Genomic DNA, 57,671 nt, shown 5'->3' on the forward strand with positions numbered 1-57,671 from the left:
GATATATAATTAACTAATTGAAATATTAAGAAATAAAGAGTAAACAGGAGAATATCAAAGTATAAAGAGGGAATTAACGATGATTTTGCTACGCAAAATCTTTAATTAATTAAAAAAATAAAAATTCTAGAAGAATGAGACCTATAGCATCAATTGTTTATTTTAATTTTTAAGTTCTTAATGTTTTAAGGTCTTAAGATTTTAATCTTTTAACTGCACTCTTCACTCTTCACACTTCACACTTCACACTTCACACTTCACACTTCACACTTCACACTTATTTTTAAAAAAGGGGGGTTTTTATGAAAAGACAATTAAAAGCAGATTTAGTTCTTTTATCTGTTGCTATATTTTGGGGTGGTAGTTTTCCAGTAATGAAAATTGCCCTTGGAAGTATTCCTCCATATACATTTTTAGCTATTAGATATTTAGTTTCAGCGCTACTATTATTACCATTTTCTTATAAATACTTCAACAAAATTGATAAAAAAACATTGATTTATTCTTTTTTAATAGGTCTAACTCTCTTTCTAGGTAGTGGCCTACAAGTAATAGGATTACAATATACAACACCTAGTAAATCAGGGTTTCTGACAGGGCTAAACGTACTGATAGTTCCTATATTAATTGCAATAATATACAAAAAGATTCCTGAACTAAAGGTTATAATTGGAATAGTATTCTCTTTATGTGGACTTTATATTATGTCTTCTGGCGGAACTACTGGTATAAATATAGGAGATATACTCACTATATTGTGTGCATTTTCTTTTGGAACCCAAATAATACTAGTGGATAAATTCACTAAGGATATAAATTTACCATTATTTACTTTCTTAGAAATGTTATTTGTAGGAATAATGGGGTCTATACCAGCTATTTCAATCGAAGGCATGAAGTTCGATATTAATTTTATATCAATTGGAGGAATTCTTTATCTTGCAATATTTTGTACTATATACGCTTATGGACTTCAAAATAAAGTCCAGAAATTCACAACACCTTCTCATGCAGCTATTATTTTCTTAGCTGAACCAGTCTTCGGTGCTATTTTCTCTATTTTTATTGGGGACATGCTTACCGGTAGAACTCTTATAGGATGTGTTTTTATTTTGTTCGGAATGGTAATTATTAACTTAAAACAATTCACAATACATAGTAGAAAATGCACAATACACAGTACACAATGCAAAATGCACAATGCACAATGTACAATTTTGGATGATTCTCCTCGTTCCTCTGAGAATCTTTAATTAATTTAATGACTTACAAAGAAATCGTCATACCCATCCTATCGAGTATGACGATTTTATATTTAAATTAATAAATTCCCTATTATATTGCTTTTATTTGATTAATAACTCTTTCATGTTCATCAACTTCTTCAGTTAATGTTGTAACCTTTCCCTGAATATCTGCAACTATGTACATCATCTTTTCTTGCTCTGCCCTAGTAACTTTAACATTTTCCTCTAAAGCTCTTTGCATCAAATACATTTCATCTTGCTTTCTTTCAATATTATCTAATCTTGAATCCATTTTATCTAATCTTACATCTACTTTATCTAATTTATTAATAATCAATTGGAACATTTGCTTAGTTTCATTATCCATATACTATACCTCCACTTAAAAAGCTTAATTAATTATATCATTCAAAAAATTTTATATCAACATGAAAAATTATACAACTTGATTTTTCATATTATAAAACAAAAGTGCAGTTTAAAAAGTAAATATTGCAGTGAAACTCCTTTTTAAATGCAATGTGAAATGTGAAGAGTGTACTGTGAAGTGATTGATAATTTCCTCATTCTTCGGAAATCTTTTAATTTAAATAAAAAGCGATATTTTAGCTTCGCTAAAATATCACTTCCTTAATTGTGCATTGTAAATTGTGCATTGTGCATTTATGTTCTAAAAAGCATCTCTTTTCACAAATATAATATGAGATACTAAATAGCAAACAATAGTCCAAACAAGTAAAACAACAATTCCAAAGGTAGGAGTTATTATTGGATTTTCATACGCCGAAGCCAAAGTTCCTATATATAGACTGCCTACATCTCCTAGCCCAATAAATGTATAAGGAATATACTTTCTTATAAAAGCAAAATTCTGAAGAATAGTTGTTACAATAATTATTAGTATACTGAACCCCATGGATATTGTACTATTTCTAAATATAGTGGAAATCATAAATACAAAAGCTACTGCTGCTACTATAAATAATACTTGTAATAAGGTAACATTTAATAGATACTGCCACATAGGAATTATTTTAACTGATCCTTGAATCATTTGGAATATTTTATCTGTTGCACTAGTTGCCGATTTTACAAATTCATATTTATATCCAACCATTATAGGATAATTGAGACTTCCAAACCCGGCTACAATACCCGTTACTACAAAAGAAATTGCCTCTGCTACCATTACTAATACTATTGATGATAAAGCAATTGCAATAAATTTAGATAATATAACTTTTCCTTTTTTAACTGGTTGAGTTAATAAAACTTTTACCGTTGCAGGGGTAAACTCTCCTGAAACTATATCCGCAGAAAAAATCGAAAGTCCTATGGCCAAAAATATTGCCCCTAAAAACATAATGATATCTTGAAAATATTTATTAGTATTTAGCTCATAATATTCTACTGGTTCTATATCATTGTCTAACATATAATTATTCATTTCAAGTTGTGTTTCCATTCCTTGTATCATACTTATATCTATATCAGGGTTTTCTTTATACATTTCAATTTCAGCTTCTATATCTTTATTAGTTTGTTTCAGTTTTTCTTTCCAATCAATAGGTTCTCCATTAATCTCTTCATTCAAAGATACTATTCTAACCTTTGATTCTTCAATTGATTCCTCTAACCTAGTTTTTTCACTATCTGAAACATCTTTTGCTTCTAATCTTTGCTCCATATACTCTATGTTTTGTTCTTCATTTTGCAATTGATACTCAGGGCTGTTATACCTAGCTGAACTTTCCGCTTCTTTATATTCTGCAAAAATCATTACTCCTAGCAATAAACTAAATAGTATAAACACTACCCAGGTTTTCTTTCTTGAAAATAACTTAATTATCTCATTTTTAATTAACGCTATCATTATAAATTTTCTCCTTCCACTAGTTCTAGATATCTTTCCTCTAATTCTTTTTCAACTTTGTAGATTTCTTCTATTGGAATTCTTTCATCTGAAAGTTTAAAAATTAAATGTGAGATTTTTTCTTGCTCAACCATAAATTCTATTCCTGAATCCTTTAAATAAATCTCTTTAACACAAGGTTGTTGATTAAGTAGTGAAAGTGCTTCTTTACCTTTTGATGTAATAATATTATATTTAAATTCAGTTTTTATAGTAGCTTCTTCTCCAAGTAATTCAACTGATTGAATTTCTCCATCTTTTATAAAAGCTGCTTTATGACAAACTTGCTCTATTTCACTTAAAATATGAGAAGAAATAAATACAGCAGTACCTTTGCTAGCTAGTTGTCTAACTACATTTCTAAAAAATATAATTCCATTTGGATCTAGTCCATTTGTTGGTTCATCCAGTATTAAAAGTTCTGGCTCTGTAATTATAGCCATAGCTAATCCTAATCTTTGCTTCATTCCTAGAGAATACTTTTTAACCTTATCAGTAATTCTATCTTTAAGCCCCACCATTTCAGCAGCTTCCATTACTTTTGTAACTGGAATATTTCTGACTCTAGCTACCTGCATTAAATTCTCGTATCCTGATAAGTACTCATAAAACTCAGGATTTTCAACAATAGCTCCAACTTTCTCTAATGCTTTTTCTCTATCCTTTTGAATATCATATTCTGAAATTATAATCCTTCCAGATTCCTGAGTCATAAGACCTGTAAGCATTTTAATAGTTGTAGTTTTACCCGCTCCATTAGGACCTAAAAACCCAAATATTTCACCTTTATTAACTTCAAAACTAATTCCCTTAATAATTTCTCGTCCACTAAGAGACTTACGAACATCTTTAACTTGTAGTACTGACATTCTTTGAACCTTCTTTCATTTTATATTCTTGTATTATGTTTTTTCATGGTCTTATTTTTAAATGCACAACAAATTAATAATAATTTGCAATGTGCAATATATATCAAAGTAATAATTTGCAATTTGCAATTTGCAATGTGCAATTAGCAATTAAGGTTGAAATATTTTAGCTGTGCTAAAATATTTCTTTATTGTATTAATTGGTTAATTTACCAATTAATTAATTAATTAATAAATTAGTGAATTAGTAATTGCCATCATTACTTTAAAATTTATCTTTTTAAATTTTTTGATTAATGTGTCTTTCGACTTTATCAATTAAAGATTTTCTGACCAAAGGGAAGAAAATCCTCCTTAATTGCACATTGCAAATTGCAAATTGCACATTATATTTTTATATAATTGCAAATTATGTTTTCAAATAGTTGTGCATTGCTCTAAAACTATTTCTTAAAATTATTAATAAGTTTAGTACTTGCATAGTAAAATCCTGCAAATATTCCAACACTTAATATTGAAAATAACATAAATGATGGCTCTTCGTCATACCTTATACCAACAATAGCTATGGTTAAAACTATCATAAAGCAAAAGGAAACTCCAAATTTAAGAATAGCTTCAAAAGATTTAAACATAGAAATTTGTCCTATTCTTTCGAAATCCCATTTATTATACACATAAATTGATAAAGCAATGAAAATTAAAGAAAGTATACTCAAAGTAATAGCTCTTGCTGTACCTGTAAATATTGGAGTATACACATCCATATACGTATAATCAAAACTATAAAATATCGGAGAAATTTTCATTGCAAATTCCATAATTATAGAATCAAGTTTACTCCAGAAATTATTTTCATGTAAAACTCCTGTCCTATCTATTGATCTAAAAAAATAATCTATATATATCCACAAAGTAGCTGATAATCCCATAGGTACAATCAAAAATATACTTCCAAGTAGTCCACCTATATAAGCTTTACCACAAAGATATTGTATAAAGGAAATAAAAGTTACTGTAAAAACCCCTACTAATACGCACAAAAGCATCCATCTATTATAATTGTAAAAAACTTCACTATTTTTAGGTATCATTCCTTTATTTAATATTAAATATAAATTCATTATTATTATTGAAATTATAGACGGAATAATTACCCCCGCTAAAGTGGTAGATATTTTACTAATTAAAATTTGAGTTCTTGTAAATGGCATTGTTGAAATAAGTTCCTGTCTTCTGTTTAGTCTATCTTTTCCAATTATCCATGTAGAATAGACAATAGCTAAAACTATTAAAACAAAAGCTCCCCCATTTTCGTTAGTAAAATCGGTATAAAAAAAATAGTCATAAAAGTATCTATCAGAACTTGATTCATAATTATTTATCATACTAATAAATCTAAAAGAGAAAAAATAAATAATAAAAATTCCTCCAAAAATCAAAGGCAAAAGTGAAGTTTTTATTTCCTTGTAAACTAAGGCTTTATTAAAGTATTTTCTCATCTTCATCACCTCCTAAATAATATACAAATATATCTTCCAAACTCAAATCTAACTCTTCTAAAAACATTATTTCTTTTTTATTTATTTCTTCAATAAACTTTTCATACTCAGTAGTAACAACATTATAAACTCTTCCTATCTTTTCACATCTCATAATTCCATCGAATTTTGAGATATCAATCTCTGACTTAGGAACAAACTGTAACTTTCTTATTTTTTTCTTCATATTTTCAATGGAGTCATTAAATACAATTTCACCATTCTCCATAACCCCTACTGTATCGCAAATTCTTTCTATATCATCTAAGTTGTGTGAAGATATTATTATAGTAGTATTTCTCTCAACTGCTTCGTGGAGTAGAATATTAATCATTTGTCTCTTAGCTATAGGATCAAGTCCTGCAAGAGGTTCATCTAACACTAATATATCTGGCATTATAGCTATCGTAAGCATTATAGAAGTTCTCATAAGCATTCCTTTAGACATACTTCTAAGTTTTTGATTTAAGTCAATTTTAAAGAGCTTATTAATTTCATTCAACCTTTCAATACTAAAATCAGGATAAGCAAGTTCATAAAACTTGACCAAATCTTTAAACCTTGAAAATTCCAATCTAATACTTTGATCAGGAAGATATGCTATTCTTCTCTTTACTATGGGATTTTCATAAACCTTTTCCCCATCAATCAAGATACTGCCTTCATCTTCTTTGTATATTCCCGTTAAACACTTAATCAAAGTAGTTTTTCCTGTTCCATTAGGTCCAATCAAACCAAAAATACTTCCCTTTTCAATTTTCAAATCTATATTTTTAAGTATTAAATTTTCTCCTAAGCTTTTAGAAATATTACTAATCTCTATCAACTTTATCCACCTCTTTTTCCTCAGAACTATTTTCAATATCATCATATAAATCAACCATAATCTTAACTAAATCATCTTTTTCTATGCCCATATAGTGCGCATCAACAATTAATTTTTTAATCTCATTTTTAATAACCATAAGCTTATCTTCCTCCAATTTAGGTTTGTAGGAAGTAGAAACAAAAGTACCTCTTCCCCTCATAGTTTCTATAACCCTTTGCCTCTCCAGTTCTTTATAAGCTTTACTGACTGTATTTGGATTTGCAGTTATTAGTGTAGACATTTCTCTAACTGAAGGAAGTTTATCTCCCGGAAGTATAATTCCCTTCATAATATTTTCTTTTATGCCGTTAATAATTTGCTCGTAAATTGGTAAACTACTTCTGACATTAATCTTTATCAATAAATTTCACCTCCTAGAAATTAGTTAGTCCATGTATAACGCACCTCGTATTAAACTTAATTAGTACTTGCACAAAATATCTATAAATCAACAAGTTACGTGTATGTATGTATAAATAAACCGTCGAACTAAAAAAGTCACCTTATATCTTAAGTGTTTCATGTGTATTAGGTGTGCTACTATTAATAGTACACTCTTATTATATTTTTTACTATTGTATTTGTCAATAGCCTTTTTTTATTGCTTTTTTTAATAGTTGTTGATATGAATAAGTTTTGTTTTTATAAAAGGTATTTATTCTTGCTTAATGTACAGAGTGCAATTTGCAATGTGCAGTTAATGATGATTCTCATCGTACCTCAGAGAATCTTTAATTAATTTAAATACTCCCTTAAGATGATAAAATATTCCATTGCTGCACTCTATACTCACAAATTTCACTCTATATTTCTAAAGTGCTTTTCCCTTTCACACTAATGAAAAAGCTGCACCAATAACTGGTACAGCTTTTTCTAACTTTCATTTTATCATTATATTATTAGTTACCTTTTTTCTTTTGTTCTAGTTCTTTTTTCTTCTCTTCCTTTTGTTTTTCTATTTGTTCTTTCTTTTTGGCGATTTGTTCTTCTATTTCTTTTTTCTTTTCTTCTTCTTTTTTCTTTTCTTGAATTCTTTGTTTCTCATCTTCGTTTTCATCTTCAGCTTTTTCAAATTTGTCTTCATCTTCATCCTCTATATCATCGGACTTTTCGTATTCTTCTTCATTTTCTTCATATTTTGCATTGCTTTCTTCTTCATTTATTTCTTCAACTTCTTTATCTTCTTCAACTTGTTCTTCTTTCTCGTCAACAGTTTCTCCATTTACGTCTATATCTTCCACATCTTCTTCATTTTTTTCTACGTTTTCCTCTTCACTATCTTTCTCTTCTCCATCCTTTACACTCTTATTCTTTACAACTTCTTTATGATAATCCTTAGCAACATTAAATTCCTTATTAGCTTCTATATACCCTTCCAATTTACTTTCATATTCTTCTTTTGCCTTTTCAACTTCTTCATTATCACCTTTTTTAGTTACCTTATTAAAGGCAACTTTTGCAGCATTATATTCTTTCTTTTGTTTATTTAATTCATGTCTTTTTTCAACCATATTTCGTACTGCTTCTTTTTTCTCTATTTGCATTTGAATTACTTGTTCAAATCTTAGCTTAGCTTCTTCACTAATGTTTCCCTCAACATTACTAAGCACTTCTACAGATTTTTCCTCAGTTAATTCCAATTTTTCTTGGAGAGCTAATAATTCTTCAAGCTTGTCCTCTTCCTCATCAATTAATTCTTCATCTTTAATTGTTTCTTCTTCAGTTGATAATTCTTGACTCTCATTTACTCCTTGGTCCTCTTCAGTTTCTTCCCCATTTTTTATAAGGCCTTCTTCTTCGTCTTCTGGCTCTTCATTAAGAATATCATCAAAACTATCCTCCGCTACTTGATTTTCTATTTCTTGAATTAATCCTTCAACTATTTCACTGGCTTCATCCATTTTTTCTTCATATTGATTTAAAGCTTCCTCAACGTATTCTTCTTTTCCCTCTTCAGCCATTACTTCACTTTCTCCAAGTCTTTCCTCAGCAATTTCTGTAAGCACTTCAATTTTAGCTTCTTCATCTGAAGCAAGTGCAACTTTAATTTCATCAGCTAAAACGTCAAAAGAGTAAAATATACTATCCGGTGTAATACCTGCTCCATCTGCTAAATTTGTTTCTCCTTCTGCAAAAACTGGAACTGCCATGTTTGTCGCTACAAATAAACCTAATAAAAATAAACTAATTTTTTTCATAATACTCTCCTCCTAAATTATAGTTTCCTTTAGTTATAATTCCCTTTGACTATATTTACGAATATAACTTATAATTTAAGGGGGTACTTAGTGTAATTTTTTATTATTTAAATGGTTATTTTAATTCATTTAAATAAATTCTAAAATTTTAAGACCCCTTAAAAAATTATGCATTAATCGTACATATTAATATAGAATTTTAACATATAAATTCTATACACTGAGGTGAATTATGGTAATAAGAAATCTAACGAAAGAAAATAGAAATAATTTTATTGAAGAAAATAAATTTTTCATTTATAAAACTACATATAGAATCTGTAGAAGAAAGTTAGATTGGAAAAATGACGATGAATTATGTATTGCGCTTATTGCTTTTAATAAAGCCTGTGATAATTACACAGAAAAAAGAGGCACTTTCTCCAGTTATGCTTCTACTGTAATTAGAAATTCACTCATAGATTATTTCAGAAAAAAAGATACGAATGTCCACCTTACTTATAACTCTAATGAAAACTCTGATTACATAGACCAAACTAATTCATTAAACCAATATAAGTTACAAAACGATAATGAACTTAGATCACAAGAAATAAAATTGCTTAATAATGAACTAAATAATTTCAAAATATCTTTCACCGATTTAGTTAATAATAGTCCAAAGCATTTAGATACAAGAAAAAATATACTTAAATTAGCTTTTTTATGCTCAAAAAACAATGAAATACTGAACTTGCTCAGATCAAATCATAAATTACCAATAAAAAATATTATTATACTAACACAATCTAAAAGAAAATTTATAGAAAAATGGCGAAAATACATAATTGCTCTGATAATTGTTATTTCAAATGAAGATTATCAATATATTAGGTCTTATTTATCTCTAGAGGTAGGTGATTTAAATTAATACTAAAACTGGTATTATAACCGAAATAAAAAAAAATTCAATCATATTGCTTACCAATACTGGGGAATTCGTAAAAGTAAAAAAAGATAAAACTGCACCAAGCATAGGTAGCATTTACCAAGGCAAATTAATAACTACCTCTAACTGGCAAAAAATTATAACTTCAGCAGCTTGTTTGATTTTTACTTTGATAATTAGTACAGAAGCATATGCTTATTATATACCCACTTCTATAATCTTATTAGAAGGTTCATTAGCTGCAAAAATAGAAATTAACAAGTGGGATAGAATAATCTCAATAGAAGGAACTAATAAAGAAAGCGAAGAACTCCTTGAAGTTACTAGTATTAAACATACTGATATTGAAGACGGTTTAAAAAAGATATTACAACTAAATAATAAAGCTGAGGAAAATCTAGAAATTATTATTGAGCTAGATAAAGATCAAAATTCAGATATTGAAAAAAAAGTTCAGAATATCTTAAATAACAATAAAAATAATTTTCCTAATGAAAATAGTGCTAATACTACTGATAATGTTACGGAAAAAGAACAGACTACTGTGGATACAAAAACTCAAAACAATAACAGCAAAGAAAACAATCAAACCAAAAAACCAAATGACATAGAAGATAATATCAATCTAAATAAAAAAGAGAGCAACCAAAATAGCAAACTAAAATCGGAATCAAAAGAAGAAACACTACCTGAAATGCAGCAAAAAACTGAAACAAAAACAAATACAAAAACACAAAATAATCAAAACAGTATTATTAATAACAAGGAAAATAGAATTCCTAGCGAAAAGTCAGATAAAAATATCAAACTAAAATAAGGTAAAAAAGCTAAAACTTCCGAGCATCATACACAATAACGTAATTTTAATCTAATTTCCTAAAAGTCATAAGTAATATATTAATTATAACTTTTTATTTATTTTTAAAATCACAAAATTTGTTATATAATAATGCTAAAGGGTTATTATTTATAATGTATAAATAATATTCTTCAACGTAAATAACTAATTATAAACAGAAAATTCTTTTTTAGTAATTTAGAATTTAAAAGCTAATCGATAAAGATTAAAGGAGTGATACTATATGCAAATATTAAAAGAAGTTTTTGGATCAAACGATACAGGTGAAACTATTTTTAAGTATAAATTAATTAATGAAGCAGGTGCTTATGTAGGAATATTAAATTACGGTGGTGTAATAACAGATATTTTTGTACCTGATAAAGATGGTACATTAGAAAATGTTGTTCTTAGTTTTGATAATATGGGTGATTATTTAAATAAATCTCCTTTTTTTGGAGCCTTAACAGGAAGACATGCTGGAAGAATAACTGACGGTGCTTTTCAAATCGATGAAACAGTTTATCTTCTAGAAAAAAACAATTTCAACTCTAATCTTCACAGTGGTCCTATAAGTTTAGCCAACATTATTTGGGATGTAGAAGAAATACAAGATGAAAGCTGCGTATCTTTGAACTTAACTTATCTAAGTCCAGACGGTGAATCTGGTTTCCCTGGAAATTTAGATTTAAAAGTTACATATAGCTTTGATAATGATAATAATTTAAAAATTTCTTATGTAGCAACATCTGATAAGAAAACAATAGTAAATCTAACTAATCATAGTTATTTTAATCTATCTGGAAACCTAAAAGAAGATATACTAAACCATAATCTAACTGTTCCTGCAAATGAATTCTGTTGCATAGATGATAAAACTGCCCCTACTGGTGAAATTAAAGAAGTTGAAAATACTCCTTTTGATTTTAGAACTAATAAAAAAATTGGTTTAGACATAGCGCAAGATTATGATCAGATAAATTTCGCTGGCGGATATGATCATCCATTCGTTCTTAATAAAGAAAACGATAATGAAAAAATTCTTTTATCTAATCCAACTAACGGAAGGACTCTAAGCGTACAAACTGACCAAAGTTGTGTAGTTATTTATACTGCCAATGCCTTGGGAAATGAATTAATTTTATCAGGAGGAGTGGAATCTAAAAACCATTTAGCTATTTGCCTTGAAACTCAACATTATCCTGATGCTATAAACCAAGATAATTTTCCAACATATATATTAAATCCTTTCGAAACCTATTCTGCTACTACTCTTTATAGTTTTGGATGCGAAAAATAGTTATTGTTTAAACAACTTTATAAATATCATTTAGAATACTTGAATCAATCATCTTCTTATAATAAAAAGAGAACTCACATTTTTAGAGTCCTCTTTTGGTTTATCTTTTTTTATTCTTAATTAAATATTATATATTATTTATATATCTCTATTGACGCTTTTCCATTTTATCTTCCATACATTATTCTTTTTAAACATAACAAATGGCGTAATATTGTCAATATTTTTATACTTAATTTCTATGATTACTTTATCATTCTTAATATTTTCTACTTCTATTTCTTTATAATCTCGTTTTATCCTTTCAATTACATCTTTCATTTTCCTTTCATTTTTGTTATATGTTTTTCTAAAAGATCCTATTAAATAATCTTGCTTAGAAAGCATTCTATTCCCCTCACTACTAGACAAAAATTGATATGCAGTTAAATAATCATTAGTATCTTCTGCATATAAATAGAATTTTAAGATTTCAACTGGACTAGAATGAATAAGCAATGTATCATCATAACTTTCAGCAAATTCATAATATAATTCTTCTTGATTTTGTGTGAATTTCATTAAATCTTTTTCTTTATTCCTTATTTTCTCTTCTACAATAATTGTAACTATAAGCAAAAATATAATTATTATTAATATAATTATTCGTCTCATTCCTTTATTCATTATAAATAATCCCCCTATTGTAAAATCACAAAATTAGTATTCATATATATAGACGATAATAATTACCTATTTTTTTCAACAAAGACACTTAGTTTACAAATTATTAACTTTTAACTGTATAAATTTAACTTTCCTTCTCCTATAATATCCTATAAACATAAAAAATTACAATACTATTATACTAGAAAAATCAAATTATTGTAATTAAGAACTATTAATTGAATAAGCTTTTATTAGGTGATGATTATGAATGATAAGATATATGACTATAAAAATTTAAGCAACGAAGAGTTATTTAATATTTATAAAGAAGATGAAGATAAAATTGCTAAGGAATACTTAATAATTAACAATTTACCTTTAGTTAAAAAAATTGCTTATAAAAATTATAATAATAGTTCCCTATCATATGAAGATTTAGTTCAGGAAGGAATTATTGGGTTAATATACGGTATAGATAAATATGACTTAACCTATGGAACCAAGTTTTCCACTTATGCTTACTATTGGATTCAAGAAGTTGTTGATAGATCTATATATAACAAAGGTCAAAATATACGTTTCCCTATGTATATTATAGAAAAAATGAACAAAATCGCAAAGTTAGAGAACAACGATAATTATTCAATAGATAGTATTTGTACAGAATTGAACATTACCCAAAATCAATATTTTATGCTAAAGTATTATTTTAAATATCTAAAAAATGTAATATCATTAAACGAATTTATTAAAGATTGCAATAGGGACAGTGAAGCTGAACTAATAGAATTTGTTTCTGAAGAAAAAGCAGTATATTATGAAGATAATGCTTCTGAAGGAGACTCTTCAGTAGAAACAACAGTCATGAATAAACTATTAAAAAAAGAAATAGATACTTTATTATCAATTTTAAGTCCTAGAGAAGAAACAATTCTAAGATTACGATTTGGTCTTGATGACGACCATCCTAGAACTTTAGAAGAAATAGGTAATCTATTTAACCTTACTAGGGAGCGAATTAGGCAAATTGAATCAAAGGCACTTCGAAAATTGAGACATCCATCTCACTCAAAAAAAATAAAAGAATATTTATAAAAAGCAGCTTTATAACAAAGCTGCTATATATCTTTTTTTATCTCGAAAGTATTTAAATTCAAAGAATAATTTCCTTTAAATTTCATTGTATCTTCACTTTCATCCTTTTGGCTAACTGAAAACAATAAAAATTCTTTTTCAAATTTATTATATACTACATCAACATTATTAAGTGGAAATTCATCTTCTAATTTTTGTTTTATTAGTTCTCCTGCTTCTGTTTCATAAACCCTGAAACACCTTTTTTCATCCAAAGTACTATATTGGACAACTAAATATTTCTCATCCTCTGAAAAACACATATCCTCTACAGTAGAGTCAATTAACAAATCACAAGTTATAACTCTTTTCCCTATTGGTTTTTCCTTAGGTCCGCTATCACTCTTTTCTCCCGAGTCTTTGTCTTCTTGACCATCTGATGTTGTTTTAGCAGTCTCATCTACAACAGCTATTCCAATATATACATCTTTATCTATCGTAGTGAAAGCAACCATATCTCCTTCATAATCAAGAGATATCATACTAAACTGTTTTTTAGGTATACTTATCATACCAATTTTTCCTGGATTATCTTTTGGGTATGTATAAGTACCTACCCCATCCATATTTAGTAAAAGACTCGTTTCTATAGCATCATCAAATCTCATTCTAATGCTATCTTTATCAACAAATGTCTCTCTACTAACACTACTATCAATATTATCTATTTTATATTGCATATTGTCCTTAATAACAAGTATCACATACTTTAACAACATTGATACACTATTATCTTTATCCGAGTGAGTAACTTTAACTGTAAAATATACTTTGTTGTCTGATTCATTTATATCTTCTATTCTATAGCCATTTAGCTTCATTGTTCCAATATTATCATTAAATTTTATGTTTTTTATTTTTTCGCTTAAGTATTCGTTACTTTCTTCAAATTTCTCAGAACTAATACTATTTAAATATCCTTCTACAATAGTAGTTGCTGTTTCAACATCAAATTCGTCTTTTAATTTTACTTCTTCTACCTTTTGTTTTTCACATCCAATTAGTATTACACTAAAACTTATTACTAAAAGAACACACATTATTATTTTTCTCATGTAATCACCCATATCCAATTTATATTCGTATATAGATAGTTTGCACTAAAGAAAAATTTTTATAATAAAATAATAATTTATTTATTATTTATAGAATATACATTATTAAAGCAATGCACAATTTACAATGCACAATGCACAATTGTGGATGATTTTCTTCCCTTTGGTCAGAAAATCTTTATTTAATTAAAAGATGCATAGAAAATTAAATATAAATATTTAGTTAATCAATTAATCAATTAATCTTTTAATCTTTTAATCTTTTAATCTTTTATAAATTAAAGAAATTATTTTAGCTCGCTAAAATAATTTCTTCCTTAATTGTGCATTGTGCATTGTGCATTGTGCATTTGTATTTGCATTTGCATTTGCATTTGCATTTGCATTTGCATTACTATTTTTTAAAAGGAAGGTATGATTTTATGGTAAAGAGAATTAAAACCACCCTACAAATAGCCGCTGTTTTTATTGGGACAATAGTTGGCGCTGGCCTTGCTTCCGGTGAAGAAATAACTATATTTTTTACAAAATACGGGTATAAAAGTTTCTTAGGAATTTTAGTTTGTTTTTTTATATATGTTTTTATGGCTCAATTCATTGTAGATACTACTTTAAAATATAATCTATCTTCATATAATGAATTTATTAAATTAATAAGCCCTAATTTTTTTGGTGATATAATAGAATGGATTATGGGATTTTATCTTTTAGCGGGAGCAGCTATAATCTTGGCTGGAAGTGGTTCATTAATACATCAATATTTCGGTATATCAAAATGGGTAGGAATTATCGTTATGTCTTTATTAACGATTTTTACTCTTTATAAAGATACTGAAGGTTTAGTTACTATTAACTCCTTTATAGTGCCTAGTTTGATTTTTATTATTATATTTATTTTCACATTATACCTATTATTTTCAATAGATGTAGTAAACTATACATATATAAAATCTATTCCTTATACAGAGAAAAGATGGTTTATTTCTGCTTTACTTTATGCAGGTTTTAATATTATCTCATGTAGTGGTGTTTTAGTACCTTTAAGTAATGAACTAAAAGAAAAAAACACCCTTAAAACTGGAGTTATTATCGGTTCTATCGTTCTTACTATAATAGCTCTAATACTTAACTTTATGCTACTATTAAATACTCCAAATATTTTTAAATATGATATACCTCTATTGTATATCGCAAATAGATTTGGATTTACTACTCAAGTTATGCTACTTTGCATAATTTGGTTAGAGATGTTTTCAACTGAAGTTTCAGATGTGTATAGCATATGTAAAACCATACATACTAAATTCAAAGTACCTTACAATGCATCAATTATTCTTATTATTATAGCAGCAATACCTATATCTCAAATAGGCTTTGTTAGACTTATAAGTTATATATATCCAGCTTTTGGTGCCATAAGTATCGTTTTCCTCCTTCAATGTTTAATTTTTTACTGGAAAAACTAATAATTCTAATTACTATGTTTTAGAATATTGTTGATATTAAAACTTTTGATGCAACCACTACCTTATAAATCAACAATTCTTTAAAAGAGGTCATTTTAAAAACACTATTGCATAAAGTTGTTACTATAAATTTACTCTGACTAAAAAGTTTTCAGTTCACTATAAACTACATACTATCAACTTTACACTGTGAACTGTGAACTGTGAACTGTGAACTGTGAACTGTGAACTGTGAACTGTGAACTAATAAAAAGGAGCTGCTTATGAAAAAGTTATTATCTACAATTATAATTTCCATTTTCGTTTTTTTGCTAATCTATTTATTTTTGCCAAGAAAAGCAAACAATGCAGTAATTTATAATATTTCAGAAAAAAAAGTTGATCTATATATAGATAGTATTCTTAAAACTTTTGTGCATAGAAATACTCAAATTTCAAAATCAGATGTCATTGATTGTAGGTATAATAAATTCTTTATGTATTCAGTAAAAATTAAAGATCCCATAAAAAATAGGATTATGATTAAAAATGAAAAGTATTATGAAGTTGAAAAATACGGCAATATAAACTTGGCTGAAAATTTATACATTTATAGCCAAAATGATAACTCCATAATCCCAAGTAGTAAAAATAGTATTTTAGTAGGAAAAGGAAATGTTGATATTTATTTAGATGAAAATAATAACCTTGATACATTTATCATACATCCTTTAGATTATAGTACCATGAGAGTTGCTATATCTACTGATAGCTTTCAATCCATATATCATACCACTTTAACTATACAACCTTCTTCTGATTGTATGTTGTATAACTACCAGGATAATCTTGAAGTTAATATATCTTCAAATGATATAATTCACATTAACTCATTAAATGGCGAACTTTTAATTTCAGTTAATAACAAAGAATATAAAACTGGCAGTAGAGTGTATATTGAAAATTCTACATTTACTATAAAAGATATTCAAAGGGAATATCCACAGTTCAATCCTAATTATGATGGATGCATTGAACTTTTCCCTACTATCAATGGTATCATTGTAATAAATGAAGTAGATCTTGAAAATTATCTTTCAAAAGTAGTTCCATCAGAAATGCCAACAAAAGGTGGTCTTGAAGCTCTAAAATGTCAAGCAGTGGCTGCTCGAACCTATGCTATATCCGATATGTTAAGTAATAGATTTGCTAGCTTAGGTTTTTATGTTGATGATAGCACAAAGAGCCAAGTTTATAATAATACCCTAACTCAAGATTTAACTTCAAAAGCAGTGACAACAACTAAAGGAATTATTATGACCTACGATGGTTCACCTATAGATGCTAAATACTATTCTACTTCTTGTGGCTTTGGAACTGAATTTCAAAATATATGGTATCGAAAGGATGCACCAACTGAAAGCATACCTTATTTAGGAAATAATAATTTTCTGATTTCAAAAATATCTATACCAAATACTGAACAAGAGTGGCTTGATTATTTTAAGTCTACCTCAATTGAAAGTTACGATTCAATCTCTCCTTATTATAGATGGTATGCTAGTTATTCAAAAGATGACCTTGAAAAAATTCTATACTTAACATTAAGTGATAAATTCCATAGTAACCCTGATTATGTAAAAATCTTAATTAATAAAAAAGAAAAAAAAGAATTCCCAAAAGATTTAGGTGCTCTATTAAAAATAGACACTATTAGAAGAAGTGAAATGGGCAATATTTTAGAGTTATCTTTCTTGTTTGAAAATGCCGAAATAATTGTAGATAAAGATGTTAATATACGACGATGTTTTAATAATGGAAATACTATTGTAGCTACATCTATTTCTGTTTTGAAAAATGATGGTTCAACTATTGATAGTTGGTCAACGCTACCTTCCTCTTTTTTCTCTACAGAAATCTTAGGAGATACTATTAATATTTACGGGGGCGGTTTCGGTCATGGTGTAGGCATGAGTCAATATGGAGCTATGAATCTTTCCTTAAAAGGCTATAGCTATGAAGATATTTTAAAATTATTTTATAAAGGGATAAATATTGAGAAAATATATTAAAATATTTAATTAAAAACCTTAAAAACAAATGCACAATGCACAATTAATCTAAGAATTTGGCGTAGCAAAATCTTCCTTAACTTCACACTCCACATTTCACTCTTCACACTATTATTAGAGTAAAAACTTTATTTTATAAATCGTAATATACATATCAACAATATTCTAAAACAAAATCTTAATTTAAAATAAATAACGGGAGTGTTCAGCTAAGCTAAAAACTCCCATCTATTTTTATAATTATTTAATTATTTTAAACAGCTTCCTTTACTCTACTAGAAATATTTTTCTCTCTTATCTTTTGAAGTACAAATATAGCACCAAATTATATTATTTTTGTTACTATTTTATTGTTCATAAGGATAAAATATTGTAGGCACATCACTATTTATATACGGTGGAGGTGGTATAAACATTTTTCTCTTAATAATTTTTATTTCTTCTTCATCTTCTGTGTAACCTCTACTTTGTAATTCTGCTATTTTTGTTACTGCTACATATATATCTGAAATTTTATACCAAGTTGCATAATCAACTACTCCTATTTGTGGCAAATAGAATATTTTTTGAAAAATATTAACTGCTTCCTTGGTTGCTTCACCATAAATACCATCAACCCTCTGTTTTGGTATTAAAGGATAATTATCAGCTATTCTATTTAAATATTTTTGAACTGTTCTAACCGGTTCTCCACTTGAACCTAGCTTTAAAACATATCCTGGGTATGACATAGGAATACCTTTTACCTCTTTTGCTCTAACTAATTCTAAATTAGATCCGTAAAAATATGTTAAAATCTCATATGGAACCTTACCATCATCCCCTAAAAACTTACTTCCCCATTGTGTAAGCCATCCTGGGCATTTAACTTTTTGACCATCACAATATTGAGTAAGTAACGGTTGCTTCCTACCAGGTCTTTTAGTATACGTTGAAAATATTTCATCAACAACCCTACTAATGTTAGAATAAATATTTCTACCATAAGAAAATGCATGATCATAAGCCGTTGAACTTGTAATATCAAAAGTCTTACCTTTTCCTCTATACCATTCTGTATATATTCTATTTAAGGTAAAAGAAATAATACAATAAACATTTGCTCTTATTGTGCTCTCTGGCCAAGTTGCAAAAATTTCACAAGAAGCTACATTTTTTATATAGTCCCTATATGTCACTGTATAATTTGGAGCTGAAGGATCATTAGGCCCACCTGCATGCACAACAATCAAACCAGGAACAACTACTTCTGGTAATACAACTCCTCCTGTCGGTGGTGGCAGTTCTTTATTAGGATCTTCAGGGATTTTAGGAGGAAAATTCCCAACCAAAGTGTTCTCCTCAATGTTTATAATTTCTTCTTCTTTTACTTGTCTCTGCCCTGATGAAGGTACCATTTTACATTCTTGAACTGCTAAAGTATCAGGAAATATTTGACATCCTCTTATAAACATAGGTACATAATTAGGTGCCTCAACTTTTAAGTCACATAAACTATAGGGCATTTTATCTGATGGCATTTGTGAGTTATCTAAGGGTGGAGTTGTTAATTCTATTTCATCAGTTACCCCTATATCACTTGTCGTTACATTTTTTTCAACTTTATCACTTTGGAGTTTATCCTGCACTACAGTTACCTTAGCTCCTACTATAGGTACATAAGATTCTCCTTGTAGCGTTTTTATTTGGATTCTTCCCTTTGCCATTCTACACTCTCCATAATATTACTTCATAGTTATAATATGATAGAATATATTGCTGGGTGAGGATAATTTTTAAGTCAATGCACAATACATTTAAAAGATAATGTGCAATTTGCAATTAGCAATTTGCAATTAGCAATTTGCAATTAGCAATTAGCAATTTGCAATTAGCAATTTGCAATTAGCAATTTGCAATTAATGATGATTCTCCTCGTTCCTCGGAGAATCTTTAATTCAATAAATTTAAAAGGATTTTTTAGCTCCGCTAAAAAATCCTCACATTAATTGCACATTGCACATTGCAAATTGCAAACTATCTATCAAGTTCTTATCTCCCTAAAAACTCCTTCCATATCTAGTTGCCCATATCCCCAGTTTCTATTAGGATATATATCTCCTTTGCGCTGACCTGCTCCTCTGATTAGATAAGTTTTAACCTTTGTTGAGTACATTGTAGGATCATTGCCTTTAACTATTCCCCATTCTAATATTAAGGCACATGCACCTGCTGTTACAGCTGCGCCTACACTACTTCCTGAAACTATTGTTTCGCCTCCACCTGGTTTGGTTGTTTTAACATTAACTCCACCCCCTGCTATTTCCGGTTTAATCATTAAATTTCTTGTATATCCCCTTCCAGATTTCACAACAACAGTATTAATATTTTGATTATAAAAAGCAGTAGAAATTGCTTTTTCTGAAGTAGATGGTATAGTTATTGTTCCGTTCTGTGTAGGATTCAAAAATCTTGTCTCTTCCATCAAAAGAGCTCGTTGTGGTAGCCAAGCATTATACCTTCCTGTTACAACATAATCTGCATATAAATTAAATTTCCAAAGTCCACCTCTTATATTTGTGATTTGTATAGTTATTCTTTCATCACCTGTTATCTCCTCTGGCAAACTATAATTAACAGTTATTACACTTCCCTCGTAAACGAGTTTAATTATTTCTTCTTCGAATAATCTTGCAGGTATTTTATCAATAACCTCGCCTGATGGAGATACTATTCCTATAGATATTTTATCTGGTTTTGAACACCATATCTCAAATTTTAAATTTTTCTGAAGAGAGTCTACTTTAAGTTCTATAGTCCTAACATCCCCTATTTTCTCAAAATCGCCTGAAGTATGAATTTCTTCATCACCTTGATTACCAACTCCTGTTGCAACTACTAACCCTCTAACCTTAGATATTTCATCAATATATCTTTCCGTTATAGCTGTACCATCATGTGCCCCTTTATTGCTCTCAAATGGAAGTAATATCACTAAAGACTTTCTTAACTCTCTTGATTTTTCGTATAAATATTTTATTCCAAGAACTAATTCTGCGCTACAATACATAGGAATATCTTTATCCCCTACCCCTTCTTGTTTTTTGATACTATTCTTAACCCCATTTAGTTTAACTATTAAAAATTCACAATCTGGTGCAGCTCCTATTAATTCAGGATTTTTACCTCTCCCACCCACAATCCCAGCCATAGCTGTACCATGTCCAATTATATCTTTACTGTTTACTATACTATAAGGATCTCCTCCTGCCTTTTTAACATTAATAGCTTCATTTATTTCTTCTCTTGTGTATTCTTTTCCAACACCAAAAACTCCAGGTGAACCGTTCTCTTCAATGCTCTGATCCCATATATTTATTATTCGTGTTGTATTATCTTCATAAATAAACTCATCATTTAAATAATCAATCCCTGTATCAATTATCCCTACCATTACACCGTTTCCCCTTAATTGAAAAACTGGATTGTTATGAAATTCACTTATATTAGCTGCATCTATTGGCGATACCTGTGATAAAGTAAAAATTGTTGGCTCTTCTACATAGACAATCTCTATAGTATTTTTAAAAAACTCATAGGCTTTATCGTATTCAACAAAAGCTACTGCATATCGTTCATCTAACGCAAAAGCTGCTCCAAAATCTATATTATCAAAAACTTTATTCAAATCGCCTTCATACTCAATTATAAAGTTACCGTATTGTTCTCCAAAAAAATATTCATTGTAATTTTTACTTAACTGTCTCATTAATTTTCCATAACTCCTACTATTAATGGCCAATTCAAGCCCCCCTTTCACACACACTTTACCATATCCCCATAAAGGACTTGGATAATCAATATCTTTTCTATCTCTTATCGCCCCTTTTAGCAAAAAATATTTCAATCTATCGCCATACATTAAAGGATCATTTCCCTTAACTATTCCCCATTCCATCAATAGTGCTGCAGACGCTGCCACTAACGGTGTAGCAAAGGATGTTCCTGACAAGGTATCATAAAAGCCTTCTGGAATTGGTGCTAATACTTTCTCACCTGGTGCAACTAGATCAGGCTTTGAAGATAATAAAGCTCCTCTTCCTGAAAAACTTGAAATACTATTAAGAGTAAAATCATAACTACCAGCGGTAATAACATCATTTACAGTTCCAGGTATTCCTAGTGTATTTATAGGGTCTGGTTTTAGAAATTTCGTATTTGGATTCAAACCTTCTGATATTGGCATCCACATATCAAATCTTCCTTGAGATTCTCCTACATTAAAAAGAGTTATTGTCCACAACCCTGAAGTTAATGAATTCTCATTAACAAAGCTAAATAAAATCTCTCCATTAATATCAAAAGGTTTTGGTCCACTATTATATATATATAATGAATCTTGACCTAGATTAACACTATTAATCTGTTTATTAATTAATATATTGCCTGAAGAAATGCCCATTGGATTTTTGATTTCAATAGCAATATCTGTTAGGAAATCCTTATAAAGCTGAATAACAAATGTTTTTTCATCCAACCCCATATTAAATGTAATTTCATTTTGTTCTCTTAACTTTCCTCCAACATGATGTCCGCTATCCCCTTCATTTCCTGCTGCAATTACAAAACTAATTCTTTCTAATGCAGTTACTGTGCTTATATATTTTTCAAGTAAACTACTTCCATTGTGTGCACCATCATTAGTGCTAAAACTCAAATTTATTACTAAAGGTATATCTAATTCATTGCTCTTATCCAATAAAAATTTTATACCCCTCATTAATTGGGTACTTTTTGCGTAGTTTACTTTTCCTACTCCTGTCATTTTAACCATAGCTATAAAAGACCTGTAGGCAGCCCCATAATTCTCCTTATTTATATTCCCACCAGCGGAGGCAGTACCCGCCACAGAAGTTCCATGTCCTATGACATCTCTCTCTGAAACAATACTATAAGGATTATTAGATTTTATAGCTTCATCAATCTGTTTTTTGTCCCAGACTTTTCCACCTTGTGAAAAATCACAAATATAAAGAATCCTAGTTTCATTCTGTTCATTCATAAAAGCTGGATGCATATAATCAATCCCTGAATCAATAAATCCTATTAATACGCCTTCACCAGTACAATTATAAGAATCCCATACTTCCTTTGCACAAATTTCTTTATTCTCTATAAGACCAGATGTATAAAGGGTTTTAGGTAACTCTAAATATTGTATCTCCTTTATCAATGCAATTTTATCAACATCATTAGGGTTGGTAGTTATAATACCAAAGCCATATCCCAAGTTTTCAAATTTACTCCCAAGAGCTTCTACTTTTTCTCTTACAATTTCTTCATTTTCACCAAATAAAACAATCAATTCTAGTTGACCTTTTATTATTTCATCTTGATTTGTATACTCAGCAATTTTATTTTTTATTTCATTAGGAACATTATTTAATAAGTCCAATAAGCCATCTATCTTTTTCGATGAAATCACCCCAATTTTATATATCTTACTCTATAATTATGTGAAAGCCCTTTCTTAAATTCATAATTAACATAAGTAGGTACAAAAAAAAGAAGAAAAATTTCTCTTTCCTCTTTATGTTTCTATTTATTCTAATTTTATCTATTCTACAGTTATTTTAACATCTCCAATAACTTCCGCTTCGCAAGCTAATCTATACCCTTCTTTTATTTTCTTCTCACTTAGTAATTTCTTCTCAGCCTTTGTAATTTCCGATAACTCACCTTCTAAAACTTTAACTTTACATTTACCACATTTCCCTTTACCATTGCAAGAATCTTTTATTTTAACATTTGCTTCTTTTGCTACTTCCAAAACTGTTTTTTTCTTCTTTACTTCTACCTCATTTATAAATTGAACTTTATTACTCATATTATTCCTCCTTTATCTTTAGGGTAATATAATATTTACTAATATTATTACCAAAATTCACTTGCTCAATAATAGATCTACTTAAAGATAATTAAATTATAATTATTATCAATTAATATTTATTATCATTATACTTCATTTTAATAAATTTCACAATATTTTTTTATATTTTATTCTAATTTGCATTGACTCTTATAGATACTGCCCCATCCCAATTATATCCTCCAGGAATAATCGTAATATCTATCATAGTCTCACAGGTTACTTTAAAAACACCGTAAGTAATAAACTCTGTGCATCTATTTTTATCTGATATGAGGGTTCTATCAATTACCTCATTAAAATCTTCTCTTATAAGTTGAATTTTATCCCCAACTTCTACTGAATATCCTAGTTTTTCCACATTCACTTTATTTTCATCCACAATTGAATACTTAATAACCACTGCCCCTTCAATAGTTTCCATTCTATATGGTGCAAGTTTAAAATTATTATTTTCTTTTATCCAAACTCTAAACTGATTTCCAGTACCTCTAATTAATTTCTTTCCTTTAAAAAATATAGAACCCCCAAATATATTTTCTTCTTTTACATATTCTATTATTCTATCTTCTTTTTTTCCAAGTACAGTATAAGATATAAATCCTCCTGAACCTACTCCTGGAGAATAGAGTACTAAAACTTTATTTTTTTTCACTAGTTCCCATTTTTTATTGTAGAATTCCACATCTCCATAATTATCATAGTATTTTGAATAAATACATTTCCAGACACAAAGATTAAAATCATAAGATACAATATTAACTAGTACCTGATATTTCATTTTATCTCTATAGATTATCAGTAAATCATTCAACTTATTCTTTTCAAAATAAACAGGATACACTTCAAAATCATAATTTTCTTTAAGCATAAAAAAACTCCATAAAAATACTTATAATAAATTTTATGAAGTAATTATCAAATTATGATTTTATTATTTCTCTTAACTTAAAAACATCAAATACTATTTCCTTTGTTCGAAAAAAACTTGAGATTGTTCTTTATAGTAGAAAAGTATTCTATTAGCGGCAACTTATCCTTGTCATCAATAAAATAGAATTGAATCCTAAATTCTTTTTCTTTTCCCTCATCTTCTAAAAATTTAATTATTACATGTTCTTTATCTGTAAAAATATCTTTAATGTCTTTATAATAAATCATCTCACATTTCTTACACAAAATGTAATGTCTTATTTGAACCCTATCATCATATATCGCAACATAATCAATATATTTATTTTTTCTTACACGCCGATATTTAGGTAGAATAATAAAGTTTATAAAAACCAACATAGTGAAATAATACACAGTATTCCAATCATATATACCTAAGATAATATTTTTGATACACCCATAAATACAAAGTATCTCACAAGGAATAAAAATATAACTAATATGCTTATTATATTTTATCATTCTATCTTTATATAATATTCTATCCAAAATTATTCACCATCTTTCTTAGCAAAAAAGCCAATATTACTTTTAATCGTAATAAAATACTCTATTAGCAAAAGCTTGTCCTCTTCCTCAACATCCTTGAGATTAATTACATATTCTTTATCTTTTCCTTTTTTATCACTCCATATAACTTTTTATCTTGACTATAAACTCTATTAAATTTAATCTATCTTTTTCTTCTATAGACTTTAAATCAATTATAACTTCTCTATCCTTTACAGTATCATCCTTAACCAATATTTTGATTGTATCTTTATTGGTAGAAACTTCAATAATATCTATAAAAAGAATTTCATCAAGCTTTTTACAAAATAATTTTTTCCTTAGTGAAATCGAATTATCATCTATAACTAAATAACATTTATCTTTAATTTTTCTAAGTCTTATTACTATGTAAATATATATCAGTAGAATAATTCCTGAAATTATAATATACTGCCTAAAAGATATCTTTCCTCTTGAAGTAAACCCATTCAAAAATGGATTCAAAACACAAAAAAATATAATTAATAATGTAGATGAAATATTACTAGTTTTTACTTTTATATAATTTTTAGAATAATATATCTTGTCCATATTTTCCCTCCAATAAGTCACTTGTCAAAATAATAACATTAATATACAATTTTTACAAGTATGTATTATATAGTAGTATTCCGAAAACTAAATCATTTATTTAGCTTTAAAATAATGATATACTTGTACTACAAAACAAAAGTAAAATGGAGTTGATATATTGAAACATTTATTCATTATTAATCCTAAGGCTGGAAATGGCGCCTCGACTAAATTAATTCCCGAAATTGAAAAAATATTTGAGAATATTGAAGACGAATATTTAATTAAATTAACAAAAAAACCTGGGCATGCCACAGATTTAGTTAACGATTACGTTTCTAAAGACGATTATAGAGTTTACTCTGTTGGTGGAGATGGCACTTTAAACGAAGTAATGAATGGGCTTTTAGGAAGCAATAGCGAACTTGCTATAATTCCTTGTGGCAGTGGAAATGATTATGCTCGTAGCTATTTAGATTTTGATAACAAAAATATAGTAAATATATTAAGAGAAGCGATAGATGGGTCAAGCAAGAAAGTTGACACTGCAAAAATTAATGACAAATCTTTTATAAATATATCCTCTGTAGGCTTTGATGCTGAAGTAGTTAATAATGCAATAACAATAAAAAAAATCAAATTCATTCCAAATCATCTCTCCTATTTAATTAGTGTTTTTGTAACATTACTAAAATACAAATCAATTAAAATCCTTCTTGAAATTGATGGTAATGCTACAGAACATCATATTACATTACTAGCCATTGCAAACGGCATTTATTACGGTGGAGGAATGAAAGTTGCCCCAACTGCAAATATAATGGATGGTCAACTAGAAATATGCCACGTTAAACATACTCCTAATATAAAAATACCATTTATATTCCCAAAACTTGTAAAAGGAATCCATAATGAATTAAAAGAAGTTTCTTTCTATAAAACAAATAATATAAAGATATCTAGTGCGCAAGACATGACAGTTAATATTGATGGTGAGTTAGTTAAATTAAAAGAATTAATTATAGAAATTGTACCTAATTCTATTAATCTTGTTTTCCCTGCTTAAAATAATAGAGATTTTTTAGCTTCGCTAAAAAATCTCTTCCTTAATTGTGCATTGTGCATTGTACATTGTGCATTGTTTTTTCAATATACTGCCGGATTTGCCAGTATATAATATCCATTCTTATTAGAAATTTCATTAAACTGACTAACTCTTGTGTATACCCCTTTAAATTCTTCATTATATACAAATAGACCTAACATTGTATTAAAGCTTTCAAATACAACATCATTATCTTTTATAACAGCTAACTCAATAGAATATGGTTTTATAAATTCCTGTACAAGATAACCCGTTTCTACTGTTTCATGTAACAAATCTTCCCATTCTTTTTCAGAATAATCTTTACCAATGTAAACACCTTTTGCTGCGTATAAATCTCTAGGTTTTAGTACATACTTATCTTTATTAACTTTTATTTTATCATAATTATTAAAAGTTAAAGTTGCTGTATATGGTATATGATTCTCTACAAACGCTTTTTCCTCATCTGTTAGTATATCATCGCACTCTTCATGAAGTATCCTAAATATTATTTTATCATGAATTATTTGAGATCTCACAGGTCCCACAAAACAAACTTTCTTCTCTTTATAACTTTGGATTAAATCATTAAGTTCTTCACTATTTTCAACAAGCTCGCTTGTAACTAACCTTCTATATATCATATCTACTTTGAAATCTCCAAAATATAAACCGTCCTCTTGTAACTTCAACTCTCTTGGATCAACAACTTCGCACTTACAACCTTTATCTTCATAAGCCGCTTTAAACACTCTGAACTCCAATTGATTTCCTGCAGTTTCCCAATCTACTATAGCTACATTAGGTTTATCATTTTTTAAGTTATTATTGTAAGCAAAATCATTAAAATTCTTTAAACTCTCTTCTACCCATGAATTAATCAATTCAAGCTTGTTAAACTTATATTTTTTCTCTAAGTTTTTCATTCCTTTGCTTTCTATTATTATAGAATCAAGTTTATCAGGCCTATTCATTCCTGCTGAACCATCCCCATTTAGTTCACAAAATTTAAAGCTACTATCTGGATAGTAAAAAACATCAAATCTAGCCATAGGGAAATTTTTATTATATCCATAATCAAGAAGTATAAGCTCTTCCATTTCCTTAGTAAATCCAAATTTATTTCTGAATTCCTTATCATCACAGTATTTTTCAATTACTTTATTTAATATACCACTTAAATCTTTAGCCAATCCTTTAAAAATTTCAACATCGTCTTTACTTAAAAAATGAGGGTGAGTTAAATACGGAATAGGAACCCCTCCAAAAATTAACCCAGAATTTTTGACCTTTTCTTCTATTTCTATCGCATCTTCCAAAAACAACTCTTTATTATCTTTTACCCAATTTATAAACTCTCTGTTTAATTCATCAAATCTCATATGTTAACACCTCTTTTTTATAGATGCTTCTCTCCTATCGTCGAGAAACTTTAATTAAATAAATTCAACGATTTTCTTACTAAAGGCAAGAAAATCATCCTTAATTGTGACTTGTACATTGTGAATTATCCATTGAAAATCTTCTATTAAGTATTTGTTTTTCTAATGCCTTTTCCATATCACAACCAAGATTTTCTTTAACTTCACTTGAAAGTGTAGTTCTTTTTTTGACGATATCAAAAAGTGGTTGTAAATACCTACCTTCTTCTTCATCTAAACTGTCTTTAGCTATATCTAAAAGTTCTTCTGCTATTTCGTAGATAGGCTTGCCAGCATATCTAGCAAAAATACCACTCTTTATAATTTCTCCTCGTACTTTTTTTAACTCTTTTGCCTTCACTGCGCTTATAATTTTATCTACCTTACTCAACGCTTGATCATTATACATAATGCCCTTTATTAACGAAGCAAATCCAACATTATATGGATACGGAACTGCATCAGGCATTCTTATTTCTATAAATTGTTTTGCCCTTACATCAGGGAAAACCATAGTCAATGCGTGTTCTAGTTTTTTCTTATCATATTTCTCTACATCAAAAATTTCTCTGAATTTCTTATCTCCTGTAAATTCTACTCCATCGCCGTCTAACATTAATATAGGAGGTACATTTAAAATATATTCTGCATATTTCTTATATCCAAAAACCTCATCGTCTATGCTTGTTAATATACCGCTTCTATCATTATCACAATTATTCCATATCAAAGTTCTTACGCAATTTTTATCCCATAGCATCCCTTCAAAAAAAGGTGAATTATCAAGGAGTGCACTAAAAATCGGTGAAAGTCCATTTGCAACCTTAAACTTTCGTACAAAGTCCTCTTCGCTAGTATAATCGATTGAAACTTGTAATGCTGCTGTTCCTTTCATCATATTCAAAGCATACTTTCCCTTATTCTTAAAGTAACTAGACATATATTCATATCTTTTCTTTGGAATAAATGGGATTTCAGAAATTTTAGTCTTGGGTTGATACCCTAGTGAAAGGAGTATTTGATTATTTTCTTCAATGATTGGTATAATATCACTTAGAAACTTTTTATATGCTATATCAATATCTCTTATGTCCTTAAAAGGTCCTACACTTAATTCCAATTGACTTCCTGGTTCTATACTAATTTCACTATATCCTTTTGTTGCACCTAAAATATTATTATTCTCATATTTAGGTTTCCATCCTTTTTGTACTAATGAATTCAATATATATTTTACACCTTTTTCATCATAATAAGACACGAAAGAAAAATCTTCTTTATTTAATACAAAATGTTCAAATTCTATGCCTAATTTTAACTCTTCTTTTTTTTCATTTGAATTAAAATAATCTACAATAACTTTCTTTTGTTTTTCAAAGTCATTCATTTTATCTCCCCTTTCAACCTTAATAATTTTATCTGAAGTTAATTTATAATAACCAATACCTAATATACTTTATACTTAAATAATTATATATTAGATTATACTAATATATACTATTGATATCAATTAATTTTTCAAAAAAATAATTATTTAATAACAATTCTCAAATAACACTAAATTTAAAAGGCTCTTCCAATAATGAAAGAACCTTTTAAATAATTATATTTGTTTCAAAATCTATTCTTTTACTTTCTATAACTTTTCATCACTTTTAATTTTCTGAATTTCTTCTTTAAATTCTTCAATCTTACCATTTGATTCATCAATCTTTACACAAAATTCTGCTATATCACTATCAACTGCAACACCAAATTTATAATTCTCATACAAAGTTTTTCCTATCTCATAATAAATATCCTTGATTTTCTTTTCTTCTGTACTAATTTTTCCATTCAACTTTGTAGTTTCTATTACTTCCCCTGACTTCTGTGAGACCTTTTCTGCACCTTTTTGAGCGGCATCTACTGCTGTACTCGCCATACCTGATGCTGTGCTTTTTATTTTTGACATATTTAATTTAAAAGCCATTTATATCATCTCCTTATTATTACAAACTATACTTATTTTAATAATATTATACTTATAACCATTTTTCAATACCTTATTTCTAAAATTAACCATATTTTAATAATTTATTAGATAAAAGGCTTTGATAGAAAGAGTTTTTGACTTACATAATATTGTTTTATCAATAATGAGAAATAATGGATGACTTTCTCAGCATAAAAAAACAGTTCCATATTTGGAACTGTTTTTGATTTAAATTTTAATTTTAAAAATCTAATATATTTGCTTTATAAGTAGCGTACGCTTCTCTCAATTCATTTATTTTATCATCCAATTCTACTTGCATATCTGATGTTGCTACATAATCATTTTCTTTAGCAGCATCTTTGATTTTATTGAATAAACATTTTGCTTCTGGTGTATCTTTCATTAACTCTAGTCTTAATAAATTTACTTTTTCCCAATTAGAAATATCTACATCATTTGCACATTCTTCACAATGTAATTTTTTAGATGCTCTAACTTCAGCCATATAACTAGGAATTATTCTACCAGTTAATTCTACAACCCATCTTCTTTCAACACCTTCTGTAAATGATGCTAATAACTCTTCTGTGAATACTTCACCAGCTTTTAACATATCCATTTTTTCCGGATAATTTTTAAATCCAAGCAAGTTTTCATATACAGTTGCAGGCGCTGAGCCAAACATTCTAATTCTTTCTTCTTCTGTATAATCTTCAAATACATCTTCTTCACTTCTATAAGCTCTATCCTTAGCAAAGTAAGTTCCAACTTCTACTCCTGCTTCTTTTGAAAGTTCAGCAAGTAAATCTGACTCAGTTTTATTGTTATCAACAGCATACTTCATTCCATCTACAGCTGCCATAAATAAAGCTGCTAATACTAAATATGTGTTTGAATGAGGATTTGGAGCTCTAAGTTCAAATCTAGTAGCCATTGGGTTTCTTTGGTCTCTAACAACACCTATTAATATTGTTCTGTTTCTTGAAGGTATTTCTACTTCATGACCTATAGAAGTTACTATACAAACCGGTGCTTCAAAACCTGGTTTCAATCTTCTTAATGAATCATTAGTTGCTGATACAAAAGGATTGATAACTTCGTAGTTATTTAAAACACCCATTAATGATGCATATCCTATTAATCCTAAGAATTGATCTTTATCAGTAGCAGTAAATAAGTTTATCATTTTTCCATTTTTTAATTTCAAAGAGAAACTAAGATGTGTGTGCTCTCCATTACCAGCTACTCCTTCAATAGGTTTAGCTAAGAAAGTTACATCTAATCCATATCTTCTAAAAGTTTGTCTTACAATAATCCTTGCTTGAAGTTCATTATCTGCAGCTTGAACAGCATCTGCATATTTCCAATCTATCTCTAATTGCTCTAGAATATGAGAAAAATCTCCATCTTCTCCTAGAGTAGATTTAATTCCACCAACTTCTTTGTGTCCCATTTCTGCTTCAAGACCATATTTATCTAATAATAATAATGATTCCTCTAATGCTCTTCTAACAGAACCTTTTGTTCTTGTCCAGTAAGACTCTTGTAATACTTGAGTTGTAGATAATTGTTCAACATGAGCTCTTTCTTTTGGAGTTTTTACCCAGAATTCTAATTCAGTAGCTGCAGTAGCTTCAATTTTTTCAACATCATCAAATGTTAAACCATATGGAGCTAATAGTTCTGGCTTGCTTTTATACATATCAAAAAGAGTACTCTCTACATATTTGATGGCAGATTTTAATATTGATCTAGAGTCTACTGCTTTTCCTTCATGGATTAAAGAACAAGGAATTCTCAATGTTCCTACCGGCTTACCTGTATCTTCACATTCTAACTTATAATCATAATCAACGAACCAATTTACATCTAAGTCAGCAATCATATCAACCTTTGCATTATTTAATGTAGCAATGCCTGGCAAAACAACTGAAGACCCGTCTGTTTGAACTGCTCCTTGCAAAAATTTTTCAATATCTTCTAACATAATACTTATAGGAATTTTTTCATCTGTATCATTTCCTGATAAATCCACCCCTACTATAGAAACAAACTTAATCTCTGGATGAGCTGTAAGAATCTCATAAACTGCGTCAGTTGTGTGCTTTTCTTTTGGTATTGCAAAAATCAAATCTTTAAACATAAATTTTCCTCCTTAAATTTTCATCTTTATATTTTTCCTAATAACACCCTAAAGTAAACATTAATTACCTCTTCGTGTCATTTTAATAACAAATTCCAAAGCCTATTTACTGGATAATTCAATAACTTATACCCATTTCGTTGCTATTTATATATAAATATTATATTGTTTTTATTGATTTGTCAATAATTTTATTTTATTACTATTAATTTGTTATAATTATAGCTGTTAGACATTTTTTAAATTAAATCCTAGTTATGATTTAATCAAAAAAAATATATTTTTTTTAATTTATTAATAAATTTATGTGTATTATTGTAGTAAATTATAAATCAAAATCTACTTATTAACAATAGATTTTTGTTTTTTTTTCTATATTTTCAGAATATTTATTGTTATTATGATAATAATTTCATAATATAGTAGTATTGGATGAATATGTTTTGTATAATTTAATAAGTAGTAATTTAAATATTTATCTATAATACATTTGTGCAATAATTAAAATTAGGAGGTGCAGACTGTTCTTAAAAACGGTCGCTTACGATGAATAATAACCCAATTGGTTTTTTTGATTCTGGCGTTGGAGGCCTTAGTGTTTTAAAGGAAGCAATAAAAATACTTCCTAATGAAGATTTTATTTATTTCGGTGATTCAAAAAATGCACCTTATGGTACAAAATCACTTGAAGAAGTTAAAAAACTAAGTTTTGACGCAGTTAAATATCTTATTAGTAAAAATGTTAAAGCCATTGTAGTTGCCTGTAATACTGCGACTTCTGCATCTATAAATGATTTAAGATTAGAATTCAAGTCAATCCCAATAATTGGTATTGAGCCCGCATTAAAACCAGCTACTAAATTAAATATTAAAGGTCCAATAGTAATCATGGCTACCCCCATGACTTTGTCGGAGAAAAAATTCAAAAATTTATTAAAAAAATATAATAAAAATTCTGAAATAATACCTTTACCATGTGCTAGATTAGTTGAATTCATAGAAGATGGTATAACAGAAGGAAAAGAATTAAACGTATATTTAAAAGAAAAATTAGCCCCACTTAAACAACATAGTATTTCCTCTGTGGTTCTTGGTTGTACGCATTACCCATTTGTTAAAAAGGAAATTAAGAACATAGTAGGTGATAGCATACCACTAATTGATGGTGGCAAAGGTACAGCTAAGCAACTAAAACATAAGTTAACTACACTAGACATATTGAATAATCAAACAGAAAGTGGTAAAATAACTATTTTCAACTCTCTTGAAAATGATAGAATTATAAAAATGAGCTATAATTTACTCTTTGATGTGTAGACTATAGGTATAGTTTATAGTTCACAGTGCACAGTTTATAGTTTATAGTTCACAGGTCACAGGTCACAGGTCACAGTTTTTAGTTCTATTTTTAAGACTTGCTGCTATTAATAAGTATTGTTTATTTAATAGTTATTGTTCATGAATAATTTGCAATATGCAATCGATGTTGATTTTCTTCCCTTTGGTCAGATAATCTTTAATTATTTAATTAATTCAAAAATTTTGCATATCAAAATTCTCTTTAATTAGAAATTGCTAATTGCAAATTAGATAATTGCAATTTATTATAACTAGACCAAATTTTTTAAATATCAACGATATTATAAAACATATCCTAAATACAAAAGAGGTGTTTTTTTGATTATCGGAACAGCAACAATTAAACTTTCAGCTACTTGGGTACACTCTTTAAAAGAAAAAAGAATGATAGTTAAAAGTATTATTAACAAGGTGAAACATAGATTTAACGTATCAATTGCTGAAGTTGATGCTCAAGACTACCATCAAACAATAATTATTGGAATTGCTTGTGTTAGTAATTCCACTAGACACGCAGATAGTGAACTTCAAACAGTTATCTCTTTCATTGAAAATAACTCAGATGCTGTGATGGAAAAAACTGAAATAGAAATACTTTAAGAGCAATGCACAATTTACAATGCACAATGCACAATTAATGATGATTTTCTTCCCTTCGGTCAGAAAATCTTTAATTAATAGAAGAAAAACACTAAAGCAAAACACTCATTATTCATTGATAATTTATGTTTTATAATTCAAAATTAATGATTTATCATTAATAAAAATCTTTAAACAAATTAAAGAAATTATTTAGCTCCGCTAAATAATTTCATCCTTAATTGTGCATTGTGCATTGTGCATTGTGCATTATTATTTAATGTGCATTGTGCATTGTGCATTATTATTTAATGTGCATTGTGCATTGTGCATTATTATTTAATGTGCATTAAGTATTAAGTATTAAGTATTAAGTATTAAGTATTAAGTATTAAGTATTAAGTATTAAGTATTAAGTATTAATAATTATAAATAAACGGAGGTAACAAAATGAACCCAATAGTAACTATTAAAATGATTAATGGAGATGTTATTAAAGCAGAGCTTTACCCTGACATAGCTCCTAATACTGTAAACAACTTCATAAGCCTTATTAAACAAGAATATTATAATTCAGTAATATTCCACAGAGTTATTCCTGGCTTTATGATACAAGGTGGAGATCCTGATGGTACTGGTACAGGTGGACCTGGGTATTCAATTAAAGGTGAGTTTACATCTAATGGATTTAAAAATGATTTAAAACACACTAAAGGTGTATTATCAATGGCTAGAACTTCTGCCCCTAATTCAGCTGGAAGTCAATTCTTTATTATGACAGCTGACTCTCCTCACTTAGATAATCAATATGCTTCTTTTGGAAAAGTAATTGAAGGAATCGAAGCTGTAGATGCAATAGTTCAAACAAAAACTGATTTCAGAGATAAACCTTATGAAGACCAAGTAATGATCGAAGTTACTGTAGATACATTTGGAGTGGATTACGAAGAACCAACTAAGCTATAGTTTATAGTTCACAGTGCACAATTCACAGTTAGTAGTTATATAGTTGTATAGTTGTATAGTTGTATAGTTGTATAGTTATATTAATAATATCATTACCCTTGAGAGTAGATATATTGTCAAATAATTTCTTACTTGTAGGTTAATGAGAGTTAAATCAAACCATCAACTTCTAGAAGTGGTGGTACTTCACGAGCTAAGGAGTGTTTGTATGAGTCGACTTGGTGATCAGTTAAGAAAAGCTAGATTAGATTCTAAAATGAGTGAAAAAGCACTGGCAAAAAAAATCGGTGCTTCTGAAAAATTCATTAAAGAAGTAGAGTCTGGTAAAAAAGTTATAAATGAACAAATGATAGATAAAATCTCAAAAATATTAGGTAAAAATCTAAACGATATTTCCCTAGATTTTGAAGATGAAGCACCAACAGATAGAGTACCAGTAAATAGAGCAAAAAAAGTTGAAAGCCCAAATGTAGCCTTAGGGAAAGTTCAAGATGTATGGAATGATGCTTTTAGTTCTGTTCTAAAATCTGTACCTATATATGATTATTCTTTAAATAACATATTAGGGAAAAAGCAATTACCTGTTGAATCTAATAAGATAGAAGGTCATGCTAAAGATAAAGTCCTATATTTAAAGGTACTAGATGATGACATGATTGGTTTTAGGATAAACAAAAACGATATCGCTTTTGGAGTTATTACAAACCAAATTTTCAATAATTCAATTTGTTTAATTCAAAAGGGAAATGAAAGATACATAAGGCAAATTAAAAAATTAAACAATAATCAAATTCTTTTAGTAAGTAATAAAGGAAGTTTACGAACTGAAACTGTAACTGATAAAGAAATACAAGTTTTAGTTAAATTAGAGAGACTAGAAATTAGTTTAATTTAACAAAACTTTAAAGTTATTTTATTTTAATAAAATGATTTTAATTTAAAAGAAAAAGAATTTCCACGAAGGAAATTCTTTTTCTTTTAAGTTTATAAAGCAAGAAGTATTTTTTTCTTAATTTCGTTAAACTCTGGAGTTGTGACAATATCCTTGCTCATTCTATTTGATAGATTTACTTTTATTTCAGCTTTTATTTTTGCTGGTTTATCTGAAAGAATATAAATTCTGTCAGATAAAAAAATTGCTTCTTCTATGTCGTGAGTTATAAAAAGAACTGTAGATTTATACTTTTCAAGCACATCTAATAACCAAAAATGCATCTTAGATCTAGTTATAGCATCTAATGCTCCAAAAGGCTCATCTAGCAGCATCATATCATTTGAGAAAAGATATGTTCTAAGTAAGGCTGCTCTTTGCCTCATACCTCCAGATAATTGACTAGGATAACTCTCTTCAAAACCTTCTAATCCAAAAGTTTCAAAATATCCTACAGCCTCTTCTTTTGCTTGCTTTTTATTTTTCCCTTTTAACACAAGAGGCATAGAAACATTTTCAAGAATATTATTCCAAGGAAGGAGAAGGTCCTTTTGATACATATAACTGACCTTACCAACTTTTCCTGTAAAATTTTCACCATCAATGATTACTTTACCTTCGTCTGCCTTTAGTAATCCTGCAATCATATTAAAAATTGTACTCTTCCCACTTCCACTAGGACCAAGTAAACTTACAAATTCATTATCATTAACATAGAATGATACATCATCTACAATTTTCAAATCACCAAAGCTTTTCTTTAGATTCTTAGCCTCCAGTTTATTTTGCTGGTAAGAATTCATTTGTATAAGCCTCTTCTGCTTTCAAGTCTTTAGGAATTAATTCCTTTTCAACCATAAAAGTTGTATAGTTGTTCCAAACTTCATCCTTCATTTCACCCCATCTTGATGCATCAGCTTGATATTTATCTGCTAACCATTCTTGACTTGCCTTAACTAATTCTGTATCTAATTCAGGAGCATATTTCACAAGAATTTGTCCTGCTTCCTCTGGTTTTTCTATACAATACTCATATCCTTTTGTAGTAGCTCTCATAAACTTCTCTGCTAACTCTGGATTATTTTTTATTATGTCATTATTAGTAATAATAAGTGGTGTATAGTAATCTAATCTACTATCTAATTTTGCTATATCTATATAGTTAAGATCAAAACCTGTTAATTCTGCTTGAACTCCGTCCCAACCATAAAAAATCCATTGGAAATCAGTGCTATTTTTAGTTGAAGTGAAAAAATCTTCTGCCCCTACATCAGCTATTGTAAGTTTATCTATGTTTGCTCCTTCTTCTTCCATTAAAGCTGTTAATACTGCTACCTCTGATGGAGTTCCCCAACCACCATAAATTTTACCTTCAAAATCTTTTGGTGATTTAATATTTTTCTCTTTTGGAGATGCAAAACCGGATGTATTGTGTTGCAGTATAGTTCCTATAGCCTTTATTGGTAATGGATTATCAGCAGTCAAAGCATATGTAACTTCTTCTTGATAAGAAACAGCAAATTGTCCTTGACCTGCAGCAATTAAACTTGCTGCTGTACCTTCTGATGGCTGAATTATTTCAACTTCAAGGCCCTCTTCTTCATAATATCCTAAATCTAATGCTGCATATAATCCTGTGTGGTTCGTATTAGGAACCCAATCCAAAATAACCGTAACCTTTTCTAATTCTTCAGTCTTCTCATCTTCAGCTGTAGTTTCGTTATTAGTTACCTCTTTATTAGTGTTATTCTCTTCAGCATTATTGCCAGCACATCCAGCAAATACTCCCATTACTAATAATAAAGATGTTAAAATTGATACTAATTTTTTCATAATAAACCCCTTTCTTTTTTTGTTCTAATTTAAAGTACTGTTTATTTAAATAGTTTTGTTATCATAAAAATTTCTATTTTTATAATAGTGTGCAATGTGCAGAGTACAATAAATGATCATTTCCTCATTCTTCGTTCATATTTTAATTAAATATTCGATTTTGCGTAGCAAAATCATCCTCAATTGTGCATTGTGCATTGTGCATTGTGCATTGTGCATTGTGCATTGCAATTATATATTCTCTTTCCTACTCCATGGCATAAATAAATACTGCAATAAGTATATTATACCGAATAAAGTCATACTCAATACAACTATAATAATAACTACTGCAAAAACCTTATCTATAGCAAAACTTTTTCTAAGCCTTAACATATAAAGTCCAAGTCCATTATATCCACCTAGCCATTCTCCAATAACCGCTCCCATTATGCTATAGGTTGCAGCTATTCTTAGCCCTGAAAAAAAATTAGTAAGAGACGCTGGGAATTTAACTTTTTTGAAAATCTGTACTTTTGATGCTCCCATTGATTTTAGTAAATTCACCATATCTTTATCAACGGAATCTAGCCCATCCATAAGACTTATTAATATAGGAAAAAAACAAACTAATACAACTACAATAACTTTAGGTAACAATCCAAGCCCAAACCAGATTCCAAAAAGCGGTGCTAATACAATTACTGGTACGGTTTGAGAAATAACTAAAATAGGATATATAATATCTCTAACCGTTTTGAATTGGTCCATAAACACAGCAAGAATTAAAGATAATACTATAGCTATTCCAAAACCAAGCATAGCTTCTCTTAAAGTTATTATTAAATGTATATTTACCTCTGGAAACATGTTTATCAAAGCTTGTATTACATCCGTTGGTGAAGGTAGTGAATACCTTTCAATTACTCCATTATCCACAACAAGCTGCCATATAAAAATTAATAATAATTGAAAGAATAATGATATTGCAATTCTACCTATATTTATACGTTTTTTCATCCATTGTCACACCTTCTGGCTTGTAGTCTATCTTAATCACTGATACAACTCTAGCTGCACCTTCTTCTACACATATCTCATGTGCTCTTTTTACTATTTTCATGAGTTCGTCATAATCGCCTTCCATTGTAGTTTCCATTGCGCCTACTTCATGTTTTACTCCTGTTGATTGTATGTATTCCAACACTTTATCAACTACTGGATAAATCTGTTCCTCTAGAACAACTGGTAATACTTGAAGACTTACGTTTACATTTAACATTTCCAACTCCCCCTTATCAAATTTTATTTTATTCTTTAAATTAATATATTTAACTAAATAAAGTAATCCACCAAACAAAACCCTTTGCCAATTATGACAAAGGGTTGTATATATTTCTAACTACTAATTCTAGAATTATCTACTTTCCCTACGCCAGCATTACCTGGATCAGGTTAAAGGGTCAGAACTAAATGTTCTATCTCAGCCAAAAATATTAGCACCCCATCAATACTATTCTTTTCATTTCACGTTTATAATAACTCTATTAATTGTTTATGTCAACTAAAGAACCTTCATATGAATTAGCAAACAAGATATACTCAGAATGTAGTAACTAGCATATATTATTTACTTTTCAAAATAGCAATGCTATAATTGGGTTATCAAATTTTGTTATTATTTTATCATAATACTAATCATAAGAAATGAGGTTACTAATATGTTTCGTATAACCCGTAAAGTATTTGTTGATTTAGCTATTTGCATGATTGGTTTTGGTATTTTAATAGGTCTGCTATTCCCATTTTTCCTTCTGTTTGCAAAAATTCCTTCTAACATAGTTTTCACACCACAATTTTTTTTGTTATGTATTAGTGCAGGACTAATTGTAGGTACTATAAATATTATCCTAGCTAGATTTATTATAGGCGACCGATTGAAATTACTCACTAATAGAATGAGTAGTATTGAAAAAAGTTTAAAAGAATCAACTTCGATTAACGAAATATTAGATAATAAATTAGATAGCTATTTTGTAGAAATATACTCTGAAGATGAATTAGGAATTACTGCCAAAGCATTTAATAATCTTGTTGAAACTCTATATGTTTCTCTTAAAAGAGAAAAGGATATCAGCAAATATACCGAACTGCTTACAAGTAATTTAGACATAGATACTTTATCAAAAGAGGCTCTTTTGCAACTTATCGCTATGTCTAAAGCGGAATCAGGCGCAATTTTATTAGAATCAAAGTGTACACTGAAATTACTCAATTCTATAGGCATGAATAATACAAAACAAATTCTTACCAATGAATTTTTTTTGAATATATACAAAAAAAATAAACACTTTAATCCACATATTTCTAATATATCTCTAATAAATACTGAACTAGAACAGTTTAACTTAAAAGAATTAATTATTGAACCAATTGAGTATAAGCAAAAACAGATTGGTGCCATTATTTTATTAACCAAAGGTACATTTTCAAAGATATCAAAAGATAGTTTACATCTTTATAGTCAAAACTTAGCCTTAGCATTAAATAATGCATTAATTCATAATAAATATATGCAACTAGCTTCAAAAGATAGTTTGACTAAATCATTTAACCGTGGTTTTGGTATGAAATTACTAACAGAAGAATTTGTTCACGCAAAAAAATCAGAATATCCCCTAATAATTTTAATGTTTGATGTGGATAATTTTAAAAATATTAATGATACATATGGACATTCTGTGGGTGATATAGTACTCTGTGAAATCTCTAAAATAGTCTATTCTGTTTTGAGAGAGGATGATATCTTTTTTAGGTATGGCGGCGAGGAATTCATTGCAGTTTTAAAAAATATATCAATCATAAATTCCTATAAGATAGCTGAACGTATAAGAACACTTATTGAAGAAAAATCCAAAAACTTTTGTAAGAGAAAAATAACTATTAGTATTGGTATTTCTTCTCTCAATGACCATAATATAAACTCTACACAACAACTAATTGTATGTGCTGACAGGGCTCTATACTACGCGAAAAATTCCGGACGAAATAAAGTAGTTATATATAATGAGTCTCTACCAACATTGACCTCCTAAAAAACTTATGCTATTAAATTATATAAAATTCTTTTCTCTAAATAAAAACACTAGAAAAAATTTTTTCTAGTGTTTTTTATTAAAAATAATTCAATTAGCTTTTGATTTAGATTTTGAGTATACATCAAATGCAACTGCTGCTAATAATACAAGTCCCTTTACTATACTTTGCCAGAAAGTACTAACACCCATAATAGACATACCGTTATTTAATATACCCATTATAAGTCCACCAACCATAGCTCCAGCAACAGTTCCTACCCCTCCTGTAGCTGATGCACCCCCAATAAAGCAAGCTGCTATAGCATCTAATTCAAAACCTTGTCCTGCAACCGGTGAGGCTGAATTCAATCTACCGGCAAAAACTATACCTGCAACAGCTGCGAGTAAACCCATATTAGCATAAACCAAGAATAACACTTTTTTAGTTTTTATTCCTGATAATTCAGCTGTTCTAGCATTACCACCTAAAGCATATATATGTCTACCAGCTACTGTTTTATTTGTAATAAACGAATAAATAATTATTAGTATTCCTAAGATTATAACAATATACGGTAAACCCTCAGCACGTGCTAACCATACTGTAAATAAATTAATAACTATAACAAGCACTGAAACTTGTAATATAAAATTTCTTGTTGAAGATACCTTAAATTTATACTTTAACTGATTTTTTCTATTCATATACTTTATTCCAGCAAATATTAGTGAACATATAACTCCAACTACTATCGTTGTTATATGAATTTTGCTATCCGCACCACCTATAAAATCTGGCAGTGTACCTGATGCGACTGTTACATAAAACTGTGGCAAAGCAATAGTCTCTCCATTTAATATTAAATTGTTAATACCTCTAAAGACAAGCATACCTGCCAATGTTACAATAAATGAAGGAATTTTCATATATGCAATCCAATATCCTTGCCACATACCAGCTAGAATACCACATGCTAATGATAATAAAATAGCTATTCCTACAGGCATACTCATTTTAACACTAAACAGAGCTGAAGTTGCACTTACAAAAGCAATAACAGAACCTACTGAAAGGTCTATATTGCCTCCTGTTAAAATACATAAAACCATACCTATCGCTAGAATTAATATATAACTATTTTGCATAATTAATCTTTGAACATTAATAGGTTTTAATAAGGTTCCTTCTGTAAGAAATTGGAACAACGCCATAATAGCTATAAGTGCTACTACCATAGCATATTGTTTTATATTTTGATTTAGTTTGTTCTTACTATTTTCCATACCCACTATCCCCTCTATATAACTTTCTCTTTATTTGTACTTTGAATAATACATTTCATTATACTCTCTTGACTAGCATCTTTAATTGGCATTTCTCCAACAAATTGACCTTCATTCATAATATATACCCGATCACAAATCCCTAGAATTTCGGGCATTTCAGATGATATAACTACAACACTCTTACCATTATTTGCTAATTCATTAATAATCGTATAAATTTCATATTTTGCTCCTACATCTATACCTCTTGTAGGCTCATCTAAAAATAATACATCTGGCTCCGAAAATAACCATTTAGCAATAATAACCTTTTGCTGATTTCCGCCTGATAAATCTCCTGTTTTCTGCAAAATACTAGAAGATTTAATTCTTAATTTTTCTCTATAATCTTCTACTACTTTTATTTCCTTATTCATATTTACTACACCTTTTTTGCTAATACTCCCTAGGTTTGCAAGTGTAATATTTCTCCTAATATCATCCATAAGAACAAGTCCTGCACCTTTTCTATCTTCTGTTAAATATGCTAAACCTTCATTAATCGCGTCACTGACATTATGAAGTTCTATTTCTTTCCCATTTTTTATAATAGTTCCTGTTATTTTCTTTCCATACGCATGTCCAAATACGCTCATGGCAAGTTCTGTTCTACCTGCCCCCATCAAACCTGAAATACCAACAATTTCACCTTTTCTAACATTAAAATTAACATTTTTAATTCTTAATTTATCTTCATCTAACGGATCATAAACATTCCAATTTTTAACTTCAAAGTTTATATCACCAATTTTAGGTTCACGTTTTGGATATCTATCTACTAATTCTCTTCCAACCATACCTTTTATAATTCTATTTTCAGTTATATCATCTTTTTCTTTGTTTAAAGTTTCTATAGTAGCTCCATCACGCAATACAGTAATTTCATCTGCTACTTTTGTAACTTCATTCAATTTATGTGAAATAATAATGCATGTAATTCCTTGTTCTTTATTTAACTCTAATAGTAATTCTAATAAGTTATCAGAATCCTCATCATTCAAAGCAGCTGTAGGCTCATCTAAAATTAACAATTTAACATCTTTTCCTAATGCTTTAGCTATTTCTACTAACTGTTGATGACCCACCCCTATATCTTTAACTAATGCATCATGGCGAATATTAAGACCTACTTTTTTCATGATTTTAATAGCCTTTTCATTAGTCTTATGCCAATCAATTATTCCATTTTTTTGTTGCTCATTTCCTAAAAATATATTTTCAGCCACTGTTAAATATGGACTTAACGCTAATTCCTGATGAATAATGACAATACCCTTTTCTTCACTATTCCCAATATTTTGAAATTTACAAACATTTTCTTCATATACAATATCACCTGTATACTCGCCATAGGGATGTATACCACTGAGCACTTTCATAAGTGTTGATTTCCCAGCACCATTTTCACCTACTAGTGCATGTATTTGTCCCCTTTTAACCTTGAAATTAACATTATCCAATGCTTTTACTCCCGGAAATTCTTTTGTAATATTTCTCATTTCAAGAATATTATTAGACATATCACATACTCCTTCAATTTAAATTATATGCTGTGATAGAAATCTATCACAGCATATACTCTATTTGTATAAAATGTTTAGTAAAAAATGACTTAAATTATTTTATATCATCTTCACTATAATATCCTGAATCTATTAGTATTTCTTTATAATTATCTTTATCAGCAAAAACAGGTTCACACAAATATGATGGAACAACTTTAACACCATTATCATATGTTTCAGTATCATTAACAGGAACTTCTTCGCCATTAACTATTGCTTGTACCATTTCAACAACTTTATCAGCTAAAGTTCTTGTATCTTTAAAAATTGACATTGATTGTTCTCCAGCAATTAACATTTTAACATTTGTTTTATCACAATCTTGTCCAGTCAATACTGGGAATGGTTTATCAGCTGAGCCATATCCAGCTGCTTTTAATGAAGCTACTATACCTTGAGCTAAACTATCATTAGGTGATAATACTACATCTACGTTTTTATCAGCATAATTAGCTGTTAATAAATTATCCATTCTTGCTTGAGCACCTTCTGGTTTCCAATCTTGAATAGCTATTTGCTCCATTTCAGTTTGTCCTGAATTAATTACTAATTTACCTTCATCTATAAAAGGTTGTAATGTATCCATTGCTCCTGAATTAAAGAAATATGCATTGTTATCATCCGGGGATCCACCGAATACTTCCATATTGAATGGTCCAGCTGCATTTTCAAGGTCAAGTGCTTTAACTATATACTCGCCTTGGATTTGTCCTACTAGATAATTATCAAATGTAGCATAGTAGTCAACATTTTCAGAATCTCTTATCAAACGATCATAAGCAATTATTTTTATGCCTTCTTTACCTGCTTGCTCTAAAACACCTTTTAATGCTGTACCATCGATTGAAGCTACAACAATTACTCCGCAACCTTTAGTAATCATATTTTCAACTTGTGACACTTGCTGCTCAACTTTGTTGTCTGCATATTCTAAAACTACTTCATAGCCTGCTTCTTCAAGTTTAGCTTTCATATTTGATCCGTCTTGATTCCAACGTTGTAATGATTTTGTAGGCATAGCAACACCTATCATACTTACTTCTTCTGCTGAGTTTGCATCTGCATTCGCATTTGCATTTTCCCCTGCATTAGAATTAGCATTTCCATTTGAACATCCAACGCCTACAAATACTGTTAAAACAAGCATACCTACTAATAATAAAGATGTGATTCTTTTCATTTAAAAACCCCCTATCAAAATTTAAGTACAATTACATTATAGCTGCGTGTAAACGTTTCTAAAATGGAATAAATTTGTACTTTTCTTAATTATATTATCTTATTATTCTTTTATGAAAAAAAGCTGTAAAATATTAATATTAATATTTTACAGCTGTTTAATATAATTTTATAAACGTATCTTTTGTTTACACAAATACAATACGCATTTTAGATTTTTCTCTATCTTTTTATTATTACTCTTTGTTATTTCTATAGATATCTTCTTCACTATGGAAAAGGTCTGCAACAACCGTTTCCTTCATATTATTTGCATCAACAGGAATTACATCAAATTTTACATAAGGCACCTCATATGTACCATCGTATATTGTTTCATTATACTCTAATTGTCTATTTTCCAACAATTCTACAGCTACATCAATAGTACCTTCTGCTAAATTTTTAATAGGTTTATAAACAGTCATTAATTGCTTATGCTCTACAATTTTTTGGCAAGCACTTATATCAGCATCATGTCCAACCACTGGTACTTCCCCCGCTAAACCGTATTCAGATAATATACTTATAGCTCCTTCTGCTAATCTATCATTAGCACCAATAATAGCATCTATTTCAACGCCTTCTTTTAACAAATCACTTATAGTATCATATGCAAATTCTTCTCTCCAATTTTCTGCCCAAACTTCTTTAACTATCTTTATATCTCCATTTAAAATATATGGGTCCAAAATATTATAGTATCCTTTTGTAAACATTAAAGAATTATTGTCTTTTGGTGAACCATTAATAATTACATAGTTACCCTTTGGTACTTTATCAACAAGTGCTTTAGCCATATATTCTCCTACAGCTATATTATCAAATGAAACATAGGCATCTACATTTGCATTCATTATAAGTCTATCATAAGCTATTACAATTACACCTTTTCTCTTAGCTTCTTTTACCACATCTTGTAATGTGTTTTTATCATATGCAATAATAATTATTACCTCTGCTCCTTCTTCAACAAGAGACTTTATTTGATTTTCCTGCTTCTTTGCATCTTCATATGCATTCAATACCTCAACTCTATAATTCAATTCTTCTGCTTTGCTCTTTAGAATATCAACATCCTTTTGCCATCTCTCAATGACCATTCCATCAATACTAATACCTATCATAGTCCTATCATCTTCTGTATCTGCCTTTACCAATTCATTTTTATTATCTTTAAAAAACTTTAATCCTATAACTGATATTAATATTATTAAAATAATTATGCTAGTAATAGTAAGTCTCCTTTTGTTTTTAAGTTGATTCATATTCAAACATCCCCTTAATGAAATTCTTTTGGTGAAACCCCTACTATCCTTTTAAATAGCCTACTAAAATAATTCGGATCATTATAGCCTATCTTAAAGCAAATTTCTTTTATAGATAGATTATCCTCATTTAACATTTTTTTAGCTTGTTCAATTCGAACTCTCGTCAAATAATCAATAAAATTCACACCAAGTTCTTCCTTGAAAACCTTACAAAAATATTGTGGACTAATAGCAACAACATCAGCTACATCCTTTAAGTGAAGCTCTTTATTATAATTATTTTTAATATACTCTACTGCTTCTAATATTTCATTAGAGACTTTATTTTCTTTCTCTAAATTTATTTCTTTAGCTATTTTTTTTGCTTTTATAATACACCTATTCTTCAAATTATAATATTCTTTTATTTGTTTTAATTCATCAATATAAGATAAATCAGCATATTCTTCTATTATTAATCCATGTCTGTATGCAACCATATTGATTAAAACCATTAACTCAATTACAATATTTTTAACAATATCTTCACACTCTTTATGCTGCCCATAAAGCTTATCAAAAAAATCTTTCATCTTCATATCTACTTCATGAACATTTCCTTCTTTAATCTTTTTAATAATAATATCTTCTTCATTCTTAATTTCAATAAGATTATACGAATTTTCCAGTTTTACATTATTCACTAAATCTTTTATATGCATAACTTTTTTATCAGCAGTTTCCCCTAACGCTTTAATTGCTTCAAAATAAGAATTATTAATTTCTTCATTTTTATAACAACTACCAATTCCAATAGATAAATCTGTTTCAATTATCTTAGCTAAACTTTTATGTATATTAATCGCTAATTCTAATGCCATTTCCTTTTGCTCATAAGAATTCTCTTCTTTATCTTCATATACAACAATACCTATACGATTAACTGAAATCATACCTACTACTGACTTACATTTATACTTAATAGAATCTCTTATTTTTTTATACAAAACACTATGCCCAATATTTATTTCATTTTTGACACTTTTAGTAATTATCTCTTTTTCAAATTCAATAACAATAAAATAACCATATTCTTTTTCTATATCCAATAAATTTCTATAATCACAAGCTTGTTGTCGATAATTACAATCCATCAAAATTGAATAAACATAACCATCCTCTAATGCAGGTGCCATCATATATAATTTTTCTTGAATATCCATCTCTTTATTTTTATTTTTTTTCTCATCCTCAATTTCTGTAATGATTTTATTCAGCACATTCTTTAGTTTGTCCCTATTAATAGGTTTTAATATGTAATCATTTACTCCTAATTCCAAAGCTTGTTTTGCATATTCAAATTGTTCATACGCTGATATAATAACACCCCTTACATGCGGATTAATATGTCTTATTTGTTTAATAGCTTCTATACCGTTAATACCAGGCATTTGAATATCCATTAAAATAATAGATGGTCTTTCTTCTTCAAATAATTCAATAGCTTCTCTTCCTGATTTTGCTATAGCAACCACTTTGAGTATTCCTGAAAATTCTTTGTCTATAATAAATTTAATGCCTTGTCTTACAATTTGTTCATCATCAACAATCATTATTTTTATCATTCTATATCCCCCTTGTAATGTGGAATTGAAATAATTACTTTAGTTCCTTTGTTTTCAATACTTGCAATCTCAACAAGTCCCTTACACTTATAAAATAATTCCAATCTATCTATTACATTTTTCATTCCAATTTTAGGAGATTCACCTGTTGATTTTTTGTTTAATTTTTCTGATTTATTTTCACATTCTTTAGACTCTAAAATCTCTTTTATTATATCCTCTGTCATACCAACTCCATTATCCTCTACGACTATTATTGTTTTAGAAAATTCATTTAAAACACTAATGTAAACATCTCCCCCGTCTTCTTTCTTACTTAATCCGTGAATATAAGCATTTTCTACAAGTGGTTGCATAATTAATGGTGGCATCCTATAGTCAACTTCACTCTCTTCAATTTTAAAATGAAATTGAATTAAATCTCCAAAACGAACTTTTAACAATTCATAGTAATCTTTAACATTTTGTACTTCTTGAGTTATAGTAACTTCTGAATCTATTTGTTTAATATTATATCTATAGACTCGCGACATATTTTCTAAAAATTCACTAGTTCTGTCTGCTCTTTCAATCATTGCTAATTGTACCGCAGCATTTATTGTATTAAATAGAAAATGAGGATTCATTTGTGATTGCAAAGCGTATAGCCTTGCATTATTTAAAAGACTTTCCATTTTAATGTTTTCCATTTCCTTATCTTTAAGCTTTGTTTCAGTGGCAGCTTTTTCTTTAAGTTGCTCAATATAAACATGTATGCTCTTTTTCATTTTGTTAAAAGCTATTGAAAGAATTTCAATCTCATCATTTGTTTTAACTACAACTTCTTCTGTTGTAAAATTACCTTTGGAAATATCTTCAGCTGAATGAGAAAGCTTAATCAATGGCCTTATCATTTTATTAGTAGTTTTATAGACAATTATAATAGCAAGCAAAATCAAATCAATAATTAATATAACATTCAAAAAATTAGCTGTCTCAATTTGTTTAGACATGTATGTATAATTCGTAGCATTTCTATAAAGTTGTCTATTATTCAATTCTGAAATATAATCCATTATATAGTTCATGGTATTTAAAATTTCATCATAAGTATTAGTATATGCCATTACATCAGTTTTTCTTTTTTCTGAAATAGCTTTCTCTGTTTCTAAAATATACTCATTTACCATATTTTCAATATCCATAAACATCAATTCTTCTTCTGTATAATTTTTTATTTCACCAGAAAGTTTTGTCGTATTTTTCTTTAATTTATCAGTATGCATCATATAATTATTTAAGCTATCAGAACTTTTAGTTGATAAATAAATTACTAATTCTTTATCAACTAAAGATAATTCATCTGAAATATCTTTAATAATAAGAGTTCTTACAAACATTGAATCAATTTGTTCCTTGTATTTATTGGTGATACTCAAAGAATATATACTTAAAATACTCATAAATATAATCATAATCATATAATAGGATATCATTTTTTTCTTAATTGTATTCATCTTAATTTTTTTTCTGATTTTACTAGTCACTTTTTTCACCCGTTTCATAGATATACATGTCCAAATTTTCTTTGGTAATTATCTCAACTGAAATATCATTATACATAGATACGAACTCTTCATCATTATACTTAACCATATTTTCTATTGCCTCGTACCCTAGTTTTTCATTATCAGCTATAATAGTTCCAGTTATTACCCCCTTATCAATGTAGTCTAATATTTCTTTTGAATAATCAAATCCAAAAACCATTACATCATCCATCTTATTAGTATCTTTCAACCCTTGAATGACCCCTAAAGTTTCTTCTCCACTAGAACATATAATTCCAATTAAATCTTCATATTTATTAATTATTTCCCTTGTTAGACCTTCTGCATTCAATATATTTTCACCTTTAATATCTACTTTCTCCGGTTTGATTATATATTTCTCTTCAAATTGGTCTTTTAATGCAATAACTTGATTATAATGATAAATTTGATCATTTTGGAGTACAACAATAGTACCTCCACTAATTTGTGATTTGTTTAATTCACTATTTAATAATTCACCAACTTTTAAACCAATTTGATATTCATTATAAGAAAAAAAGCTAACCTTTTCTTCAGATGGAATATCTGATGAAATAGTAATGACTGGAATATTATTATTGTTTGCTTCTTTAAAAACTTCTTCAAATCTATCATCATCAAAAGTTTGAATAATAACTCCATCCACTTTTGATTTTATAGCAATATCAAATTGCTTTAATATATTTTCCTCTTTCTGATCTCCTTTAAAACTCCAAATTTCCAAGGCAACAGAATAGTCTGTACTAGCTCTATCAATTCCTCTTTTAAATTCTTCAATATAACTAGAATCTGTACCATCTACAATTACCATAAACCTATATTTAGGAGGATGTAATCTATCAAAATGGGAATTATTTATAGTGATTTGGCTTAGTTTTGTGAAATTGAGTACACCTAATACTCCTATTCCTATTAATACTGTAATTAGTATTAATGTTATAATATTAATTAAACGTTTAATCATCCACATCATCCTTATTACTTTTTTTGTATTCTTATATATAATTGTAATATTTATCATTTTATTCTGCAACTATCCTTTATACATATGTTTAATTCTAGATTACAATAAAAAAAAGCTACAGTTAAATTAATATTATTAACAGTAGCTTTAATCACAATCTAATTTTTATGCTTCTTTTATTATAAAATAATAATTCCATTGTGCTTTCATACCTTCTAATACTTCATCACTCAAATAGTATCTATCTTTTCCCTTTGGCGTATTATCTGAATATCTTTTTGAAAAATTGTTAGGATCATATACTTCAAAATAAATTTTGCCATCAACCTCTTTATAACCTTTAATTATAAAAAAATGAGGCCCTTCATATTCATAAAATCTTCCTATATGTAGAGAAAAATCACTATTATAGGAAATTTTACTTGTATCAACGTGTACAATTAGAATATTTCCATTTTTAACTTCATTTTTCATTTCTTCTATATCCGTAAATTCAACAACAATATTGTCAATTTCTTTTTGTTCAAGATAAATCTGAACATCTTCAGTAGTCCATAATCCACCTGTTGATTTAATTGTTTTCCTTGCACTTGGCACATTTGTACTCTTTTCTTTTGAAACCCATTTGCTAGCCATAACTGCACAAGCAGCCCCTGCATTTTCTATCGCATAAGTTCCAGTAATTCCTTGATCTATGTACCACTCATAATCTCTATCATTGCACACTGCATCTGTCAAAATATTACCTAACCCTAAAATAAAGTCTATTTGTTTTTCATCTACTTGAAACTCATAGTAATAATCATTTTCTAAATCTGCATAATCTAAACTTTGTACTCCCTTTGTAACACATAAGGTATATTTATCACCTAATTTATATCCTTTAACTCCCTCATCAATATTCACATATACTTTTTTATTATCAATTGAAAGTCTTAATTCAACAGGTATTTCTTTTCCTTCCTCATCTTTAATTGAAAAGCAGTTTTCCGTTTTCTCATTAAGTATAATATCGTCACTAAATGTCAATACCAATGTATCATCATCTAATGTAGTTTCTTTAATTGCTATTGCATCAACACTTGTTGGATTTTTAATAATCACTATAATTATAAAACTAACTAATATTAATGCGCCTATTATCATAATCCATCTATAATTTTTTTTCATTAACTCACCCCTAGGTTTTAAAAATATATATTTATTAATCTAACACCAAACAGATAATCTATTTATATTTGATTGTATTATAAATTATATATTTTTATGTTACAAATCAGTGAAATTTTAAGTTATATTTCATTTTATTCCATAAGAATAATTAATTAAGATCAAACTATTGATATAAATAATCAAAAAATATTCATAAATTATATCAATTACTAGACTAAGGTGTTACAATTTTAATATAGATTTCAAAATTAATATACTCATTGATAAATTTATTCTTCAATAATTTAAACCCTAGGTGATAAAATGTTAAATGATATTTTTGAAAATATTTCTTTCGTTAAATTAATTACTATTATACTCATATACATTATTCTTATTGCTTTTTTAGTTCCAATAGGCATATCTATAATTAGCTCTTCAACTTATAAAAGTTGCTTAATAAATCGAGAACAAATATTATATCAATACTATTTACTTCAATTAGAAGGAGAAATAAATGAATTAGATTATTCTTTCATAAATGATACAGAAAATAATTATTTTGAAAATCCTGTGGTTTGTCCTGGAAATGGTGACTACTTAATCTTCAAAGATAGTTTAGGTCAATATAAAATATACTGTACTAAACATGATAATTATGTAATAGTCAATAACAATGAAAAAGACTATCAATACAATTTTACAGATATAACCTACGGTGATTTAGCTAAAGAAAGCTATTTTATATCTAATGATTTAAGTTTAAATAAAAATTCTGACTTTTTATCTTTTAAAAATGGGGAGATTTATTTCCAAAATGAAAATACCCAATATTCATTTTCATCAAAAATAAATTTAAAATCTATTAAAAACGAGTTGAATTTTATTTTTGATGCAGAATTTTCAAGCAAAAAATTAATTACTGGATATTCCGTAGAACTTTCAAATAATAATGACCTTAGCCAAATAATTATAAATAAGATTGAAAAATCAATTTTCGGATATAAGAAATCCATTATAAAAAAATATAATTTAGAAGATATTATTTGGGACTATAATGAAAATAACTGGTATTCAAATGCCCATGATATCAATATTCTAATTAATAGAATTGATGATAATAGTATGGGGATAATTATATATTTAGACAATAAATGCATTACATCAGCTTCATCTCCTATTGAAATAGACTCAAAGGAAGAATTATATGGTAATCAAAAATATTTTGGCTTTTCTATGTCCAATAAGTCTAATAATTATTGTGAAATCTACGAAACAAAAATAGTGCCTATAAAGTAAGTTCATCTTACTCAAGGCACTTTTTTTATATTGCTAATTATTATTTGTACTAAACTAATTTAACTTACTAAAGTTTTAATATCAAAAATATTATAAAACATAACTTAACTTATAATAGATAATACAATAGGAATGGTAACAACGGAAAATAGCGTTGTAACAAAGACAACTTTAGAAGCATATCGTGGTTCTTTATTAGTACTTTCTGCAAATATTGCCCCTAAACTACCAGCCGGCATGGCTTCTAAAACAACTATAATATCCCTAATTAAAACATCTGCATGTAATAAATTTAAAATAAAATAAGTAATTATGGGTACAATTATCAATCTTATTAAAGACACATAATATAGTGAAAAGTCGTTTATAATTTCTTTTATATTAACATCTGCTACCATAACACCTATTATAATCATTGATAAAGGAGTTGTTGTATCTCCAACTAATTCAAAGGTCATATAAAGAACACTTGGCAATTCTATAGGCAACACAAGTAATAGTACCCCAATTAAAACGGCAATAAGTGCCGGATTTTTTAACAATTTTTTTGCATCTTTTAAATTTCTTTTATCCGTAAAAAGCATCATCCCGTAAGTCCACACAAACACATTAAAGAGAATATTGAAAATAGATGTATAGAGAATACCAACATTTCCATATATGCTGAATATTAAAGGAAATCCCATAAATCCACAATTAGAAAAAATAGTTGCAAATTTCAATACTGCTCTTTTATCAACATCATATTTAAGATAAAACAATCCTCCAATAATTGAAAATAACGTAAATAATAACAAGGAATATAAAAATACTTTTGTCATATTTGCTATTAATTCTTGAGAATACTCTATATTAAATGCATTTATTATCAATAATGGTACTGTTATATTTAACAAGAGATTTGTTAATCCTTTATTTATTGTTTCGTCAATAATATTTTTCTTTTTGGCAATAACGCCTATAAACATTATTAAAAATAAAACTAAAACTTGATTTACTACTGCCATATTTATCATTTTATACTACAACTCCATTCATTATTTATCAATTCGTTCATCTTCAATCATTTTTTCAATAGCGTAATTCGCTCTGTTTTGTACTCTATATATTGGCAAATCAAATTTAATAGCTGCTTTCTTACAATCTTCATATTCAGCTTTATATTTAATTAATTTTTTATCCATAAATGCTAATTTGAATTTTATTACTCCATACTCTGTATCAACTAAAATAAACTCTCTATTAAGTTTTTTTCTTTTTTCTATTCTCTTCCTTATTCCTAAAGTTGAAGTATGCTTCAATAAAATTTCATCTATGTTAGCTTCATCTTTTTCTTCATAAATTACAGATAACAAAATACCTGGTCTTTCTTTTTTCATTAAAATATTAGTTTTATAAACGTCCAAAGCACCATTATTAAAAAGCCTATTACAAACATACTCATAGTGTTCAGGGTTCATATCATCAATATTACACTCTGACACTAATATTTCATCTCTCTTTAATTCAGCTTTTTCTTTAGCTAAAAATATCCTAAGCACATTAGGAATATTATTATCTTTAGTTCCTATACCATAACCAATTTTTTCAATGATAAATTCTTTTTTATCAACGAATTCTTCTGCAACTACAGCTAAAATAGCCACCCCTGTAGGAGTTGTAGTCTCGTAATTATCCCCTCCTGACTTTATAGGAATCCCTTTTAAAATTTCTACTGTCACTGGTGCAGGTACAGGAATTTTACCATGTTCACATTTTACAAAACCATCTCCAACTTCTACTGATGATGAAATAATTTTGTCAACATTTAAATAATCAATGCATATTGCCGCTCCAACTATATCAACAATAGAATCAACAGCCACAACTTCATGTGAATGTACTTCTTCTATAGGTATTCCATGAACTTTTGCTTCTGCTTCTGCAACCTTCTTAAATATTTTCATACTCAATATTTTAACTCTCTCACCTAAATCACTATTAATTATTATGTCTTCAATATCTTTAAAGTTTCTATTATTATAGGAATGACTATAGTTCTTACTATATATATTTTTTTCATATTTTTCATAATTGTCCTGTTTATTAAGTTCTTTTTCTTTTAATAAAATCACATCTACTTTTGTACCAGTAATTCCTTTCCTACTATCCTTTCTAATTTGTAGCTTAAATTCTTCACTATTGTTTAATTTAAGTAATTCATTCTTTAAATAGGTCTCATCTACTCCGATATCAATCATTGCCCCTAAATTCATATCACCGCTTATACCAGCAAAACAGTCGTAATATAAAATACTCACATCGTTCCTCCCATAAGAATTATAGTTCACAGTTCACAGTTCACAGTTCACAGTTTTCAGTTCTCAGTGAATAATTAATATTTTGCAATTCATGGTTATAAATTAACAATAAATTGTCTTTATACTAACGATATTATAGCATAGTTTAATTTTAAATACACATTTTCTCAATAGTTATCATTGCAGAATAGTTATCATTTCAGAATAATAATATTCTAAAACATAGACTTAATTTAATAATCTGACGCATAAAAAATTTAATATATCCTATCCTAAATAGTTGAAGATAAATTTGAGATATGATAAAATCACATTAGTGTATATACATGTGTATATATAATGCTCGTTTTTTTTACAATACAATATTTTTATAGAAATACGGTTTTATGAAAAATATACATTACATTTCAAGAAAGAGGAGAATTTATATGAAAAAATCAGATTCAATTTTTAAAAGGGCTTTTAAACGTTATTTTTTAGATGCTCTTAGTGCCATGGCTTTAGGACTTTTTGCTTCATTAATAATTGGACTTATATTATCTCAAATATCTAAAATACCAGGTTTAGCTTTTATAGCGGAATTTTCCGAAATTATTTCAGCTAAATCTCCTGTAGTTGGTTCAGCCATTGGGGTAGCCATAGCTTATGGATTAAAAACTAGTCCACTTACCATGTTCTCATCTGCAGCAACCGGTGCCTTTGGTTATAGTCTCGGAGGACCAGTAGGTGCTTATGTAGCTGCAGTTTTTGGTGCAGAAATAGGCGAACTTGTTGCTGGAAAAACGAAAATGGATATTATAGCTATACCTTCTATTACAATAATAGCTGGATCCTTAGCTGGTAAATTCGTAGGTCCATACATTGCAGCTTTTATGACTGATTTTGGTCAATTAATAAATACTGCAACAACGTTGAACCCTATTCCTATGGGAATCATAGTAGCTACCTTAATGGGGCTCGCTCTCACTGCACCAATAAGTAGTGCTGCAATTGCAATATCTTTAAATCTTACAGGCCCAGCTGCTGGAGCTGCAACTATTGGATGTTGTGCGCAAATGGTTGGTTTTGCAGTAGCTAGTTATCGTGAAAATAAATTGTCTGGTTTAATTTCGCAGGGCCTTGGAACATCTATGCTTCAAATTGCAAATATTTTTAGAAATCCCAAAATACTAATACCTCCAACACTAGCTGGTGCAATATTAGGTCCAATAGCCATTACAGTTTTCGAGCTTGAAAATATAGCTATTGGTGCTGGTATGGGGACAAGTGGTTTAGTGGGTCCTATAGGAACCTATACAGCTATGCAAGGCACAATATCAGCACCGCTACTTATTGCTGAAATCATTCTTCTAGAATTTATAGCCCCTGCTATACTCACTATTATAATTTCTGAATTTATGAGAAAGAAAAACTGGATTAAACTTGGTAGTATGAAACTAGAAACAAATTAAATACATTTTTAAAATTTTATTTTAAAAAACAGCTTACAATTTTACTTGTAAGCTGTTTTTTTATTTCATAATAAAATTTTGATTGATTATTTAAATAAATCTTTTAATTTATCACCAAAAAGGTCGCCTAAAGTAGTTCCGCCTTCTTCTTCTTGACCCATAAATTCAGCATACTTAGCTGAATTATCAACTGCTTCCTTTATACTTAAAGATATTCTCTTACTATCCACATCAATATTAAGAATTTTAACATTAACTTTTTCTCCAACTGAAAGTTTATCAGAAGGTTCTTCTATTCTATCTTCTGATATTTCAGATAAATGTACTAATCCTTCAAACCCTGGAGCTAATTGAACAAAAGCACCAAATTTAGCAAGTTTAACAACTTTACCTTCTACAACTTGGTTAACTTTAAACTTATCTTTCATTGCATCCCAAGGATTACCTTTAACATCTTTCAAACTTAAAGAAATTCTATTCTTTTCTTTATCTACCTCTAATACATATACTTCAACTTCTTGACCAACTGAAACAACATCCTCAACATTTTTAACTCTTTCCCAAGAAAGTTGAGTAATATGAACAAGTCCATCTAATCCACCTAAATCAATAAAT

At 28.3% G+C, this 57,671-nt stretch carries 49 protein-coding genes and 1 riboswitch (1 of these 50 running past the window's edge); of the genes, 15 read left to right on the forward strand and 34 right to left on the reverse strand.

What is annotated here, in order from left to right:
* Positions 1-302: 302 nt before the first annotated feature.
* A complete protein-coding gene (locus ACVHXK_RS11455) occupies positions 303-1,253 on the forward strand; it encodes a DMT family transporter (RefSeq protein ID WP_461206534.1) in 951 nt (316 codons plus the stop codon).
* Positions 1,254-1,335: 82 nt separating this feature from the next.
* Here the strand turns inward: ACVHXK_RS11455 and ACVHXK_RS11460 are convergent, their stop codons facing one another.
* From ACVHXK_RS11460 to ACVHXK_RS11490, 7 genes are all read right to left on the reverse strand, one after another.
* Positions 1,336-1,614, reverse strand: coding sequence for a hypothetical protein (locus tag ACVHXK_RS11460; protein ID WP_461206535.1), 279 nt, complete (start codon positions 1,612-1,614; stop codon positions 1,336-1,338).
* A gap of 303 nt (positions 1,615-1,917) precedes the next feature.
* Positions 1,918-3,120: an ABC transporter permease subunit gene (locus ACVHXK_RS11465; RefSeq protein ID WP_461206536.1), complete on the reverse strand. Its 1,203-nt coding sequence runs from the start codon at positions 3,118-3,120 to the stop codon at positions 1,918-1,920.
* Complete coding sequence (locus ACVHXK_RS11470) at positions 3,120-4,028, reverse strand: ABC transporter ATP-binding protein (RefSeq protein ID WP_461206537.1); 909 nt, start codon at positions 4,026-4,028, stop codon at positions 3,120-3,122. The genes ACVHXK_RS11465 and ACVHXK_RS11470 overlap by 1 nt, the downstream gene beginning before the upstream one ends.
* 443 nt (positions 4,029-4,471) lie before the next feature.
* Positions 4,472-5,530 carry an ABC transporter permease gene (locus tag ACVHXK_RS11475; protein WP_461206538.1) on the reverse strand — a complete coding sequence of 353 codons (1,059 nt, stop codon included), beginning with the start codon at positions 5,528-5,530 and terminating at the stop codon, positions 4,472-4,474.
* Entirely contained in the window at positions 5,514-6,395 is an 882-nt protein-coding gene (locus ACVHXK_RS11480) for an ABC transporter ATP-binding protein (protein WP_461206539.1), read from the reverse strand. The genes ACVHXK_RS11475 and ACVHXK_RS11480 overlap by 17 nt, the downstream gene beginning before the upstream one ends.
* Positions 6,382-6,798 (reverse strand): GntR family transcriptional regulator, encoded by a 417-nt coding sequence (locus ACVHXK_RS11485; RefSeq protein ID WP_461206540.1) that lies wholly within the window; start codon positions 6,796-6,798, stop codon positions 6,382-6,384. Before ACVHXK_RS11485 ends, ACVHXK_RS11480 begins: the two co-directional genes overlap by 14 nt.
* A gap of 538 nt (positions 6,799-7,336) precedes the next feature.
* Complete coding sequence (locus ACVHXK_RS11490; RefSeq protein WP_461206541.1) at positions 7,337-8,635, reverse strand: DUF5667 domain-containing protein; 1,299 nt, start codon at positions 8,633-8,635, stop codon at positions 7,337-7,339.
* 232 nt (positions 8,636-8,867) lie between these two features.
* On the opposite strand from ACVHXK_RS11490, the gene ACVHXK_RS11495 reads away from it, so the two are divergent.
* From ACVHXK_RS11495 to ACVHXK_RS11505, 3 genes are all read left to right on the forward strand, one after another.
* Positions 8,868-9,545 (forward strand): sigma-70 family RNA polymerase sigma factor, encoded by a 678-nt coding sequence (locus tag ACVHXK_RS11495; RefSeq protein WP_461206542.1) that lies wholly within the window; start codon positions 8,868-8,870, stop codon positions 9,543-9,545.
* A gap of 16 nt (positions 9,546-9,561) precedes the next feature.
* The gene (locus ACVHXK_RS11500; protein ID WP_461206591.1) at positions 9,562-10,380 is read left to right on the forward strand and encodes an anti-sigma factor domain-containing protein; all 819 of its coding nucleotides are present in this window, start codon (positions 9,562-9,564) and stop codon (positions 10,378-10,380) included.
* 265 nt (positions 10,381-10,645) lie between these two features.
* A complete protein-coding gene (locus tag ACVHXK_RS11505; protein ID WP_461206543.1) occupies positions 10,646-11,701 on the forward strand; it encodes an aldose epimerase family protein in 1,056 nt (351 codons plus the stop codon).
* Positions 11,702-11,839: 138 nt separating this feature from the next.
* Here ACVHXK_RS11505 and ACVHXK_RS11510 read toward each other — a convergent pair whose 3' ends face one another.
* Positions 11,840-12,367, reverse strand: coding sequence for a hypothetical protein (locus ACVHXK_RS11510; RefSeq protein ID WP_461206544.1), 528 nt, complete (start codon positions 12,365-12,367; stop codon positions 11,840-11,842).
* A 246-nt stretch (positions 12,368-12,613) separates the two neighbouring features.
* Between ACVHXK_RS11510 and ACVHXK_RS11515 the strand changes: the two genes are divergently transcribed.
* Positions 12,614-13,444: a sigma-70 family RNA polymerase sigma factor gene (locus ACVHXK_RS11515; RefSeq protein ID WP_461206545.1), complete on the forward strand. Its 831-nt coding sequence runs from the start codon at positions 12,614-12,616 to the stop codon at positions 13,442-13,444.
* 23 nt (positions 13,445-13,467) lie between these two features.
* Here ACVHXK_RS11515 and ACVHXK_RS11520 read toward each other — a convergent pair whose 3' ends face one another.
* Complete coding sequence (locus tag ACVHXK_RS11520) at positions 13,468-14,538, reverse strand: hypothetical protein (RefSeq protein ID WP_461206546.1); 1,071 nt, start codon at positions 14,536-14,538, stop codon at positions 13,468-13,470.
* 422 nt (positions 14,539-14,960) lie between these two features.
* On the opposite strand from ACVHXK_RS11520, the gene ACVHXK_RS11525 reads away from it, so the two are divergent.
* A complete protein-coding gene (locus ACVHXK_RS11525) occupies positions 14,961-16,004 on the forward strand; it encodes a YkvI family membrane protein (protein WP_461206547.1) in 1,044 nt (347 codons plus the stop codon).
* Positions 16,005-16,267: 263 nt separating this feature from the next.
* Positions 16,268-18,055 carry a SpoIID/LytB domain-containing protein gene (locus ACVHXK_RS11530; protein WP_461206548.1) on the forward strand — a complete coding sequence of 596 codons (1,788 nt, stop codon included), beginning with the start codon at positions 16,268-16,270 and terminating at the stop codon, positions 18,053-18,055.
* Between the two features lie 347 nt (positions 18,056-18,402).
* Here the strand turns inward: ACVHXK_RS11530 and ACVHXK_RS11535 are convergent, their stop codons facing one another.
* The 6 genes from ACVHXK_RS11535 to ACVHXK_RS11560 form a co-directional block, all read right to left on the reverse strand.
* Positions 18,403-19,761, reverse strand: a complete 1,359-nt coding sequence (locus tag ACVHXK_RS11535) for a peptidoglycan-binding domain-containing protein (RefSeq protein WP_461206549.1) — start codon at positions 19,759-19,761, stop codon at positions 18,403-18,405.
* 317 nt (positions 19,762-20,078) lie between these two features.
* On the reverse strand, positions 20,079-23,519 hold the full coding sequence (locus ACVHXK_RS11540; protein ID WP_461206550.1) for a S8 family serine peptidase: 3,441 nt from the start codon (positions 23,517-23,519) through the stop codon (positions 20,079-20,081).
* Positions 23,520-23,651: 132 nt separating this feature from the next.
* Positions 23,652-23,921: a 2Fe-2S iron-sulfur cluster-binding protein gene (locus tag ACVHXK_RS11545; RefSeq protein WP_461206551.1), complete on the reverse strand. Its 270-nt coding sequence runs from the start codon at positions 23,919-23,921 to the stop codon at positions 23,652-23,654.
* A gap of 175 nt (positions 23,922-24,096) precedes the next feature.
* Positions 24,097-24,834, reverse strand: coding sequence for a hypothetical protein (locus tag ACVHXK_RS11550; RefSeq protein ID WP_461206552.1), 738 nt, complete (start codon positions 24,832-24,834; stop codon positions 24,097-24,099).
* An 86-nt stretch (positions 24,835-24,920) separates the two neighbouring features.
* A complete protein-coding gene (locus ACVHXK_RS11555) occupies positions 24,921-25,406 on the reverse strand; it encodes a hypothetical protein (protein WP_461206553.1) in 486 nt (161 codons plus the stop codon).
* 135 nt (positions 25,407-25,541) lie between these two features.
* Positions 25,542-26,000, reverse strand: a complete 459-nt coding sequence (locus tag ACVHXK_RS11560; protein ID WP_461206554.1) for a hypothetical protein — start codon at positions 25,998-26,000, stop codon at positions 25,542-25,544.
* Positions 26,001-26,160: 160 nt separating this feature from the next.
* On the opposite strand from ACVHXK_RS11560, the gene ACVHXK_RS11565 reads away from it, so the two are divergent.
* The gene (locus tag ACVHXK_RS11565; RefSeq protein ID WP_461206555.1) at positions 26,161-27,048 is read left to right on the forward strand and encodes a diacylglycerol/lipid kinase family protein; all 888 of its coding nucleotides are present in this window, start codon (positions 26,161-26,163) and stop codon (positions 27,046-27,048) included.
* An 80-nt stretch (positions 27,049-27,128) separates the two neighbouring features.
* Here the strand turns inward: ACVHXK_RS11565 and ACVHXK_RS11570 are convergent, their stop codons facing one another.
* From ACVHXK_RS11570 to ACVHXK_RS11585, 4 genes are all read right to left on the reverse strand, one after another.
* Positions 27,129-28,451: a glutathionylspermidine synthase family protein gene (locus tag ACVHXK_RS11570; protein ID WP_461206556.1), complete on the reverse strand. Its 1,323-nt coding sequence runs from the start codon at positions 28,449-28,451 to the stop codon at positions 27,129-27,131.
* Positions 28,452-28,551: 100 nt separating this feature from the next.
* Positions 28,552-29,877 (reverse strand): glutamate--cysteine ligase, encoded by a 1,326-nt coding sequence (locus tag ACVHXK_RS11575; RefSeq protein ID WP_461206557.1) that lies wholly within the window; start codon positions 29,875-29,877, stop codon positions 28,552-28,554.
* Positions 29,878-30,126: 249 nt separating this feature from the next.
* The gene (locus tag ACVHXK_RS11580) at positions 30,127-30,462 is read right to left on the reverse strand and encodes a hypothetical protein (protein WP_461206558.1); all 336 of its coding nucleotides are present in this window, start codon (positions 30,460-30,462) and stop codon (positions 30,127-30,129) included.
* A 244-nt stretch (positions 30,463-30,706) separates the two neighbouring features.
* The gene (locus ACVHXK_RS11585; protein WP_461206559.1) at positions 30,707-32,611 is read right to left on the reverse strand and encodes a type I glutamate--ammonia ligase; all 1,905 of its coding nucleotides are present in this window, start codon (positions 32,609-32,611) and stop codon (positions 30,707-30,709) included.
* Positions 32,612-33,157: 546 nt separating this feature from the next.
* On the opposite strand from ACVHXK_RS11585, the gene murI reads away from it, so the two are divergent.
* The 4 genes from murI (at position 33,158) to ACVHXK_RS11605 (ending at position 36,410) form a co-directional block, all read left to right on the forward strand.
* Entirely contained in the window at positions 33,158-33,928 is a 771-nt protein-coding gene (gene murI, locus ACVHXK_RS11590) for a glutamate racemase (RefSeq protein ID WP_461206560.1), read from the forward strand.
* Positions 33,929-34,288: 360 nt separating this feature from the next.
* On the forward strand, positions 34,289-34,570 hold the full coding sequence (locus ACVHXK_RS11595) for a DUF503 domain-containing protein (RefSeq protein WP_461206561.1): 282 nt from the start codon (positions 34,289-34,291) through the stop codon (positions 34,568-34,570).
* 429 nt (positions 34,571-34,999) lie between these two features.
* Positions 35,000-35,515, forward strand: a complete 516-nt coding sequence (locus ACVHXK_RS11600) for a peptidylprolyl isomerase (RefSeq protein ID WP_461206562.1) — start codon at positions 35,000-35,002, stop codon at positions 35,513-35,515.
* 208 nt (positions 35,516-35,723) lie between these two features.
* The gene (locus tag ACVHXK_RS11605; protein ID WP_461206563.1) at positions 35,724-36,410 is read left to right on the forward strand and encodes a S24 family peptidase; all 687 of its coding nucleotides are present in this window, start codon (positions 35,724-35,726) and stop codon (positions 36,408-36,410) included.
* Between the two features lie 89 nt (positions 36,411-36,499).
* Here the strand turns inward: ACVHXK_RS11605 and ACVHXK_RS11610 are convergent, their stop codons facing one another.
* From ACVHXK_RS11610 to ACVHXK_RS11625, 4 genes are all read right to left on the reverse strand, one after another.
* Positions 36,500-37,249, reverse strand: coding sequence for an ABC transporter ATP-binding protein (locus ACVHXK_RS11610; RefSeq protein ID WP_461206564.1), 750 nt, complete (start codon positions 37,247-37,249; stop codon positions 36,500-36,502).
* Positions 37,227-38,279 (reverse strand): ABC transporter substrate-binding protein, encoded by a 1,053-nt coding sequence (locus tag ACVHXK_RS11615; RefSeq protein WP_461206565.1) that lies wholly within the window; start codon positions 38,277-38,279, stop codon positions 37,227-37,229. The genes ACVHXK_RS11610 and ACVHXK_RS11615 overlap by 23 nt, the downstream gene beginning before the upstream one ends.
* A 231-nt stretch (positions 38,280-38,510) precedes the next feature.
* Entirely contained in the window at positions 38,511-39,278 is a 768-nt protein-coding gene (locus ACVHXK_RS11620; protein ID WP_461206566.1) for an ABC transporter permease, read from the reverse strand.
* Positions 39,253-39,540: an MTH1187 family thiamine-binding protein gene (locus ACVHXK_RS11625; RefSeq protein WP_461206567.1), complete on the reverse strand. Its 288-nt coding sequence runs from the start codon at positions 39,538-39,540 to the stop codon at positions 39,253-39,255. Before ACVHXK_RS11625 ends, ACVHXK_RS11620 begins: the two co-directional genes overlap by 26 nt.
* Positions 39,541-39,668: 128 nt before the next feature.
* Positions 39,669-39,776: riboswitch (TPP riboswitch) on the reverse strand.
* Between the two features lie 203 nt (positions 39,777-39,979).
* Between ACVHXK_RS11625 and ACVHXK_RS11630 the strand changes: the two genes are divergently transcribed.
* Positions 39,980-41,353 carry a sensor domain-containing diguanylate cyclase gene (locus tag ACVHXK_RS11630; protein ID WP_461206568.1) on the forward strand — a complete coding sequence of 458 codons (1,374 nt, stop codon included), beginning with the start codon at positions 39,980-39,982 and terminating at the stop codon, positions 41,351-41,353.
* 90 nt (positions 41,354-41,443) lie between these two features.
* On the opposite strand, the gene mmsB is transcribed toward ACVHXK_RS11630, so the two are convergent.
* From mmsB to ACVHXK_RS11670, 8 genes are all read right to left on the reverse strand, one after another.
* Entirely contained in the window at positions 41,444-42,619 is a 1,176-nt protein-coding gene (gene mmsB / locus ACVHXK_RS11635) for a multiple monosaccharide ABC transporter permease (protein ID WP_461206569.1), read from the reverse strand.
* A gap of 14 nt (positions 42,620-42,633) precedes the next feature.
* Entirely contained in the window at positions 42,634-44,181 is a 1,548-nt protein-coding gene (mmsA, locus tag ACVHXK_RS11640; RefSeq protein ID WP_461206570.1) for a multiple monosaccharide ABC transporter ATP-binding protein, read from the reverse strand.
* Between the two features lie 97 nt (positions 44,182-44,278).
* Positions 44,279-45,406 (reverse strand): multiple monosaccharide ABC transporter substrate-binding protein, encoded by a 1,128-nt coding sequence (gene chvE, locus ACVHXK_RS11645; RefSeq protein WP_461206571.1) that lies wholly within the window; start codon positions 45,404-45,406, stop codon positions 44,279-44,281.
* 235 nt (positions 45,407-45,641) lie between these two features.
* Entirely contained in the window at positions 45,642-46,712 is a 1,071-nt protein-coding gene (locus ACVHXK_RS11650) for a substrate-binding domain-containing protein (RefSeq protein WP_461206572.1), read from the reverse strand.
* 14 nt (positions 46,713-46,726) lie between these two features.
* On the reverse strand, positions 46,727-48,319 hold the full coding sequence (locus ACVHXK_RS11655; protein ID WP_461206573.1) for a response regulator transcription factor: 1,593 nt from the start codon (positions 48,317-48,319) through the stop codon (positions 46,727-46,729).
* The gene (locus ACVHXK_RS11660) at positions 48,316-49,845 is read right to left on the reverse strand and encodes a sensor histidine kinase (RefSeq protein ID WP_461206574.1); all 1,530 of its coding nucleotides are present in this window, start codon (positions 49,843-49,845) and stop codon (positions 48,316-48,318) included. Before ACVHXK_RS11660 ends, ACVHXK_RS11655 begins: the two co-directional genes overlap by 4 nt.
* The gene (locus ACVHXK_RS11665) at positions 49,838-50,854 is read right to left on the reverse strand and encodes a sugar ABC transporter substrate-binding protein (RefSeq protein ID WP_461206575.1); all 1,017 of its coding nucleotides are present in this window, start codon (positions 50,852-50,854) and stop codon (positions 49,838-49,840) included. Before ACVHXK_RS11665 ends, ACVHXK_RS11660 begins: the two co-directional genes overlap by 8 nt.
* 165 nt (positions 50,855-51,019) lie before the next feature.
* Positions 51,020-52,024, reverse strand: coding sequence for a hypothetical protein (locus ACVHXK_RS11670; RefSeq protein ID WP_461206576.1), 1,005 nt, complete (start codon positions 52,022-52,024; stop codon positions 51,020-51,022).
* A 306-nt stretch (positions 52,025-52,330) separates the two neighbouring features.
* Here ACVHXK_RS11670 and ACVHXK_RS11675 point away from each other — a divergent pair, with 306 nt between their 5' ends.
* Entirely contained in the window at positions 52,331-53,305 is a 975-nt protein-coding gene (locus ACVHXK_RS11675; protein WP_461206577.1) for a hypothetical protein, read from the forward strand.
* A gap of 104 nt (positions 53,306-53,409) precedes the next feature.
* Here the strand turns inward: ACVHXK_RS11675 and ACVHXK_RS11680 are convergent, their stop codons facing one another.
* Together ACVHXK_RS11680 and larC are read right to left on the reverse strand one after the other, a co-directional pair.
* On the reverse strand, positions 53,410-54,321 hold the full coding sequence (locus ACVHXK_RS11680; protein WP_461206578.1) for an AEC family transporter: 912 nt from the start codon (positions 54,319-54,321) through the stop codon (positions 53,410-53,412).
* Positions 54,322-54,342: 21 nt separating this feature from the next.
* Entirely contained in the window at positions 54,343-55,605 is a 1,263-nt protein-coding gene (gene larC / locus ACVHXK_RS11685; protein ID WP_461206579.1) for a nickel pincer cofactor biosynthesis protein LarC, read from the reverse strand.
* A 428-nt stretch (positions 55,606-56,033) separates the two neighbouring features.
* Between larC and ACVHXK_RS11690 the strand changes: the two genes are divergently transcribed.
* The gene (locus ACVHXK_RS11690) at positions 56,034-57,056 is read left to right on the forward strand and encodes a PTS transporter subunit IIC (RefSeq protein WP_461206580.1); all 1,023 of its coding nucleotides are present in this window, start codon (positions 56,034-56,036) and stop codon (positions 57,054-57,056) included.
* Between the two features lie 86 nt (positions 57,057-57,142).
* Here ACVHXK_RS11690 and rpsA read toward each other — a convergent pair whose 3' ends face one another.
* Positions 57,143-57,671, reverse strand: partial view of a 30S ribosomal protein S1 gene (gene rpsA / locus ACVHXK_RS11695; protein WP_461206581.1) — the 3' portion only. 626 nt of this gene lie beyond the right edge of the window; 529 of the gene's 1,155 nt are visible here — the last part of the coding sequence; the start codon falls outside the window, past its right edge; it ends in the stop codon at positions 57,143-57,145.

Source organism: Clostridium sp. DL1XJH146, from assembly GCF_054819755.1.

Coding starts and splice junctions, on each gene's coding strand:
- ACVHXK_RS11535 (WP_461206549.1), bottom strand. CDS start 19,761: ATGGCAAAGGGAAGAATCCAAATAAAAACGCTACAAGGAGAATCTTAT.
- ACVHXK_RS11605 (WP_461206563.1), top strand. CDS start 35,724: ATGAGTCGACTTGGTGATCAGTTAAGAAAAGCTAGATTAGATTCTAAA.
- ACVHXK_RS11570 (WP_461206556.1), bottom strand. CDS start 28,451: ATGAGATTTGATGAATTAAACAGAGAGTTTATAAATTGGGTAAAAGAT.
- ACVHXK_RS11550 (WP_461206552.1), bottom strand. CDS start 24,834: ATGCTTAAAGAAAATTATGATTTTGAAGTGTATCCTGTTTATTTTGAA.
- ACVHXK_RS11560 (WP_461206554.1), bottom strand. CDS start 26,000: ATGGACAAGATATATTATTCTAAAAATTATATAAAAGTAAAAACTAGT.
- ACVHXK_RS11690 (WP_461206580.1), top strand. CDS start 56,034: ATGAAAAAATCAGATTCAATTTTTAAAAGGGCTTTTAAACGTTATTTT.
- ACVHXK_RS11530 (WP_461206548.1), top strand. CDS start 16,268: ATGAAAAAGTTATTATCTACAATTATAATTTCCATTTTCGTTTTTTTG.
- ACVHXK_RS11620 (WP_461206566.1), bottom strand. CDS start 39,278: ATGAAAAAACGTATAAATATAGGTAGAATTGCAATATCATTATTCTTT.
- ACVHXK_RS11610 (WP_461206564.1), bottom strand. CDS start 37,249: ATGAATTCTTACCAGCAAAATAAACTGGAGGCTAAGAATCTAAAGAAA.
- ACVHXK_RS11520 (WP_461206546.1), bottom strand. CDS start 14,538: ATGAGAAAAATAATAATGTGTGTTCTTTTAGTAATAAGTTTTAGTGTA.
- ACVHXK_RS11575 (WP_461206557.1), bottom strand. CDS start 29,877: ATGAATGACTTTGAAAAACAAAAGAAAGTTATTGTAGATTATTTTAAT.
- murI (WP_461206560.1), top strand. CDS start 33,158: ATGAATAATAACCCAATTGGTTTTTTTGATTCTGGCGTTGGAGGCCTT.
- ACVHXK_RS11465 (WP_461206536.1), bottom strand. CDS start 3,120: ATGATAGCGTTAATTAAAAATGAGATAATTAAGTTATTTTCAAGAAAG.
- ACVHXK_RS11545 (WP_461206551.1), bottom strand. CDS start 23,921: ATGAGTAATAAAGTTCAATTTATAAATGAGGTAGAAGTAAAGAAGAAA.
- ACVHXK_RS11680 (WP_461206578.1), bottom strand. CDS start 54,321: ATGATAAATATGGCAGTAGTAAATCAAGTTTTAGTTTTATTTTTAATA.
- ACVHXK_RS11475 (WP_461206538.1), bottom strand. CDS start 5,530: ATGAGAAAATACTTTAATAAAGCCTTAGTTTACAAGGAAATAAAAACT.
- mmsB (WP_461206569.1), bottom strand. CDS start 42,619: ATGGAAAATAGTAAGAACAAACTAAATCAAAATATAAAACAATATGCT.
- ACVHXK_RS11665 (WP_461206575.1), bottom strand. CDS start 50,854: ATGATTAAACGTTTAATTAATATTATAACATTAATACTAATTACAGTA.
- ACVHXK_RS11515 (WP_461206545.1), top strand. CDS start 12,614: ATGAATGATAAGATATATGACTATAAAAATTTAAGCAACGAAGAGTTA.
- ACVHXK_RS11455 (WP_461206534.1), top strand. CDS start 303: ATGAAAAGACAATTAAAAGCAGATTTAGTTCTTTTATCTGTTGCTATA.
- ACVHXK_RS11470 (WP_461206537.1), bottom strand. CDS start 4,028: ATGTCAGTACTACAAGTTAAAGATGTTCGTAAGTCTCTTAGTGGACGA.
- ACVHXK_RS11490 (WP_461206541.1), bottom strand. CDS start 8,635: ATGAAAAAAATTAGTTTATTTTTATTAGGTTTATTTGTAGCGACAAAC.
- ACVHXK_RS11585 (WP_461206559.1), bottom strand. CDS start 32,611: ATGTTTAAAGATTTGATTTTTGCAATACCAAAAGAAAAGCACACAACT.
- ACVHXK_RS11630 (WP_461206568.1), top strand. CDS start 39,980: ATGTTTCGTATAACCCGTAAAGTATTTGTTGATTTAGCTATTTGCATG.
- ACVHXK_RS11650 (WP_461206572.1), bottom strand. CDS start 46,712: ATGAATCAACTTAAAAACAAAAGGAGACTTACTATTACTAGCATAATT.
- chvE (WP_461206571.1), bottom strand. CDS start 45,406: ATGAAAAGAATCACATCTTTATTATTAGTAGGTATGCTTGTTTTAACA.
- mmsA (WP_461206570.1), bottom strand. CDS start 44,181: ATGTCTAATAATATTCTTGAAATGAGAAATATTACAAAAGAATTTCCG.
- ACVHXK_RS11625 (WP_461206567.1), bottom strand. CDS start 39,540: ATGTTAAATGTAAACGTAAGTCTTCAAGTATTACCAGTTGTTCTAGAG.
- ACVHXK_RS11600 (WP_461206562.1), top strand. CDS start 35,000: ATGAACCCAATAGTAACTATTAAAATGATTAATGGAGATGTTATTAAA.
- ACVHXK_RS11505 (WP_461206543.1), top strand. CDS start 10,646: ATGCAAATATTAAAAGAAGTTTTTGGATCAAACGATACAGGTGAAACT.
- ACVHXK_RS11510 (WP_461206544.1), bottom strand. CDS start 12,367: ATGAATAAAGGAATGAGACGAATAATTATATTAATAATAATTATATTT.
- ACVHXK_RS11580 (WP_461206558.1), bottom strand. CDS start 30,462: ATGGCTTTTAAATTAAATATGTCAAAAATAAAAAGCACAGCATCAGGT.
- ACVHXK_RS11495 (WP_461206542.1), top strand. CDS start 8,868: ATGGTAATAAGAAATCTAACGAAAGAAAATAGAAATAATTTTATTGAA.
- ACVHXK_RS11460 (WP_461206535.1), bottom strand. CDS start 1,614: ATGGATAATGAAACTAAGCAAATGTTCCAATTGATTATTAATAAATTA.
- ACVHXK_RS11675 (WP_461206577.1), top strand. CDS start 52,331: ATGTTAAATGATATTTTTGAAAATATTTCTTTCGTTAAATTAATTACT.
- ACVHXK_RS11655 (WP_461206573.1), bottom strand. CDS start 48,319: ATGATAAAAATAATGATTGTTGATGATGAACAAATTGTAAGACAAGGC.
- ACVHXK_RS11670 (WP_461206576.1), bottom strand. CDS start 52,024: ATGAAAAAAAATTATAGATGGATTATGATAATAGGCGCATTAATATTA.
- ACVHXK_RS11525 (WP_461206547.1), top strand. CDS start 14,961: ATGGTAAAGAGAATTAAAACCACCCTACAAATAGCCGCTGTTTTTATT.
- ACVHXK_RS11615 (WP_461206565.1), bottom strand. CDS start 38,279: ATGAAAAAATTAGTATCAATTTTAACATCTTTATTATTAGTAATGGGA.